This is a genomic window from Stenotrophomonas maltophilia (genome assembly GCF_002799155.1).
In the GTDB taxonomy this organism is placed as follows: domain Bacteria; phylum Pseudomonadota; class Gammaproteobacteria; order Xanthomonadales; family Xanthomonadaceae; genus Stenotrophomonas; species Stenotrophomonas maltophilia_R.
Genome location: NZ_NERD01000002.1, coordinates 3,393,177 through 3,448,000, shown reverse-complemented (window position 1 = coordinate 3,448,000; position 54,824 = coordinate 3,393,177). Strand labels below are relative to the sequence as shown.

Annotated in this window: 56 protein-coding genes, 1 tRNA gene and 2 riboswitches (2 of these 59 cut by a window edge); of the genes, 37 read left to right on the top strand and 20 right to left on the bottom strand. The window is 67.0% G+C overall.

Annotated elements, in window-relative coordinates; translation table 11 throughout:
- Window positions 1-439 carry the final stretch of a chaperonin GroEL gene (gene groL, locus B9Y82_RS16540; RefSeq protein WP_057500842.1) on the top strand. The gene continues 1,211 nt to the left of window position 1, outside the view, so the window shows 439 of its 1,650 coding nt (coding positions 1,212-1,650); its start codon lies beyond the left edge, outside the window; its stop codon occupies window positions 437-439.
- A 132-nt stretch (window positions 440-571) separates the two neighbouring features.
- Complete coding sequence (locus tag B9Y82_RS16535) at window positions 572-1,183, top strand: DUF6445 family protein (protein ID WP_014038665.1); 612 nt, start codon at window positions 572-574, stop codon at window positions 1,181-1,183.
- Window positions 1,184-1,232: 49 nt separating this feature from the next.
- On the opposite strand, the gene B9Y82_RS16530 is transcribed toward B9Y82_RS16535, so the two are convergent.
- Complete coding sequence (locus B9Y82_RS16530; RefSeq protein WP_100474076.1) at window positions 1,233-2,396, bottom strand: serine hydrolase domain-containing protein; 1,164 nt, start codon at window positions 2,394-2,396, stop codon at window positions 1,233-1,235.
- Between the two features lie 209 nt (window positions 2,397-2,605).
- Here B9Y82_RS16530 and B9Y82_RS16525 point away from each other — a divergent pair, with 209 nt between their 5' ends.
- The 5 genes from B9Y82_RS16525 (at window position 2,606) to B9Y82_RS16505 (ending at window position 5,977) form a co-directional block, all read left to right on the top strand.
- On the top strand, window positions 2,606-3,106 hold the full coding sequence (locus B9Y82_RS16525; RefSeq protein ID WP_100474075.1) for a MarR family winged helix-turn-helix transcriptional regulator: 501 nt from the start codon (window positions 2,606-2,608) through the stop codon (window positions 3,104-3,106).
- A complete protein-coding gene (locus B9Y82_RS16520) occupies window positions 3,103-3,843 on the top strand; it encodes a DNA alkylation repair protein (protein WP_100474074.1) in 741 nt (246 codons plus the stop codon). Before B9Y82_RS16525 ends, B9Y82_RS16520 begins: the two co-directional genes overlap by 4 nt.
- A gap of 55 nt (window positions 3,844-3,898) precedes the next feature.
- The gene (locus B9Y82_RS16515) at window positions 3,899-4,237 is read left to right on the top strand and encodes a DUF6616 family protein (RefSeq protein WP_100474073.1); all 339 of its coding nucleotides are present in this window, start codon (window positions 3,899-3,901) and stop codon (window positions 4,235-4,237) included.
- 113 nt (window positions 4,238-4,350) lie between these two features.
- Window positions 4,351-4,608, top strand: coding sequence for a hypothetical protein (locus B9Y82_RS16510; RefSeq protein ID WP_049443322.1), 258 nt, complete (start codon window positions 4,351-4,353; stop codon window positions 4,606-4,608).
- Between the two features lie 295 nt (window positions 4,609-4,903).
- On the top strand, window positions 4,904-5,977 hold the full coding sequence (locus tag B9Y82_RS16505) for a 3-deoxy-7-phosphoheptulonate synthase (RefSeq protein ID WP_100474072.1): 1,074 nt from the start codon (window positions 4,904-4,906) through the stop codon (window positions 5,975-5,977).
- 193 nt (window positions 5,978-6,170) lie between these two features.
- On the opposite strand, the gene B9Y82_RS16500 is transcribed toward B9Y82_RS16505, so the two are convergent.
- The gene (locus B9Y82_RS16500) at window positions 6,171-6,788 is read right to left on the bottom strand and encodes a trimeric intracellular cation channel family protein (protein ID WP_005411215.1); all 618 of its coding nucleotides are present in this window, start codon (window positions 6,786-6,788) and stop codon (window positions 6,171-6,173) included.
- 85 nt (window positions 6,789-6,873) lie between these two features.
- Window positions 6,874-6,977, bottom strand: a riboswitch (glycine riboswitch).
- A gap of 13 nt (window positions 6,978-6,990) precedes the next feature.
- Window positions 6,991-7,080, bottom strand: a riboswitch (glycine riboswitch).
- Between the two features lie 40 nt (window positions 7,081-7,120).
- Between B9Y82_RS16500 and B9Y82_RS16495 the strand changes: the two genes are divergently transcribed.
- The 3 genes from B9Y82_RS16495 (at window position 7,121) to B9Y82_RS16485 (ending at window position 8,359) form a co-directional block, all read left to right on the top strand.
- Window positions 7,121-7,396 (top strand): GIY-YIG nuclease family protein, encoded by a 276-nt coding sequence (locus B9Y82_RS16495; RefSeq protein ID WP_014038656.1) that lies wholly within the window; start codon window positions 7,121-7,123, stop codon window positions 7,394-7,396.
- A 72-nt stretch (window positions 7,397-7,468) separates the two neighbouring features.
- On the top strand, window positions 7,469-7,900 hold the full coding sequence (locus tag B9Y82_RS16490; protein ID WP_100474071.1) for a nuclear transport factor 2 family protein: 432 nt from the start codon (window positions 7,469-7,471) through the stop codon (window positions 7,898-7,900).
- 3 nt (window positions 7,901-7,903) lie between these two features.
- Entirely contained in the window at window positions 7,904-8,359 is a 456-nt protein-coding gene (locus tag B9Y82_RS16485) for a hypothetical protein (protein ID WP_100474070.1), read from the top strand.
- A 103-nt stretch (window positions 8,360-8,462) separates the two neighbouring features.
- On the opposite strand, the gene B9Y82_RS16480 is transcribed toward B9Y82_RS16485, so the two are convergent.
- Window positions 8,463-9,743, bottom strand: a complete 1,281-nt coding sequence (locus tag B9Y82_RS16480; protein ID WP_100474069.1) for an NAD(P)/FAD-dependent oxidoreductase — start codon at window positions 9,741-9,743, stop codon at window positions 8,463-8,465.
- Window positions 9,744-9,866: 123 nt separating this feature from the next.
- On the opposite strand from B9Y82_RS16480, the gene B9Y82_RS16475 reads away from it, so the two are divergent.
- Window positions 9,867-10,646 carry an NYN domain-containing protein gene (locus tag B9Y82_RS16475; protein ID WP_100474068.1) on the top strand — a complete coding sequence of 260 codons (780 nt, stop codon included), beginning with the start codon at window positions 9,867-9,869 and terminating at the stop codon, window positions 10,644-10,646.
- 112 nt (window positions 10,647-10,758) lie between these two features.
- Complete coding sequence (locus B9Y82_RS16470; protein ID WP_100474067.1) at window positions 10,759-11,379, top strand: glutathione S-transferase family protein; 621 nt, start codon at window positions 10,759-10,761, stop codon at window positions 11,377-11,379.
- 96 nt (window positions 11,380-11,475) lie between these two features.
- Here the strand turns inward: B9Y82_RS16470 and B9Y82_RS16465 are convergent, their stop codons facing one another.
- Window positions 11,476-13,653: a primosomal protein N' gene (locus tag B9Y82_RS16465; RefSeq protein WP_100475261.1), complete on the bottom strand. Its 2,178-nt coding sequence runs from the start codon at window positions 13,651-13,653 to the stop codon at window positions 11,476-11,478.
- 412 nt (window positions 13,654-14,065) lie between these two features.
- On the opposite strand from B9Y82_RS16465, the gene B9Y82_RS16460 reads away from it, so the two are divergent.
- The 4 genes from B9Y82_RS16460 (at window position 14,066) to sppA (ending at window position 19,250) form a co-directional block, all read left to right on the top strand.
- On the top strand, window positions 14,066-15,070 hold the full coding sequence (locus tag B9Y82_RS16460) for a hypothetical protein (RefSeq protein WP_100474066.1): 1,005 nt from the start codon (window positions 14,066-14,068) through the stop codon (window positions 15,068-15,070).
- Window positions 15,063-15,641, top strand: coding sequence for a DUF3106 domain-containing protein (locus tag B9Y82_RS16455; RefSeq protein WP_100474065.1), 579 nt, complete (start codon window positions 15,063-15,065; stop codon window positions 15,639-15,641). The genes B9Y82_RS16460 and B9Y82_RS16455 overlap by 8 nt, the downstream gene beginning before the upstream one ends.
- Before the next feature lie 206 nt (window positions 15,642-15,847).
- Window positions 15,848-17,212, top strand: a complete 1,365-nt coding sequence (locus tag B9Y82_RS16450) for an MATE family efflux transporter (protein WP_100474064.1) — start codon at window positions 15,848-15,850, stop codon at window positions 17,210-17,212.
- Between the two features lie 115 nt (window positions 17,213-17,327).
- Window positions 17,328-19,250, top strand: coding sequence for a signal peptide peptidase SppA (gene sppA / locus B9Y82_RS16445; protein ID WP_100474063.1), 1,923 nt, complete (start codon window positions 17,328-17,330; stop codon window positions 19,248-19,250).
- Window positions 19,251-19,348: 98 nt separating this feature from the next.
- Here the strand turns inward: sppA and B9Y82_RS16440 are convergent, their stop codons facing one another.
- The gene (locus B9Y82_RS16440; protein ID WP_100474062.1) at window positions 19,349-19,564 is read right to left on the bottom strand and encodes a hypothetical protein; all 216 of its coding nucleotides are present in this window, start codon (window positions 19,562-19,564) and stop codon (window positions 19,349-19,351) included.
- A gap of 111 nt (window positions 19,565-19,675) precedes the next feature.
- Here B9Y82_RS16440 and B9Y82_RS16435 point away from each other — a divergent pair, with 111 nt between their 5' ends.
- A complete protein-coding gene (locus B9Y82_RS16435) occupies window positions 19,676-20,452 on the top strand; it encodes an SDR family oxidoreductase (protein WP_100474061.1) in 777 nt (258 codons plus the stop codon).
- A gap of 46 nt (window positions 20,453-20,498) precedes the next feature.
- Here B9Y82_RS16435 and B9Y82_RS16430 read toward each other — a convergent pair whose 3' ends face one another.
- The 9 genes from B9Y82_RS16430 to B9Y82_RS16390 all read right to left on the bottom strand — a co-directional run bounded on the left by B9Y82_RS16430 (window position 20,499) and on the right by B9Y82_RS16390 (window position 30,018).
- A complete protein-coding gene (locus B9Y82_RS16430) occupies window positions 20,499-21,218 on the bottom strand; it encodes a hypothetical protein (RefSeq protein ID WP_100474060.1) in 720 nt (239 codons plus the stop codon).
- A gap of 34 nt (window positions 21,219-21,252) precedes the next feature.
- On the bottom strand, window positions 21,253-21,942 hold the full coding sequence (locus B9Y82_RS16425) for a hypothetical protein (protein ID WP_100474059.1): 690 nt from the start codon (window positions 21,940-21,942) through the stop codon (window positions 21,253-21,255).
- Between the two features lie 43 nt (window positions 21,943-21,985).
- On the bottom strand, window positions 21,986-22,576 hold the full coding sequence (locus tag B9Y82_RS16420; protein WP_100474058.1) for a Sua5/YciO/YrdC/YwlC family protein: 591 nt from the start codon (window positions 22,574-22,576) through the stop codon (window positions 21,986-21,988).
- 97 nt (window positions 22,577-22,673) lie between these two features.
- A complete protein-coding gene (locus tag B9Y82_RS16415; RefSeq protein ID WP_100474057.1) occupies window positions 22,674-25,151 on the bottom strand; it encodes a DNA topoisomerase I in 2,478 nt (825 codons plus the stop codon).
- A gap of 193 nt (window positions 25,152-25,344) precedes the next feature.
- A complete protein-coding gene (locus B9Y82_RS16410; protein ID WP_100474056.1) occupies window positions 25,345-26,274 on the bottom strand; it encodes an RDD family protein in 930 nt (309 codons plus the stop codon).
- A gap of 49 nt (window positions 26,275-26,323) precedes the next feature.
- A complete protein-coding gene (locus B9Y82_RS21005) occupies window positions 26,324-27,073 on the bottom strand; it encodes a pilin (protein ID WP_100474055.1) in 750 nt (249 codons plus the stop codon).
- 39 nt (window positions 27,074-27,112) lie between these two features.
- A complete protein-coding gene (locus B9Y82_RS16400; protein ID WP_005419622.1) occupies window positions 27,113-27,586 on the bottom strand; it encodes a DUF494 family protein in 474 nt (157 codons plus the stop codon).
- A 43-nt stretch (window positions 27,587-27,629) separates the two neighbouring features.
- The gene (gene dprA / locus B9Y82_RS16395) at window positions 27,630-28,757 is read right to left on the bottom strand and encodes a DNA-processing protein DprA (protein WP_100474054.1); all 1,128 of its coding nucleotides are present in this window, start codon (window positions 28,755-28,757) and stop codon (window positions 27,630-27,632) included.
- A gap of 130 nt (window positions 28,758-28,887) precedes the next feature.
- Window positions 28,888-30,018, bottom strand: a complete 1,131-nt coding sequence (locus B9Y82_RS16390; protein WP_100474053.1) for a LysM peptidoglycan-binding domain-containing protein — start codon at window positions 30,016-30,018, stop codon at window positions 28,888-28,890.
- Between the two features lie 126 nt (window positions 30,019-30,144).
- On the opposite strand from B9Y82_RS16390, the gene def reads away from it, so the two are divergent.
- The 5 genes from def to B9Y82_RS16365 all read left to right on the top strand — a co-directional run bounded on the left by def (window position 30,145) and on the right by B9Y82_RS16365 (window position 36,176).
- Window positions 30,145-30,657 carry a peptide deformylase gene (def, locus tag B9Y82_RS16385; protein ID WP_008267110.1) on the top strand — a complete coding sequence of 171 codons (513 nt, stop codon included), beginning with the start codon at window positions 30,145-30,147 and terminating at the stop codon, window positions 30,655-30,657.
- Window positions 30,658-30,777: 120 nt separating this feature from the next.
- The gene (gene fmt, locus B9Y82_RS16380; protein WP_100474052.1) at window positions 30,778-31,701 is read left to right on the top strand and encodes a methionyl-tRNA formyltransferase; all 924 of its coding nucleotides are present in this window, start codon (window positions 30,778-30,780) and stop codon (window positions 31,699-31,701) included.
- Window positions 31,702-31,704: 3 nt separating this feature from the next.
- The gene (gene rsmB / locus B9Y82_RS16375) at window positions 31,705-33,036 is read left to right on the top strand and encodes a 16S rRNA (cytosine(967)-C(5))-methyltransferase RsmB (protein ID WP_100474051.1); all 1,332 of its coding nucleotides are present in this window, start codon (window positions 31,705-31,707) and stop codon (window positions 33,034-33,036) included.
- A gap of 23 nt (window positions 33,037-33,059) precedes the next feature.
- Window positions 33,060-34,769, top strand: a complete 1,710-nt coding sequence (locus B9Y82_RS16370; protein ID WP_100474050.1) for an ArnT family glycosyltransferase — start codon at window positions 33,060-33,062, stop codon at window positions 34,767-34,769.
- Between the two features lie 150 nt (window positions 34,770-34,919).
- Window positions 34,920-36,176 (top strand): O-antigen ligase family protein, encoded by a 1,257-nt coding sequence (locus B9Y82_RS16365; RefSeq protein WP_100474049.1) that lies wholly within the window; start codon window positions 34,920-34,922, stop codon window positions 36,174-36,176.
- A gap of 30 nt (window positions 36,177-36,206) precedes the next feature.
- Here the strand turns inward: B9Y82_RS16365 and B9Y82_RS16360 are convergent, their stop codons facing one another.
- Window positions 36,207-37,013, bottom strand: coding sequence for a glycosyltransferase family 2 protein (locus tag B9Y82_RS16360; protein ID WP_100474048.1), 807 nt, complete (start codon window positions 37,011-37,013; stop codon window positions 36,207-36,209).
- On the opposite strand from B9Y82_RS16360, the gene B9Y82_RS16355 reads away from it, so the two are divergent.
- Entirely contained in the window at window positions 37,012-38,070 is a 1,059-nt protein-coding gene (locus tag B9Y82_RS16355) for a CDP-glycerol glycerophosphotransferase family protein (RefSeq protein ID WP_100474047.1), read from the top strand. The genes B9Y82_RS16360 and B9Y82_RS16355 overlap by 2 nt on opposite strands.
- A gap of 52 nt (window positions 38,071-38,122) precedes the next feature.
- On the opposite strand, the gene B9Y82_RS16350 is transcribed toward B9Y82_RS16355, so the two are convergent.
- The 4 genes from B9Y82_RS16350 to B9Y82_RS16335 form a co-directional block, all read right to left on the bottom strand.
- Window positions 38,123-39,661 (bottom strand): PH domain-containing protein, encoded by a 1,539-nt coding sequence (locus B9Y82_RS16350; RefSeq protein WP_100474046.1) that lies wholly within the window; start codon window positions 39,659-39,661, stop codon window positions 38,123-38,125.
- Complete coding sequence (locus B9Y82_RS16345) at window positions 39,658-40,158, bottom strand: PH domain-containing protein (protein ID WP_100474045.1); 501 nt, start codon at window positions 40,156-40,158, stop codon at window positions 39,658-39,660. Before B9Y82_RS16345 ends, B9Y82_RS16350 begins: the two co-directional genes overlap by 4 nt.
- 75 nt (window positions 40,159-40,233) lie before the next feature.
- Complete coding sequence (gene ribA / locus B9Y82_RS16340; protein WP_100474044.1) at window positions 40,234-41,370, bottom strand: GTP cyclohydrolase II RibA; 1,137 nt, start codon at window positions 41,368-41,370, stop codon at window positions 40,234-40,236.
- An 85-nt stretch (window positions 41,371-41,455) separates the two neighbouring features.
- Window positions 41,456-42,376, bottom strand: a complete 921-nt coding sequence (locus B9Y82_RS16335) for a lauroyl acyltransferase (RefSeq protein ID WP_100474043.1) — start codon at window positions 42,374-42,376, stop codon at window positions 41,456-41,458.
- Window positions 42,377-42,437: 61 nt separating this feature from the next.
- Between B9Y82_RS16335 and dtd the strand changes: the two genes are divergently transcribed.
- The 14 genes from dtd (at window position 42,438) to B9Y82_RS16260 (ending at window position 54,595) form a co-directional block, all read left to right on the top strand.
- Window positions 42,438-42,878 (top strand): D-aminoacyl-tRNA deacylase, encoded by a 441-nt coding sequence (gene dtd / locus B9Y82_RS16330; RefSeq protein ID WP_049401012.1) that lies wholly within the window; start codon window positions 42,438-42,440, stop codon window positions 42,876-42,878.
- A 90-nt stretch (window positions 42,879-42,968) separates the two neighbouring features.
- Entirely contained in the window at window positions 42,969-44,822 is a 1,854-nt protein-coding gene (rpoD, locus tag B9Y82_RS16325) for an RNA polymerase sigma factor RpoD (RefSeq protein WP_100474042.1), read from the top strand.
- Window positions 44,823-45,785: 963 nt separating this feature from the next.
- Window positions 45,786-45,861 (top strand) — tRNA-Ile (locus B9Y82_RS16315).
- A gap of 166 nt (window positions 45,862-46,027) precedes the next feature.
- Window positions 46,028-47,218 (top strand): tyrosine-type recombinase/integrase, encoded by a 1,191-nt coding sequence (locus tag B9Y82_RS16310; protein WP_100475260.1) that lies wholly within the window; start codon window positions 46,028-46,030, stop codon window positions 47,216-47,218.
- Window positions 47,219-47,840: 622 nt separating this feature from the next.
- On the top strand, window positions 47,841-48,113 hold the full coding sequence (locus B9Y82_RS16305; protein WP_081284528.1) for a helix-turn-helix transcriptional regulator: 273 nt from the start codon (window positions 47,841-47,843) through the stop codon (window positions 48,111-48,113).
- The gene (locus B9Y82_RS16300; protein WP_049453498.1) at window positions 48,110-48,313 is read left to right on the top strand and encodes a hypothetical protein; all 204 of its coding nucleotides are present in this window, start codon (window positions 48,110-48,112) and stop codon (window positions 48,311-48,313) included. The genes B9Y82_RS16305 and B9Y82_RS16300 overlap by 4 nt, the downstream gene beginning before the upstream one ends.
- Before the next feature lie 9 nt (window positions 48,314-48,322).
- Window positions 48,323-48,607 carry an ogr/Delta-like zinc finger family protein gene (locus B9Y82_RS16295; protein WP_080353451.1) on the top strand — a complete coding sequence of 95 codons (285 nt, stop codon included), beginning with the start codon at window positions 48,323-48,325 and terminating at the stop codon, window positions 48,605-48,607.
- Window positions 48,608-48,900: 293 nt separating this feature from the next.
- Window positions 48,901-49,110 carry a hypothetical protein gene (locus B9Y82_RS16290; RefSeq protein ID WP_100474040.1) on the top strand — a complete coding sequence of 70 codons (210 nt, stop codon included), beginning with the start codon at window positions 48,901-48,903 and terminating at the stop codon, window positions 49,108-49,110.
- Window positions 49,107-49,322 carry a hypothetical protein gene (locus tag B9Y82_RS16285; RefSeq protein WP_100474039.1) on the top strand — a complete coding sequence of 72 codons (216 nt, stop codon included), beginning with the start codon at window positions 49,107-49,109 and terminating at the stop codon, window positions 49,320-49,322. The genes B9Y82_RS16290 and B9Y82_RS16285 overlap by 4 nt, the downstream gene beginning before the upstream one ends.
- Window positions 49,319-49,957 carry a hypothetical protein gene (locus tag B9Y82_RS16280; protein ID WP_100474038.1) on the top strand — a complete coding sequence of 213 codons (639 nt, stop codon included), beginning with the start codon at window positions 49,319-49,321 and terminating at the stop codon, window positions 49,955-49,957. Before B9Y82_RS16285 ends, B9Y82_RS16280 begins: the two co-directional genes overlap by 4 nt.
- Window positions 49,944-50,786 (top strand): toprim domain-containing protein, encoded by an 843-nt coding sequence (locus B9Y82_RS16275; protein WP_100474037.1) that lies wholly within the window; start codon window positions 49,944-49,946, stop codon window positions 50,784-50,786. Before B9Y82_RS16280 ends, B9Y82_RS16275 begins: the two co-directional genes overlap by 14 nt.
- Window positions 50,787-50,844: 58 nt before the next feature.
- A complete protein-coding gene (locus tag B9Y82_RS16270) occupies window positions 50,845-52,713 on the top strand; it encodes a DUF927 domain-containing protein (protein WP_100474036.1) in 1,869 nt (622 codons plus the stop codon).
- A gap of 74 nt (window positions 52,714-52,787) precedes the next feature.
- Complete coding sequence (locus tag B9Y82_RS16265) at window positions 52,788-53,534, top strand: hypothetical protein (RefSeq protein ID WP_100474035.1); 747 nt, start codon at window positions 52,788-52,790, stop codon at window positions 53,532-53,534.
- Between the two features lie 212 nt (window positions 53,535-53,746).
- Window positions 53,747-54,595: a DNA adenine methylase gene (locus B9Y82_RS16260; protein ID WP_100474034.1), complete on the top strand. Its 849-nt coding sequence runs from the start codon at window positions 53,747-53,749 to the stop codon at window positions 54,593-54,595.
- On the opposite strand, the gene B9Y82_RS16255 is transcribed toward B9Y82_RS16260, so the two are convergent.
- On the bottom strand, window positions 54,592-54,824 hold the 3' end of the coding sequence (locus B9Y82_RS16255) for a ParB/Srx family N-terminal domain-containing protein (RefSeq protein ID WP_100474033.1). It continues 1,180 nt past the right edge of the window; 233 of the gene's 1,413 nt are visible here — the last part of the coding sequence; its start codon lies beyond the right edge, outside the window; the stop codon is at window positions 54,592-54,594. The genes B9Y82_RS16260 and B9Y82_RS16255 overlap by 4 nt on opposite strands.

Here is a 54,824-nt window from a genome sequence, read left to right as displayed (position 1 = left end):
TGCAGCCGTTGAAGAAGGCGTGGTCCCGGGCGGCGGCGTTGCCTTGGTCCGTGCTGTCACCGCACTGGCCGGCCTGAAGGGTGCCAACGAAGACCAGAACCACGGCATCCAGATCGCCCTGCGCGCGATGGAGGCCCCGCTGCGCGAAATCGTGGCCAACGCCGGTGAAGAGCCGTCGGTCATCATCAACAAGGTCAAGGAAGGCACTGGCAGCTTCGGCTACAACGCCGCCACCGGCGAGTTCGGCGACATGCTGCAGTTCGGCATCCTGGACCCGACCAAGGTGACCCGTTCCGCACTGCAGAACGCTGCCTCGATCGCTGGCCTGATGATCACCACCGAAGCCATGGTTGCCGAAGCTCCGAAGAAGGACGAGCCGGCCATGGGCGGCGCCGGTGGCATGGGCGGCATGGGTGGCATGGGCGGCATGGACTTCTAAGTCCACGCCCCCGGCGGTCGTTGCCGACCCTGGTCGGCGCGCCGTCCCGATGTAAAGAAAAACCCCGCCGCAAGGCGGGGTTTTTCGTTGCCCGGTTGCCGCCGCCGCAGCGCATCGCTACGCTCGGTGGCCATGCCTACCTCGTTCATCATCGTCGACGACTTCCTTTCTCCTGCCGATGCGCAGGGGCTGCGCCAGGCGGCGCTGGGCCTGACCTATCCCGTGCAGGAGGGCGCGTTCCCCGGCCGCAATTCGCAGCAGCGGCTGGATCTGGATGGACTGTCCGGTGCGGTCTCGCGGCTGGTCAACGAACCGCTGCGGCCGGTCAACCCGCTGCAGTCGCACGGCAAGTTCCGGATCACCCTGGCCGGTGATACCGGCCGCGCCAAGGTACATGCCGATCACTCGCACTGGTCGGGCATCCTCTACCTGAGTGCACCGGAGCACTGCGAGGGCGGCACCGAGTTCTTCCGCCACCGCCGCACCGGCACCGAGCGCATGGCCCTGGATGCAGCGGAGCTGGCCGCGTTGGGCTATGCAAACGGTGGCGACATGCATCGCGACATCATCGAGCGCGACAGCAACGACGACAGCCAGTGGGAAATGACCATGCGCATCCCGATGCGCTTCAACCGGCTGGTGCTGCTGCGGCCCTGGTTCTGGCACACCGCCGGGCCAGCGTTCGGCGACTGCCTGGAGAATGGCCGGCTGGTGTACCTGATGTTCTTCGAGCAGGCGCGCTGAGCGAGGCAACCATCCACGCTGCGCTCGCCACGCAGGCATCATCGCGCCGTCATTCGACGAATGCCTTCGCCGCGCCGTATTCCCACTGCCATGGCACGCCGGTATCGCCCAGCACGAACGCCACCAGCGCGGGGAAGGTGGCCTCCGCCCGTACATCGTTGCCCAGGATCACCACGCAGCGCTTGTACCGCTCGATGCACACCAGCGTGTTGCCGACCGCGTCATCGTGGCCGCCCTTGTAGAAACCTGCGCCCTGCGAGCCGCGGAAGGTCACCACGCCCAGGCCTGCGGCCAGATCCCTGTGTTGCTGCGCCGCGGGCAGCTCCGGTTGCAGCGTGGGGAACTGGCTGGTGGTGGTGATCGGCAGCTGCGGCCGCACCAGCTCTTTGCGCATTGAAGCCGACAGTCCTTCACCGCGCACATAGCCAGCCACAAAGCGGGCCATGTCGGCAATGGTGGTATCCATCGATCCCGCTGCACGTACCCGGCTGCGCTCGTCGTGCGGCTCGGCCGTACCTTCCGCAGTCCAGCCATCGGCCAGGTTGCCGGCAAAATCGCTACGCCACGTCATGCTGGTCCGCGTCATGCCGAAGCGATCGAATACGCGCTGCTGCATCAACGCCCCCACATCCTCGCCAAGTCGCCCGCGCTCGATCACGAACTGCAGCAGGATCAGTCCTTCCCCGGAGTACGCGTAGCGGCTGCCGGGGTCGAAGTGGAACTTCAAGCGGCCATCCGGCTCGAGAAAGCCGAAGTTGGCAAAGCCGCTGGCGTGGTTCAGCAGCCGTCGCGGCGTGAGCTGGCGCCAGCGCGCATCACCGGCCAGCACGCTGTAGTCGGCGTACTTCTTCGGTTCGGGCGGGTAGTCTGGCAGCGGCATGTCCAGCGCGGTGGCGATGCTGGCATCCAGATCGATCACTCCGTTCTGGGCGAGCTGTGCGACCAGGTGGCCGAAGGCCATCTTGGTCAGCGATGCGGCGTACATCACGGTGTCGGTGCGCAGCGGTTCGCCTGCGGCGTTGCGTTCACCGTAGGCGGCCACGTGCATCACCTTGCCGCCATCGATCACCGCCAGCGCCATGCCGCGCGCATGGGCCGCCTGCATCAGGCGCCGTGCTTCGGCGTCAATGCGGTCGGGCGAGGGTACGGGAGGCGGTGCGGCCAGGATCGCCATCGGGAACAGGGTCAGCAAGAACAGGACGGCACGGCGCATGCGTGGAACTCCCGGCTGGACGTGGCGCGATGCTACGCCAGCCCGCTGCCCACGTCATGGCCGGGTGTCAGCGGGCCGTGCTCGGCCTCCAGCGGGGCGCGCAGGCTGCAGTTGTTGCCGCTGCCAACGGCGTCCTGTCGGCGCGGGCGGATTGACTGGCGGTCACCCTTTCGGTTTATGATTAGGCGCCTAACTACAAATGCTTGGGTATGTTCGAAGCAAAGTACGACGCCCTGCTGGACGAAGCACAGCGACGCGGTCACAGCAACGTCGCGCAGCTGCACCTGTGTTTCCAGCTGCTCTCGCTGACCTCGTCGATCGATCGCGACTGTGCTGCCCGGCTTGCACCGCACGGGCTCAGCGAGGGTCGCTTTATCGTACTGTTCCTGCTGCATGGAGCCGATGGCTCGCTGTCGCCTCATGAACTGGCAGAGCGTGCTGGCGTGACCCGCGCCACCATCAGCGGCCTGCTCGATGGCCTGCAGCGCCAAGGCCTGCTGCAGCGTCGCAGCGATGCCGAAGATGGCCGTCGCCTGCAGATCGTGCTGACAGCAAAGGGTGCGCGCTTGGCCGATGCGCTGTTCGAGCAGCACACGCAGTGGATCAGCGGCCTGTTCAACGGCCTGGATGCTGGTGAACAGCAGCAGCTTTCACAGCTACTGCACAAGGTCTGGCAGCACACGGACGGCGGGCGGGAATCCGCAGCATGAGCACGCCCATTCCAGCGGAGCGGCGGCGTGCACTCAACAGTGGCAACGCCGCCGCCACCCATCTGGCCGAATGCCTGGCAGTGGATTTCGCCGCGCTGTTGCAAGTGGTCGCGCCTGCGCTTGAACCGGAAGCGCTGCAACGCATGCACGAAGCCTCAGGCAAGGGCATCACCCAGCGCATGGCCTTGGCCGCGCAGTTGCTGCGTGAGGCGGGGCAGGGCGCGCCTGCGCTCTGGCAGCATCACAGCGCCGATACCGTGCGCGGCTGGGCCTGTTATCTGATCGGCAGCGATGCCCGCGCAACGTTGGCAGAGAAGCTGCAGCAGATGCGCACGCTGGCCGATGACCCGCACTTCGGCGTGCGCGAATGGGCGTGGCTGGCGCTGCGCACGGACATTGTTTCCGCGCCGGTGCAGGCGCTCGGGTACCTGCAACCTTGGACACAGGAAACTTCGCCGTACCTGCGCCGCTTCGCCTGCGAAGCACTGCGCCCGCGTGGTGTCTGGGCCACGCACATCGCCCTGTTCAAGCAACATCCGGAACATGCATCGGCGCTGCTGGAAGCACTGGCCGATGACCCGGAACGCTACGTGCAGGATTCGGTCGGCAATTGGCTCAATGATGCCGGCAAGACACAGCCGCAGTGGCTGCGCGAACTCTGCGTGCGCTGGCAGCGCGAGCACGACAGCGTCGCCAACGCCTACATCCGCAAACGCGCGACGCGCTCGCTCCGGTAGTGCCCGCCGCTGGCCGGCAACCTCGCAGCCTCGTCAACCTCAAGGAAGAATCACCATGTCCCACACCTTCATCGAGCTCTATACCGCCACGTCTGCCTGGACCACACTCTCGCCCGAACAGCGCGCGGCCTTCTTCGCCCGGATCGGTGCCGGCATGCAGCAGTTCGATCCGGCCCGCATTGCCCCACTGGCGATGGGCCGCATCGCCACGGACGTGCCGCACGGCAGCGGCGAGCAGTTCTATGCGGTCTGGCACTGCGCCAGCCGCGATGAGGTTGATGCGCTGGCGGCTGGCATTGCTGCTACCGGCTGGCATGCGTACTTCACTACCACCCATGTCATCGGTGCGGTGGACAGCATGGACCAGCACTTGGCCGACCTGGCCGCGTTGTAGCGCTGCTGCGGAGGTGCCCAGACACCCGGCCAGCAGCAGGGCCGGCACATGCGCCTGTCACCCGGACGCGGTAAACAGTGCATTGCCCATGTCCATCCGCAGGGAAGTTGATCATGCAGAGCACGCTCCAGGTCACGCTGTTCGGCCCGCTTGGCGACAGCCCGGCATTGCAGTTGCCGGGGCTGGAAGGGCCGTCGGTCGCCATCCCGGAAGCGGCCCTGCGGCGGTTGGTCTCCGACCTCTACACCGCCCGTTCCCTGCTCAACCCCGAGCAGCTGGATGAGGCCAGGCAGGAGCTGGATCGCGTGCTGGAGCGCTGGGCCGACATCCACGAAGGGCTCCTGCTGGACGTGGAAGTGCATGGCAAATGAGCAACATTGGCTGGCTGCTGCCGGGTAGGCAGCGCTGGAGCGCACCTCACTGAACCGTGTCCCCAGTTGCGGATGAAACATTTTGCACTGCGCAAAAGCTGTGTTATCAATACAACCCATGAACGCAGCCGCCACCCGCTTTTACTGGTATTACTTTCCGAAGCCACTGGCGGAGGAAGGACTGCGCTCACCCTGAAGAAAGCTTCAGACGCATTCCCGAAAGCCGCCAGCGAACCTGGCGGCTTTTTTCATGCCGCCACGCTGGGGACCCCCAACGTTCCGGAGATCTCCCGCAATGCCCCCGCACACCGACGACCTGCGTATCCGCACCATCGAACCGCTGACACCGCCTGCCCAGCTGCTGGCGATGCTGCCCTGTGACGATGAAGCCTCCGACACCGTCAGCGCCTCGCGCGCGGCCCTGCACCAGATCCTGCATGGCCGTGACGACCGCCTGGCGGTGGTGGTGGGCCCGTGCTCGATCCACGACCCGAAGGCCGCCATCGAGTATGCCCAGCGCCTGAAGCCGCTACGTGACGCGCTGGCCGGCGAACTGGAAATCGTCATGCGCGTGTACTTCGAGAAGCCGCGCACCACGGTGGGCTGGAAGGGCCTGATCAACGATCCGGACCTGGACGGCAGCTTCAGGATCGACAAGGGCCTGCGCATTGCCCGTGGCCTGCTGCGCGACATCAACAAGCTCGGCCTGCCGGCCGGTGTCGAATTCCTCGATGTGATCTCGCCGCAGTACATCGCCGACCTGGTGGCGTGGGGCGCGATCGGTGCACGCACCACCGAAAGCCAGGTGCATCGCGAACTGGCTTCGGGGCTGTCATGCCCGGTCGGCTTCAAGAACGGCACCGATGGCAACGTGAAGATCGCCGCTGACGCGGTGGGGGCGGCGTCCAATCCGCACCACTTCCTGTCGGTCACCAAGCAGGGTGGCACCGCCATCGTATCGACCACCGGCAATCCGGATTGCCATGTAATCCTGCGTGGCGGCAAGCAGCCGAACTACGACGCAGGCAGCGTTGCCGACGCCTGCCAGGCGCTGGCCAAGGCCAAGCTGCCCACGCGCCTGATGATCGACGCCAGCCACGCCAACAGCCTGAAAAACCCGGAGAACCAGCCGAAGGTGATCGAGGACATCGCCGTTCAGCTGGAAGACGGCGAACAGCGCATCGTTGGCGTGATGATCGAGAGCCATCTGGTCGGTGGCCGCCAGGACCTGGTGGAAGGCCAGCCGCTGGTCTACGGGCAGAGCATCACCGATGGCTGCATCGACTGGGACACCACCGTGACGGTGCTGGAGCGACTGGCTGCGGCCGTGCGCGCCCGTCGCGACGTAAAGGTGTCCGAAGCCGCCTGAGTGCGGCACGTGTGTGGATGGCGGCCAGCGCCTGCGGGGGTGCGGCCGCGATCAGGGCCGGCCGGAGTTGGAGACCGGCCCATCTGCACCGGCGATGCGCCTGGCGCTGCGCACCAGCGACAGCGCCAGGTACATCGCCGGGGTGGTGCAGCAGATCCACGCCGTCGAACCCCGTGCTCGGCGAACGCGAACCTCAATGCACTTCGTCGTGGTACACGAACTTCGGCATTTCCCAGCGGTAGTGGATCGCCAGCAGGCGCAATGCGAAGCCGCCGCCCAGGCAGCACAGGATCGCGGTGGCATCGGCCACTCCCCAGTGCAGCAGCAACAGATAGGCCGCACCGGTCAGCAGCGCGATGATCGCGTACAGCTCTTTCTGGAAGATCAGCGGCACCTCGTTGCAGAGGATGTCGCGCAGCACGCCGCCGAACGCGCCGGTCAGCATGCCGGCAATCAGCACGATGGGCATGGCATGGCCAGCTTCGCGCGCAATCGAGCAGCCGATCAGGGTGAACGCGATCAGGCCCAGCCCGTCGAGTACCAGGAAGGTGCGGCGGAAGTGGTGCATCCAGCGTGCGACCCAGGTGGCGATCAGCGCCGCGCATACGGTGAAGCCCAGGTACTCGGGATGCTTCACCCAGCCCAGCGGGTAATGGCCAAGCAGGATGTCGCGCAGCGAGCCGCCACCGAGGGCAGTGACGCAGGCGATCATGACCACGCCGAACAGGTCCATGCGGCGGCGGCCGGCGGACAGTGCGCCGGTCATGGCTTCGGCGGAAATGGCGATCAGGTAGATGATGGACAACAGCATGGGGACAGGCTCCGGGCGCGGTGGGGCCGGCCATGCGCCACTATCGCCACTGCCTGCGCAATGACGGGATGACGATGACCGGTGCCGCTCCCGCTGTCCTTTTGCCTGAGAGTTCAGCGGCGTAGGCCGCGTGCCCCTTCGGCGGATCGTCCCGGGCGTGCCCGGTGACCTCTCTCCAGCTCGGCGAGTCGAATGCATGGTTGGTGGGATTCCAGCCCACCGGCCTGAGCGATCATGGGAGCCTGCGCCTTCGGCGGGCGCCAGCGCGGCGCCTCTCTCCTGCATTCGGGCGCCAGTATATCCGCTGCAGTGCAGCACGGCATAATCCGGCCATGGCCCCGTCCCTCCGCCCGTGGTTCCTGTACCTGCTCGAATGCCGCGATGGCAGCTATTACGCCGGCATCAGCACCGACGTGGACGCGCGTTTCGCCGCCCACCAGGCCGGCAAGGGCGCGCGCTACACCCGGGCCCGGCCGCCGCTGCGCGTGCTGGCCGTGCGCGAGTACCCGGACCGGGCCGCCGCCTCACGCGCCGAATGGCAGCTCAAGCAGCAGCCGCGCGAACGCAAGCTGGCCTGGCTGCAGGCACCTGCCGAGACGCTTCTGTAGATCTACGCCATGCGTGGATGGGCCTGCCCGGCCCATGCGATGATCGCCCCGCGCCCAGAGCTGGAGACCCGGATGTCCACGATCGCCCTGCTGTTCGCTCTCTCCGCAGCAACCAGCCCTGCCGCCGACCCGGTCACCCTCGCGGCCATCGAAGCCACCTGCCACGACTACGTCGATGGCCAGCTGGAGGCCGACCCGAAGCGTGTCGCCCGTTCCCTGCACCCGGACCTGGCCAAGCGCGCGGTGCTCGGCGATACACCCGACGAACGCCTGGGCCTGCGCCGCATGTCGAAGGAAGAGCTGGTCTCGTTGACGAAGCAGGGCGCGCTGAAGACGTCGAAGGATCAATGGGACCGCCGCTGCACGGTGCTGGACGTGACCGGCAACGCGGCCTCGGTACGGCTGGAAACCCCGTGGTTCGTCGACTACTTCCACATGGGGCGCTTCGACCAGCGCTGGGTCATCGTCAACGCGTTGTGGTACCCGAAACCGAAGGCGCCGTGAGCGATGCGTGCTGCGGGCAAGGCATGGACCTCCGTCGTCGTGCTGGTCACCGGCATCGCACTGCTGCCTGGCCTGCTGTACCTGCTTGGACTGGCGCTGGTGGAAGGTCGACCGAACCCTGCCGACCGCACGCCCAGTGGTGTGGCCGCATGCAGTAGTGAACCGCGGGCGGGATACCAGACGATGAATCCCTGGCGCTTCGCCGCGCAGCTGTTCGATACGAACGCGAGGCAGAAGAAGGTGCCTGAAGTGGAGCGCGAGGCTTACTGGATTGCCCGACGCCACCTGTGGCGGCAGCCTCGGCACGGCATGCTGCGCTGGCATCTGAGCAGCACCGCGTTGACGATCTGGATCACCCGGCATTGGAGTACCGCACAGATTGCCGACACCGCGAGGAAGGAAGATTTCTGCCGGGCATGGTCGAGACGGCGGGTGCCGGGTGGCCCGATGAGGCAGTAGAGCCACGCCATGCGTGGCTGAGCTCCATGCGGCCTGCACAGGCATGCATCCACGCATGGCGTGGATCTACTCCCAGGCAGAGCACCCCTGTCCGTCTTCGGCCCTACCGCCTCGGCCGCCGGTCTTCCTGGTCATCACCGAAGATGATGCGCGCGCTGCGCTGGTAGCTCCAGTACGCCACGGCCCAGTTCAGCAGCACCACGATGCGGTTGCGGAAGCCGATCAGGAAGAACACGTGCGCGGCCAGCCAGAACCACCAGGCCAGGATGCCTGAAAGCTGCAGCCGGCCCAGGTGCACGATCGCGGCCATGCGACCGATGGTGGCGAGGTTGCCGTAGTCGGCGTACTTGAACGGCCCCGGTGCGGCTTTGCCATGCAGGCGCGCGCGGATCACCCCGGCCACGTACTTGCCCATCTGCTTGGCGGCAGGCGCCACGCCGGGTACCGGCTTGCCATTGGCCTGGTTCAGTGCGGCCAGGTCGCCGGCCACGAACAGCTCCGGGTGATCGGGCAGGGTCAGGTCCGGCTGCACCTGCACGCGGCCGGCGCGATCCAGTGGCACGTCCAGCGTGCGCGCCAGCGGTGACGCGGCCACGCCGGCGGCCCAGACCACGGTGCGGGCCGGCACGAACTGCTCACCGAGCTTGAAGCCCTGGCTGTCGATGTCGCTCACCGGGGTACCGGTCAGCACTTCCACGCCCAGCTTTTCCAGCTGCCGGCGCGCCTTCAGCGAAAGCACTTCCGGGAACGAGGACAGCACGCGCGGCCCAGCCTCGACCAACCGCACCTTGGCGCTGGCCGGATCGATGTGGCGGAATTCGTTGCGAAGCGTATGCCGCGCGATCTCGGCCAGGGTGCCGGCCAGTTCAACACCGGTGGGACCGCCACCGACCACCGCGAAACTCAGCCATGCGGCCTTCTTCGCCGGGTCCGGCTCGGCCTCGGCGCGCTCGAATGCCAGCAGCAGCTTGCGGCGCAATGCGATGGCATCGTCCAGGGTTTTCAGGCCGGGGGCATCATCGGCCCACTGGTCGTTGCCGAAGTAGGCGTGGGTGGCGCCGGTGGCCAGCAGCAGGCTGTCGTAGTCCAGCGTGCTGCCATCGGCCATGCGGATCTGCCGGGCCTGCTTGTCGATGGCGACCACTTCGCCGAGGCGGACTTCCACGTTGCGCTGGTGGCCGAGGATGTGGCGCAGCGGCGCGGCGATATCCGGCGCCGACAGGCCGGCGGTGGCCACCTGGTACAGCAGCGGCTGGAAGAGGTGATGGTTGCGGCGGTCGACCAGGGTGATGCGCATGCGTTCGCGGGCCAGGGCACGGGTGGCCCAGAGGCCGGCAAAACCGCCGCCGACAACGACCAGGTGGGGAACGCGCTCGCGACTCATCGACTCACTCCAGTGGGGGCATTGGGGGAAGCGCCTGGCATCTTCGCACGGCGGCTGCCTGTCACGTCAGCGCCCGCGTGGATCGGCGATACTCGGGTTCAGGCAACGGCCCCTGAGGAGCCCATGAGCGAACCGGAAAAGCGCATCGCCCTGTTGATCGACGCCGACAACGCGCCGGCCTCGAAGATCGACGAGGTCCTGGCCGAAGTGGCCCGCTACGGCGTGGCCAACGTACGCCGCGCCTATGGCAACTGGAAGAGCCCGCGGTTGAAGGGCTGGGAAGCCGTACTGCACGAATATGCGATCCGCCCGATCCAGCAGTTCGCCTACAGCAAGGGCAAGAATGCCTCGGACATGGCGATGGTGATCGATGCCATGGACCTGCTGTACGCGCGCAACCTTGATGGCTTCGCCATCGTGTCCAGCGATGCCGATTTCACCCCGATGGTGATGCGCCTGCTGACCGACGGCGTGAAGGTGTATGGCTTCGGCGAAAAGAAGACGCCCGAACCGTTCGTCAACGCGTGCTCGAAGTTCACCTACCTGGAAGCGCTGGGCCAGACCCATGCCAGCGTGCCGGATGCCGAGCAGGCATCGAGCGAACAGGCATCGAGCGACCCCGTCGCCAATGATGATGCACGCCCACGCAAGAGCGGGGCGGAGATGCGCAGCGATACGCGGCTGGTGAAGATGCTGCGCCGTGCGGTGTCTGCGGCCGAGGGCGAGGACGGCTGGTCGCACCTGGGGCCGGTCGGCAGCCAGATCGGCAACCAGGCCTCGTTCGATCCGCGCAACTACGGCTACGGCAAGCTCAGTGATCTGCTGGCGGCCATCGGGCTGTTCGAACTGAAGAAGGACGGCAAGTCGTCCTACGTGCGCGCGCTGCCGAAAAAGAACCGCTAGTGCCGGCCGCTGGCCGGCAACGCCCAGGTGCCAGATCCGGCTTCCGCCACCCACACTCCATCTCCGATCAGGCGTATCGTTGCCGCTCGCATTGCCAGCAAGGAAAACCCGCATGTTGAAGATCTGGGGCCGCCGCAATTCCAGCAACGTCCGCAAGGTACTGTGGTGCGCCGAGGAGATCGGCCTGCCGTATGAGTCCATCGAAGTCGGTGGCAGCCACGGTGGCACGCAGACGCCGGAATACCAGGCAATGAACCCCAACAGCCTGGTGCCGGTGATCGAAGACCACGGCCTGCCGCTGTGGGAATCGAACGCCATCGTGCGCTACCTGAGCGCGCGCTACGCACTGGGCACCCTGTATGCCGAAGACCCGATGCAGCGCGCCCAGGCCGAGAAGTGGATGGACTGGAGCACGTCGCGGATGGCACCGCTTTACAGCGACCTGGTATGGGGCATCATGCGCACCGCGCCGGCCGACCGTGACGAAGCGCGGATCAATGCCGCCATCGTGCGTGCCGGTGACTACCTGGCAATGGCCGATGCCACCCTGGCGAAACAGCCATGGTTGTCGGGCGAGACATTCGCGATGGGTGACATCCCGCTGGGTTCGCTGATCTACGCCTGGTTCGAACTGCCGATCCAGCGCCCGGAGCTGCCGCACCTGGCCGAGTGGTATGCGCGCCTGCGCGAGCGACCGGCCTACCAGCGCGGCGTGATGACGCCGCTGACGTAAGCGGTGGCGTTCGGGGTCAGAGCCCTTTTCTGCGAAAAGGGATCCGACCCCTGGCCATCGGGGACGGATCCCACCCAGCGGGTGGGCTTCGACCGCTCAATACAGATCCGTCGGATCCACGTCCAGCGACCAGCGCACCTTGCGTGCTTCCGGCAGCGCATACAGCCGCGGCACCAACTGCGAAAGCACACCATGCAGCGGCGGCCGCTGCACGGCCGACAGCAGCAGCTGCGTGCGCTGGTAGCCGGCACGCCGCGGCATCGGCGCCGGCATCGGCCCGTAGGCTTCGACCACGTTCTGCTCGCCCAGCAGTTGCCGCGCGGCCAGCAGGAACGCGTTGGCGTGCTCCACCTGCTGCGCTTCGGCACGCATCAGCGCCAGGTGCGCGAACGGTGGGAACCCGGCGGCTTGGCGCTGGTTCAACTCGGCCTGCGCAAACGGGTGGTAGCCACCACTCACCAGGGTTTCCAGCAGCGGGTGCCCGGGATGGTGGGTCTGCAGCCAGACCTCGCCGGGGTCACGTGCACGCCCCGCGCGACCGGCCACCTGGATCAGCTGCTGCGCCAGTTTCTCGCTGGCGCGGAAGTCGGCGGAGAACAGCCCTTCGTCGATGCCCACCACCACTACCAGCGTCAGCTTGGGCAGGTCGTGGCCCTTGGCCAGGATCTGCGTGCCGACCAGGATGCCGGGCTGGTCGCCCAGTTTCGCCAGTTGCTGTTCCAGCGCGTCGCGGCGCGAGGTGGTGCCGCGGTCGATGCGCACCACCGGGAAATCGGCGAAGGCCGCGGTGAGGTGCTCTTCCAGGCGTTCGGTGCCGATACCCTGCGGCTGCAGCGCCAGGCTGCCGCAGGCCGGGCACGCCAGCGGCGCCGGTTGCCGCGCGCCGCAGTGGTGGCATTGCAGGCGACGACCGCCACCATGCACGGTCATCGGTGCATCGCAGCGCTGGCACGGCGCGGTCCAGCCGCAGTCGTGGCACAGCAGCACCGGCGCATAGCCGCGGCGGTTCTTGAACACCAGTACCTGCTGGCCACGCTGCAGGTGCTCGCCGATGCCGGCCAGTACGTCGGCCGACAGACCGTCATGCAGCGGCCGCTTGCGCACATCGAGGATGCGCACGCGTGGCGGCCGTGCATCGCCGGCGCGCTGCTTCAGGCGCAGGTGGGTGTAGCGCCCGGCGTAGGCGTTGTGCAGGGTTTCCAGCGAGGGCGTGGCACTGCCCAGCAGAACCGGAATGCCCAGCGACTTGGCCCGGACCAGGGCGAAATCGCGCGCGTGGTAGCGGATGCCGTCCTGCTGCTTGTAGCTGCCGTCGTGTTCCTCGTCGACGATCAGCAGGCCGGCCTGGGGCAACGGCGTGAACACCGCCGAGCGGGTGCCGACGATGACGCGCGCTTCGCCGCGTGAGGCCGCTGCCCAGACGCGCGCGCGCTCGTTGTCGTTCAACCCCGAATGCAGCGCATGTACCGCGATGCCCAGGCGGCCGCGGAAGCGTGCCAGCGTCTGCGGGGTCAGGCCGATTTCCGGCACCAGCACCAGCGCCTGCCTGCCTTGTGCCAGGCAATGGATGATCGCCTGCAGGTAGACCTCGGTCTTGCCGCTACCTGTCACGCCATCCAGCAGGAACGGCTGGAAGCCGTCGGCGGCATTGATCGCGGCCACGGCCTCGGCCTGGTCCGGGTTGAGCGTGGGGCCGGGCAACGGCTGCGCGTGTTGGGGAGCCACGCTCAGCGCGACGCGCTCGGCCAGCCCGCGCTTGGCCAGGCTGCGCGCGGCAGCGCGCCAGTCTTCCATGCGTTCGCCCAGCACATCCTCATCCACGATGGCTTCGGCCAGCAGTTCAGCCAGTTGCCGCGGGCGGCTACCGGCGCGCAGCTTGTCGCGCTGGGCGTGGCCTTCCGCGGTCAGTTGCCAGCCCCAGTGGTGGGTGTCGGGCACGGCCTCGCCATGGCGCAACGGGCCGGGAAGGGCGGTGCTCAGGACCTCGCCCAAGGGGGCGTGGGTGTAGCGCGCCAGCCATTGCAGGCTCTGCCACAGCTCACCCTGTAGCAGCGGCTGCGGGTCGCACCAGGCCAGGGCCTGGCGCAGTCCCTGGCCGTCGTCGGCCTGGCCATGCCCCACCACCACACCGACCAGCTCCCGGTTGCCGAACGGCACCTTCAGGCGGCAGCCGACCGCGACCGCAGGGCCATCGCCCTCCGGCGACAGGTAGTCGAACAGGCGGGGCAGGGGGACGGGCAGGGCGACCTGCAGGGTCGGAATCGGTGAAAGCATCGGGCCAGTGTAACGGCCCATGCGCGCGCGAATGGCGGGCGCGGGAGCGCCCGCGCGACGCCTGTTGAATCATAAATGTCACCTAAATATCGGTGTCCATTGGAGATTCAGTCTTATCCACATGTTCTGTGGATAACGTTGTGCGTTAACGGCCAGCGGATACGCAGAAGGCCGATAGCGACGGCCTCATGCTCGGGTTGGTCAAAAAATCGCCATATGATAAAGGCCTTCAAAATCAAGTAGTTGGGTGTGAAACAATGCTGAAACAGAGTGGATTCAGCTGGATGCCCCAGTTTTTCGCTGCGGGGGCGTGGTGCTGTGCACAACCTGCAGCACGAAGTGCCTGTGGGCGCAAGTCCTACGGGCATCGATGGCCTGCCGCTATCATGCCGGCAGACCTTTGGAGTGACCGATGACGGCTGTGCCCGCCCCTGTTTCCTCGACCGCGGCCGGCGCGCTGTCGGCGTTCCTGCGCGGTGTCGAGCGCCGTGCCCTGGTGGTCGCTGAACTGCAATGCGGCGATGCTGCGCGCGCCGAGCAGACCCTGGTGGCGGTGATGCGCGCCTTTGCCGCCGTCGCCAGCGACCTGCCGATGGCGCAGTGGCCGACCCGTTTCTGGACCCTGCTGGGCCAGCGCCAGGCGCTGCGCGAGCCGGTGGGTGGGCAGTGGGCACCACCGTTGGCCGCGCTGGGTGCAATGTCGCCGCTGCCGCGCCTGGCACTGCTGCTGCGGGTGGGCGGCAGCCTGGACGAGGGCATCGCCATGCGCGTGCTCGACCAGGACGAGGCCGGTTACCAGCAGCTGCTGGCCGACGCCTGCCCGCGTGATGCCCACGGCCAGCCCGATGCCTCGGCCTGGCGCCAGTTGGCCGAACAGGTGCAGGCGCGTATCCGTGAGCTGCCGGCAACGCGCCTGCAGCAGCTGCAGCAGCCAGCCGCACCGGCCGCCCATAATGAAACCCCGACCTCGAGCTGGCGCACACCGCAGCGCGATCAGCGTGCCACCGCCGAAGGCACGCGCCGTCGCACGAACGCCAAGCCGCGCTGGCGCGGTCCGCTGATCCTGCTGGTGACCGTGGCGGTGTTGCTGGCCGCTGCGCTGGGCTGGCGCTACTGGCAGGGGCATTCCTTCGGCAGTGATGCACCGTTGCCGGAGGGCGTGGTGGGCGAAGCCGGTCCGGTGACGGTGGAATCCCTGCCGCCGAGCAAGGTCAACGCCACCCCGGATGCGACTACGGCCCAGGCCGCGGACGACGCCACGATGCTGGCCGATCGTGACTACCCGCTGGTCGCCGATGCCGACCTGTATGCGTGGACCGCCGCGGGCGGCCCGCTGCCGGTGGATGAATCGCAATCCAAGCCGAGCCGGCCGGAGCCGGCCAGCGCCACGCTGGAAACCGCTGCTGCCGATGAATAAGCCCGTGTTCGCCAGCCTGTTGCTGGCCCTGCCGTTGTCGCTGTCCGCCGCACCGCAGTCGTTGAGCGTGCCGTTGCCGCCAGCTGTTCCGGGAAGTTCGCCGGCCGCGCCGGCGCCGGCCACTGCAACCCCTGCTGGATTCACCCAGCTCGATGCGCAGCAGCAGCGCCAGCGCCGCGCCGACTACGCTGCCTGGCGCGCGTTGCCGGAAGGAGAGCGCGAGCGCATCCGGCAGGCGGCTGCGCGATTCAATGCATTGCCCGCAGACCAGCAGCAGCGCCTGCGCCAACAGTTCCATGATCAGGACCAGGCGTTCCGCGACGGGTGGCGGCTGGGCCCGCAACTGGGCCTGGAATTCCCCAAGCTGCATGGCCTGTTCGGCTTCGTGCCGCCGGAGCAGCGCGAGACCGCGCTGGCCGTGCTGCGCCAGCTCAGCCCGGCGCAGCTGGCCCAGCTGACCCTGGTCGCGCAGCGCACGCCGCCGCAGGAACGCGACACCGTGCGCCGCGTCTTCCTCGCCGTGCCCGCGGCCGAACGCGACAGCTGGCTCAAGCGCCAGGCTGGCCAGTAGAAAAGGGGACGGAGGGGATTAAGTCGTTTCAGGCCGGTTAGTGCCGGATGCGACTTAATCCCCTCCGTCCCCTTTTTGTGTGGGGCTGCTGAAACCCAGCATTCACGCCATGTCATGGGAATGCACGCGCCGCCCGCGTAAGATGGGCGCCCGCAACCCGGTGCCTGTGCCCTTCGCGCGCAACCGCAGTTCGCGTCAAGCACCTTATGTCTACTGCAACCTCCACGCCGCGCTTCAGCAAGGAAGTCGGCGCCACCGGTCTGCTCGCCCTGCCGCTCGTGCTGGGCCATGTGTCCACCGGTCTGATCTCCTTCGTCGACAACGTGATTGCCGGCCACCACGCCACGGCCACACTGGCCGCCGTCACCATCGGTACGGCGCTGCTGTGGCTGCCGATGCTGATCCCCATCGGTACCCTGATCTCGCTCACTGCCTCGGTCTCGCAGCTGCATGGCGCCGGCCGCGAGCGCGAGATCGGCCCGCTGTTCCGCCAGGCACTGTGGCTGGCGCTGGGCCTGGGCCTGATCATGTTCACCTTCCTCACCGTGGTGCCGCCGCTGCTGCCGGCATTCGGCATCGCGCCGGACATCGTGCCGGGTGCGACCGCGTTCCTGCATGCGGTGCGCTGGGGCGGGCCTGCGCTGACCCTGTACTTCTGCATGCGCTATCTCAGCGAGGGCATGCATTGGACGCTGCCAACCATGTTGCTGGGCTTCGGTGGCCTGCTGGTGCTGGCACCGATGGGCTATGTGCTGGCCAACGGCAAGCTCGGCTTCCCGGAAATGGGCGCCGAAGGCCTGGGCATCGCCTCGGCGGTGATGATGTGGCTGCAGGCGATCGCCTTCGCCACCTACCTGTGGTTCACCAAGCGCTTCGCCCACCTGCAGCTGTTCTCGCACTTCGAAGGACCGCGCTGGAAGGCGATCTGGGAGCTGCTGCGCACCGGCCTGCCGATCGGCATCACCGTGCTGATGGAGGGCGGCCTGTTCATCGTTACCGCACTGCTGATCGGCCGCCTCGGCGCCAATGAAGCGGCGGCACACCAGATCGCGATCAACGTCGCGCAGCTGTGCTTCATGATCCCGATGGGCGTGGCCGAGGCCACCACCGTGCGCGTCGGCCATGCGGTCGGCCGTGGCGATGGCTTCGGCGTGCGGCGCGCGGCCTGGGCCGGCTACGCGATCATCATGGGCACGCAGACGTTGTCGGCGGCAGTGCTGCTGTTCGGCCACGATGCCATCGTGGGTGTGTACACCAACGACCTGGCAGTGGCCGGGCTGGCCTCGACCCTGCTGCTGTACGCGGCCACCTTCCAGTTCCCGGACGGCATCCAGGTGCTGTCGGCCGGCGCGCTGCGCGGCCTGAAGGACACCCGCGTGCCGATGTTCATCGCCATGTTCGCGTACTGGGGACTGGGCATGCCGCTCGGCGCCGGGCTCGGCCTGGGGCTGGGCATGGGCCCGCAGGGCATGTGGATCGGCCTGATCGTCGGCCTGACCGCCGCTGCCATCCTGATGGGCTGGCGCCTGCGCCGCAGCAGCCAGCGCATCGGGCAATCCGCGCTGTCCTGATCTTCGCGCCCGCCACGTTCACCCGTGACGGGCGATCCCCTGACTTGTGTCCGATGCTGCATCACGCGGCACCGGCTATGCTGGTACCACGGCAAGAAGCCATCCGGAGCGTTCCATGAATCAACCCGTGCCCCCGCTGCCCCCGGCGCGTCGCAATCCCGTCGCCAGCTTCTTCATCGGGCTGTGGGACGTCATGAACTTCACCCGCCGGTTGATTCTCAACCTGGTGTTCTTCGGCCTGCTGTTCCTGCTGCTGGTGATGTTCGTCATCGCCGCCGGCATGGGCGCCGGCGCCAGCAAGTCGCTGCAGGACCGCACGACGCTCGTGATCGCGCCGGAAGGCCGCCTGGTCGAGCAGTTCAGCGCCGATCCGGTCAGCCGTGCGCTGGCCAAGGCGGTGGGTGACAACGGTGCCGAAGAGATCCAGCTGCGCGACCTGCTGCGGGTGATCGAGTCGGCCAAGCAAGACAAGAAGATCGAGCGCGTGGTGCTGGAGCTGGACAAGCTGCAGCCGTCCGGCTTCGCCTCGCTGCGTGAAGTGGCCGCCGCATTGCAGGATCTGCGTGCCTCCGGCAAGCAGCTGGTGGCCTACAGCGAGAGCATGGGCCAGTCGCAGTACCTGCTGGCCGCGCAGGCCGACGAGGTCTACCTGGACCCGATGGGCTCGGTGGTGCTGGAAGGCCTCGGCCGCTACCGCCAGTACTTCCGCACCGGCCTGCAGGACAAGCTGGGCGTAGACGTGCACCTGTTCAAGGTGGGCGAGTACAAGTCCGCGGCCGAGCCGTACGTGCTCGACGCCGCGTCGCCGGCCTCCAAGGAAGCCGACCTGTTCTGGATGAACGACGTGTGGCAGCGCTACCTGGGCGACATCGCCAAGGCCCGCCGCCTGGATCCGGCGCAGCTCGCCGCTGGCATCGACACGCTGCCGGAAGGCATCGCTGCCGCCGGTGGCGACCTGGCCAAGTTCGCCCTGCAGCAGAAGCTGGTGACCGCGCTGAAGACCCGCGAGGAATTCGAGGATCTGATGATCGAGCGCGGCGTGGCCGACGAGGATGCCGATGGCGGTTTCCGCAATGTCGACTTCGGCCGCTACCTGGCCCTGCTCGACGCACGCCGCAACCCGGTGGACTCGCGTCCGCAGGTGGCCGTGGTGGTGGCTGCCGGCGAAATCAGCGCGGGTGACCTGCCGGCCGGCCGCATCGGTGGCGAGTCGACCTCGGCGCTGCTGCGTGCCGCGCGCGACGACGACAACGTGAAGGCCGTGGTGCTGCGCGTGGATTCGCCGGGCGGTGAAGTGTTCGCCTCCGAGCAGATCCGCCGCGAAGTGGTGGCGCTGCAGGCCGCCGGCAAGCCGGTGGTGGTGTCGATGGGCGACCTGGCCGCCTCCGGTGGCTACTGGATCAGCATGAATGCCGATCGCATCTACGCCGATCCGTCGACCATCACCGGTTCGATCGGCATCTTCGGCATGGTCCCGAACTTCAGCCGCGCGCTGGACAAGATCGGCGTGCATACCGATGGCGTCGGCACCACCCGCTTCGCCGGTGCCTTCGACGTCACCCGGCCGATGGACCCGGCCGTGGGCCAGGTCATCCAGTCGGTGATCAACAAGGGCTACGCCGACTTCACCGGTCGCGTCGCCGACGCCCGCAAGAAGCCGGTCGAGGCCGTGGACGAGGTGGCCCGTGGCCGCGTGTGGAGCGGGGCACAGGCCAAGGAACGTGGCCTGGTCGATGCTTTCGGTGGCCTGAAGGATGCGGTGGCCGATGCGGCCAGCCGTGCCAAGCTGGGCAAGGCCGATGCCTACCGCGTGCGCTACATCGAGAAGGCGGCGACGCCGTTCGCGCAGTTCGTCAGCGGATTCGCCGGCAGCCGTGCCGGTGCCTGGATGCTGTCCGATTCGGGCATGGCGCGGATGATGCTGGCGCGCACGATGCCGGAGGTGGATACGCAGCTGCGCTTCGTCGAGAACGCGGCCCGCGAGAAGGGCAATGGCGCACCGGTGAAGGCGCTGGCGTACTGCTTCTGCGGGTTCTGACCGGCGACGGTATCGAATGAAAACGCCCGGCCTGGTCCGGGCGTTTTCGTTCATGGGGTCGGATCCCTTTGCAGCGCAAAGGGCTCTGACCCCACCGTTCATTGCGTCGCGTCGGCCTCGGCTCTGCGCTTGCGCGCGTCGGCATCATCGACGGTCTTCTGCACGCTCTTGGCACGGTCCAGCGGTTCGTTGATCGCGCGCGGCATCGCTCGTGGCACCGGTGGCTTCTCCGGGTTCGGCGTCGGCGGCCGCTGGCAGGCCGCCAGCAGCACGGCGGCCAGCAGGAGGGGCGAGGACAGGATCAGCATGCGCATGGCGGCTCTCCGCGGTAGGCGTGCGTGCAGTGTCGCACCCCCCGCAGGCACCCGCCGTGAGCGCGTATCCTTGCGGCATCGAAACACAGCGGGCGCGGCCCCGGAGAACACATGACCCAGCAACGGTGGCGCCTGGACGGCCAGACCGCCCTGATCACCGGCGCCAGCGCCGGCATCGGCCTGGCCATCGCGCATGAACTGGCGGGGCTCGGCGCCGACCTGATGATCGTCGGCCGCGATATCGACATGCTGGAGACGGCGCGCGACGAACTCCTGGATATGTATCCGCAGCACCAGGTGCACGCGCTGGCGGCCGATGTCTCCGATGACGAGGACCGCCGCCAGATCCTGGACTGGGTGGAAGACCACAGCGATGGCCTGCACATCCTGGTCAACAATGCCGGTGGCAACGTCACCAGGGCGGCCACGGAGTATTCCGAGGACGAGTGGCGCAAGATCTTCGAGACCAACCTGTTCTCGGCCTTCGAGCTGTCGCGCTACGCGCATCCGCTGCTGGCGCGGCACGCGTCATCGTCGATCGTCAATGTCGGCAGCGTGTCGGGGCTGACCCATGTGCGCAGTGGCGTGGTCTACGGCATGACCAAGGCCGCGATGCACCAGATGACCCGCAACCTGGCCGTCGAGTGGGCCGAGGATGGCATCCGGGTCAACGCGGTGGCGCCGTGGTACATCCGCACGCGGCGCACGTCCGGTCCATTGTCGGACCCGGACTACTACGAGGAAGTGATCAACCGCACGCCCATGCGCCGCATCGGCGAGCCGGAGGAAGTGGCCGCAGCCGTGGGCTTCCTGTGCCTGCCGGCGGCCAGCTATGTCACCGGCGAATGCATCGCGGTGGATGGCGGTTTCCTGCGTTACGGCTTCTGATCGTTCGGTGGCAACGCCGGCCGCTGGCCGGCATTACGGGTGGCTGTCACCCCGGTACCGGGCAATTGCTGGCCTCCAGCACGCCCTGCAGCCGTTCGCGTTCCCCACGGGCGTTGTCGCGGTTTTCCGGCGAGGCGAACCGCTCACGGCCGCGCGCGTTGCGGAAGCGTTGCTGCCAACTGCTGCAGCGCTGTGCCTCCGGTAGTTCCTCGCAGCGGTCGCGCACCACTTCGCAGCCGGCGGCATTGACCGGCGTGGCGCCACCCAGGCCCTGCACGGTCATCAGTTCGCAGCGCCCGGGGGCGGCTTCGTACTCGTGCAGGTAGCCCCCGCCCTGACTATCGGTGCACTGGAAGATCGGTGGCAGCGGTGGCTTCGGTGGTGCATTGCTGTCCGGCGTGGCATCGGCCTGGCGCGGCAGTGCTGCGCTGTCGAGTATCAGATCGCCACCCTCGCGCTCGACCATGCCGGCCTCCATGATCGTGCGGCCATCGCCGGGATGTCGCGGGCTGGGTGCAGAAGCAGGCGGAGCCAGCGCTGGCTCCGGCTCGGGCGGGGCCGGCACGGGGGCCGATGTGGCCGATGCCGGCGGCGCACTGGCGGCCGCCGGAACCCGTATCACCTGCTGCTTGCTGCCGGCGGGGCAGGGCGTACGTTGCAGGGTGGGTACGTCGCTGCTGCTGGAGGTACAGCGGTAGATCACCCCGTCGTCGGCCCATGCATTGCCGGCGAACAGGCCCAGGGCCAGCCAGATCGGATTCTTCATGCGCACAGCGTACATGCCATGGCAGGCGCTGCGCTCAGCGTTCGCAGTCCCGCGACAGGCGTGCGTCGATGCCACGCTGTTCGTTGCTGATGGCAGTGCGCTCGCTCTGCAGCGCACTGTTGTAGCGACGGTCCAGTTCCCAGCGGCGGTCACGCAGGCGCGCACAGACGTCCTGCGGCGGCAGCGCATGGCAGCTGTCGCGGACCAGCACGCTGCCGGCCGGGACCTGCACACCGACACCCACTGCGGGCGGCCGGTAGCCGGTTCCTCCACCGATGGGGGTGCCGACCGGCGTGCCGAAGGCCGGGCGTGGGCCAGGATGGACCGGGCCGTGGTGCCCGTGCGGAAGCCAGACGCTGGTCCACAACGGCACCCAGCGCGGATTGCCCTCGTTGTTGTCGCTGGTATAGCGGCGCCCGTCGTCGCTCACGCACTCGTACAACGGCTGTGGCGGCTGGATGTAGACGTGGCGGACCTCGCGATCGCGTACCACCGGGACTTCGTCGGCAGGCGCGGGTGTCGCATCGCTGCGCACCACCCGGGGCGCCGGGTCGCGCGGGCGCTGCAGGTCGCGCACTTCCTGCCGGCCGCTGCTGCAGGGCCTGTCCTGCAGGGCCACGGCGCCGTTGCTGGCGACGCAGCGGTAGACGCGCACGTCCTCGGCGGCCGGTGCGGTCCATGGCAGCAGCAGGCACAGGCTCAAAGCGGTGCGCAGCAGGTTCATGGCGGCAGGGTGCGTGATTGTGCGCGGCAGTGCAATCGTCCGCTCAGGAGCGCAGCACGTTGCCGCTGAGCGCGTCGCGGATCGGGGTCGGTTGGGCCAGGCCGCCGGTCTCGCCATCGAGGAGGCCGTCGAGCAGGCGCAGCAGGCGTGGATCCAGCTCGGCACGGCTGCGCGCCGGTGGTTCACCGGCCAGGTTGGCGCTGGTGGAGACCAGCGGGCCGCCCCAGGCGCGGCACAGTGCGGCGACCAGTGGGTGGGCGCTGATGCGTACGGCGATGCCGCTGTGCTCACCGGTGACCCACGGTTGGGCGCGCGGACCGGCCGGCAGGATCCATGTGTTGGCACCCGGCCAGCTGGCCAGCACCGCACGCTGGCGGGCGTCGGGCAGCGCCTGCAGGCGTACCCAGCCCTCGAGCTGCGAGAGTTCGGCGGCGACCAGGATCATGCCCTTCTCGATCGGGCGCTGCTTGAGCCGCAATACCATGTGCACCGCGGCTTCATGCGACGGATCGCAGCCCAGGCCCCAGACCGCTTCGGTCGGATAGGCGATCACGCCGCCGGCGCGGAGCGTGGCGACAGCAGAGTCCAGGGTGAGTTCTTTCATGGCGGCGACCGGCCCAGCGTGGGCCTCCATTATCCCCCTGCTGCGTGCAGAAGGGGTGGTGGGTGCGGACGGTAGGTGCGGACCGTTGGTCCGCACACCTTGACCCTCATCCACGCATGGCGTGAATCTACTTGGCGACCTTCTTGACGGCCTTCTTCGCCGGCGCCTTCTTTGCGGCAGCCTTCTTCACCGCCTTCTTGGCCGGCGCCTTCTTGGCCGCAGCCTTCTTCGGCGCCGCTTCCTTCTTCACTGCAGCCTTCTTGGCCGGAGCCTTCTTCGCGGCGGCCTTCTTGGCACCGAAGCCCTTGCGCACCGGCTTGCCGGTTTCTTCCATCAGCTGCTGCACCTCGGCCAGGGTCAGCGATGCCGGCTCGCGATCCTTGGGGATCTTGCCGTTCATCCTGCCGTCGCTGATGTACGGGCCGAAGCGGCCGTTCAGCACCTGGATGTCGCTGCCCTCGAACTCCTTGATGATCCGGTTGCGCGCGATCTCTTCCTTCTCTTCGATCAGGAACACGGCGCGAGCCAGGTCGATGGTGTAGGGGTCGTCTTCCTTCTTCAGCGAGGCATAGGTGCTGCCGCGCTTGGCGAACGGGCCGAAGCGGCCGATGCCGACGCTGACCGGTTCGCCGTTGTCCTCGCCCAGCGCACGCGGCATCAGGAACAGTTCCAGCGCGTCTTCCAGCGAGATGGTGTGCATCGACTGGCCGGGGCGCAGCGAGGCGAACTTCGGCTTCTCCTCGGCGTCCTCGGCGGTGCTGCCGATGGCGGCGTAAGGCCCGAAGCGGCCGAGGCGCACGCTGACCGGCTTGCCGGTCTTCGGATCGGTGCCGAGCTCGCGCGCGCCACTGGCCTCGGCGCGGTCAACCGATTCCTTCTTGTCTTCCACCAGTTCCTTGAACGGCTCCCAGAAGCGGGCCATCAGCGGGATCCACTCTTCTTCGCCACGCGAGACGGCGTCGAGCTCGTCTTCGAGCTTGGCGGTGAAGTCGTAGTCCACGTACTGGGTGAAGTGGCTGGACAGGAACTTGGACACCGCGCGGCCGACGTCGGAGGGACGGAAGCTGCGGCCCTCCATTTCCACGTACTTGCGGAACAGCAGGGTCTGGATGATCGAGGCGTAGGTCGAGGGACGGCCGATGCCGTACTCCTCCAGCGCCTTCACCAGCGCCGCTTCGGTGTAACGCGGCGGCGGCTGGGTGAAATGCTGCTCGGCCTGGATGCGTTCCAGCGGCACGCGGTCGCCAGGCTTCATCGCCGGCAGCTTGCGGCCTTCGTCCTCGTCTTCGGCGCTCTTGTTGTCCTTGCCTTCCTCGTACACGGCCAGGAAGCCGGGCACCACCACGGTGGTACCGCTGGCGCGGAACACGTGCTCGCTGCCGGCCGACAGGTCGACACTGACGGTGTTGAGCGTGGCCGGGATCATCTGGCAGGCGACGGCGCGCTTCCAGATCAGCTCGTACAGGCGGCGCTCGTCATCGGTCAGGAAGCGCGCCACCTGGGCCGGGGTGCGCAGGGCCGAGGTCGGGCGCACCGCTTCGTGTGCTTCCTGGGCATTCTTCGACTTGGTCTGGTAGGTGTTCGGCTGGTCCGGCAGCGAGGCGATGCCGTAATCACGGGCGATCACGTCGCGGATTTCGGCCAGCGCGTCCTGCGACAGGTTCACCGAGTCGGTACGCATGTACGAGATCAGGCCGACGGTGCCTTCATCACCGATCGCCACGCCTTCGTACAGCTTCTGCGCCACCTGCATGGTCTTGCGGGTGGTGAAACCGAGCTTGCGCGAGGCTTCCTGCTGCAGGGTGGAGGTGGTGAACGGCGGCGCCGGGCGGCGCTTGCGTTCCTTGCTGGCCACGTCGGTGACATGCAGCGAGCCCTGCGCGGCCTGCTGGATGCGCAGGCGGGCGGCTTCGGCGGTGTCGCCGTCGGTGATGGTGAACTGCTCGAACTTCTGCCCGTCCAGCTTGACCAGCTTGGCGTTGAAGTGCTGCGACGGGTGTGCGCACTCGGCGGCGATCGACCAGTACTCGCGGGCGATGAAGGCTTCGATCTCTTCCTCGCGCTCGACGATCATGCGCAGCGCCGGGCTCTGCACGCGGCCGGCGGACAGGCCGCGCTGGACCTTGCGCCACAGCACCGGCGACAGATTGAAGCCGACCAGGTAGTCCAGTGCGCGGCGCGCCTGCTGGGCATCGACCAGGTCGCTGGCGATCGCGCGCGGCTGGCTGATCGCTTCCTTGATGGCGCGCGGGGTGATCTCGGTGAACACCACCCGCTGCATCGGCTTGTCCTTGACCAGCCCGCGTTCCTTCAGGATCTCGGCAATATGCCAGCTGATCGCTTCACCCTCGCGATCCGGGTCGGTCGCCAGCAGGATGTCGTCGGCGCCCTTGGCGGCCTTGGCGATCGCGTCGACATGCTTCTCGTTCTTGTCGATCACGTCGTAGTGCATGGCGAACCCGTTGTCCGGGTCGACCGCGCCTTCCTTCGGAATCAGGTCACGCACATGCCCATACGAGGCCAGGACGGTGTAGTCCTTGCCGAGGTATTTGTTGATCGTCTTGGCCTTGGCCGGCGATTCGACGATGAGCAGGTGCTTGGGCATGGCAGCAGTGTCTGTGGGGCGAGCCGCAGGGGAGGGGCCGCTAGGGTGGAGCAAACGGCCGCATTAGTGAAGCGGCCACGGACAAATCAATACGCTGAACGCCCGGTAGTGTGCCGGGCGTTCAGGTTTCACCTTATTAGAGGAATCACGCCCGGCCAGCGGCTGTCAAGCAGCCAGGCGTGAGGATGGCCGTTCATGAGGCCATCTTGGCGATGAAGCCGACTGCGGCCACCAGCAGCACCAGGCCCGCCAGCGACAGCAGGCCGGTCAGCACCAGGATCACGATGGTGACCGTACCCAGCTCATGGCGCTGCAGGTGCGGCTGATCGGTGTACGCCCAGCGGTCGACCACCAGGGTGTCGCAGATCATGTCGTGCAGGCCTTGCTTGCGCTCGGTGAAGGCCGCCATCAGGAAGCCGATGCCGAGGGTGAAGCTGCTCAGCAGCATGGCCCAGTAGCGACCGAAGGCGCGGCCCCTGGTCAGGCGGTCACCGTTGCTGCGCACGACCTTGATGCCGACCGCCATCTTGCCCAGCGTGGCGCCACCCTGCGAGGAATGGAACCAGGTGTAGTAGGCAACGCCGATGGCCAGGTTGATCAGTGCGCTGGCGAGCTGCGCGACGATCTCAATGGACGTTTCGCCACTGCCCACCGCGCCCATGCTGGCGCCGAGCACCACGCCCATGATGGCGCCGATGATGCCGCCCGGAACGGCCAGCACGAAGTAGTCGATCATGTAGGCCGCTACGCGCTTCCAGAAGCCTGCGTAGACCACCTCGCCGCCGATCACCGGCTGCGGGCCGCCGGCACCGGCGGCGGCCGGGGCGCTGTAGGGCGAGCTGCTGAGCGCACCCGTGCCAGGCAGCGGTGCAGTGCCGTTGTCGATGGCAGCGTAGTCGTTGCGCAGATCGAAGCCGCCGCTGGCGGTGGCGGTGCTGGCGTCGGCCAGCGTCTGCAGGCCCAGCTCATCGACCACCTGGCGAAGTGCAGCCCACTGGGCCATGCCTTCGCGCCAGACCAGGGTGTCCAGGTTCAGTTGGCCGCGCTGGAAGCGCTGGCGGATGTCCTGGGCCGGCAGCGGGCCCTGGCGTTGCTGTCCTTCGGCGTAGTACCACTCGGTCATTGCATGTTCCCTGTTGGATCGTCCTTGGAGGCGCTGGCGTGCGCGTGGCTCAGCCGCGGCACGACGGCGGCAGGTACTTGTCGTCGCTTTCACCGCTGCATTCCCAGCGGCCGCTGTCGCGATCATATTCCAGCCACAGCAGGTCGCCATCGAGGCTCTTGCCGGGCACGGCCAGCGTGGCTTCGATGCCACAGTGGCCGTTGTTGAAGCGACCGATGTTCACCGCCGACAGGCCGGCCTGGGTGAAGTCACCCGGGGCCGGGAAGCCGGCATCGTTGGCACCGGGGCAGCGGCCTTCGTCGTCGGCGAAGTGCTGCACCTGCTGTTTCAGCGGCTGCAGGGCATTGACCGCGGCGGCGACCTTGGCACGCACGGTGTAGTCGCTGTAGGCAGGCAGGGCGATCGCCGCGAGGATGGCCACGATCGGTACCAGCACCAGCAGCAGGCCACCGACGATGATCGCGGTCAGGGCGCAGCCGGAGAGCTTCTTCTTCGGCGGCGGCAGGATCCCGGCCGGGGTCTGGGTGGCATAGGGCGTGGATGGCGGCAGCACGGGTGGCTGCGGCGGCAGTGGTTCGGGCTCGGGCTCGGGTTCCACGGCCGGCGCGGCGGCGTCCAGCGCCGGTACGATCAGGCCCAGCTCATCGACGACGGTGCGCAACGGTTGCCATTGCGGCAAGCCGTCGCGCCAGACCAGGGTGTCCAGGGAGATCTGGTTGCTGCGGAACAACTCGACCAACCGTTCCGCCGGCAGCGGGCCTTGCTGCCGGTTGCCTTCTGCATGGAACCACTCGCTCACGGGGACGCTCCTGAATGCGCTATGCCCCCAAGTGTACGGTCAGTGCAGGGGTTCTGGCTCGTCCATGAACATCTGCGTCTCCATCCAGGCATAGGCCGCTTCAGAGCCGGGCTGGTTGAACAGCACCATCAGCACGACCCACTTCAGGTCGTCCAGGTCCAGTTCGTCCTGGTCCAGGGCCATCGCGCGGTCCAGCACCAGCTCGCGCTGGTCGGCGTCGAGGATGCCGTGCTGTTCCAGGTAGAGCAGGAAGCCGCGGCATTCCACGTCCAGCTTGTCCAGCTCGGGGCCATGGTAGATGCGCACGGGGCCATCGACCCGCGCCTGGGCCACGCTCGGCCGCTGCGCGGCCAGGGCATCGAGCCAGTCGAACGCCTTGTTGATCTCGGTGGGACTGAAACCGGCCTGGATCAGACCGTTCTGGAGCGAATCGCGGTCACGGATCAGGTCCGCATCTTCGCTGAAATAGTGTTCAAACAGGTACAACAGTACGTCCAGGATGCTCTCTTTCATTGCCCCTCGGCCTGCGTCGCGCGACGCTGTGGAGGTGAAGAAACTAGGGAGTTCGACAGTAGCGGCCGTGTACGCACACCACGATTCCCGCCAGTTCCATGGCCAGCAGCATGGAGGACACCTGTGACGCCGTCAATCCAGAGCGCGTGATCAGTGAATCCATACCGCTTGGGTTGTGGTCCAGGGCCCTCCACAAGCGCTGGTAGTCAGGGTCGTCGGCCCAGCGCGCCGGCAGGAGTGCCGGCGGTGCCTGTTCAGTGGGGGTGGCCAGCCGTGATTGCAAGCCCGGCAGTTGCTGGCGGAGGGCGGGGGCGAGCAGTTCCAGTACTTCCTCGGGGCGCTCGACCAGCGCCGCGCCCTCACGGATCAGCCGGTGGCAGCCGGCCGCGCGCGGGTTGAGCACCGATCCGGGCAGGGCACAGACCTCCCGGCCTGCCTCGGCGGCCAGGCGCGCAGTGATCAGCGCGCCCGAACGCTGGGCGGCCTCGACCACCACGGTGGCCAGCGCCAGCCCGGCCACCAGCCGGTTGCGCGCGGGGAAGTGGCCGGGGCGGGCAGCCGTGCCCGGCAGATACTCACTGAGCACTACGCCTTCGGCGGCGATCCGTGCCTGCAGCCGGGCGTGGCTGTCCGGATAGGCCCGGTCAGGGCCGGTACCGATCACCGCCACGGTGCAGCCGCCGGCCTCCAGCGTGGCCTGGTGCGCGGCCGCATCGATGCCTGCGGCCAGGCCACTGGTCACCGCCAGGCCCGCTTCGACGAAGCAGCCGGCAAAACGTGCGGCCAGTGCCCGCCCACCCGGGGTGGGGGAGCGACTGCCCACCAGCGCAACCGATGGGCGCCAGGCCAGGCTGGGGTCACCGGCCACGAACAGGGCCAGCGGCGGATTGGGCACCTCCAGCAGCGATGGCGGAAAGGCCGGGTCGATGCAGGGCAGCAGGTGATGGTTGTCCTGCTCCAGCCAACGCCAGGCGGCTGCCCAGGCCCGGGTATCGGGGCGTTCCAGCGCGGCGCACTGCTCCGGCGTGCAACCGTGCGCGCGCCAGTTCGCGGTGCCTTGCGCGATGGCGGCTTGCGCACCGCCTGCGGCCTGCAGCAGGGCCCGTCGGGGCGCCAGTGCGCCTCCCGCCATCAGCAGGCGCAGCAGCGCCTCATGTGCATGCGTGGTCATTCCCCACTATCGACCGCATGCAACGAAGGCGCCCTAGGGCGCCTTCGCATGTGGTTGTCAGGTTTTGCCGGAGATGCCTGCCGGCCAGCGGCCGGCACTCCCTGCGGTGGCCGGGGCAGCCCGACAACCGTTACTTCGCGTCCGGGTGCAGCGCGTTGTAGCCCACCTGCACCGGCTTCACGCCCTGCATCACCAGCGCGTAGCTGACGTTGTCGAAGGTGCGGAACACCATCGCATGCGCGGCATACTCGTCCGGCAGCGAGACCCGGCCCGCACCGGTGCTGAGCGAGTCGTCCATGCGCGAGGAGGTCGGGTACTTCATGCGGTGCGCCACATGACGGCCCGGGCGCCACAGCGAGAACACGGTGCCGTTGTCCACGCCCTGGGCACGGCCGGCCGAGATCGCGATCACATCGCGCGGGCCACCGGCGGTGAACATGTCGGTGACCGCCAGCACGCGCACGTCCACGCCTTCGACACCCGCGGCGGGCACGTGGGGCACGAACTGCAGGTCGTACGGCCTGGCCTCGACCGGTACCAGGCGGTCGCCGGCGCGCACTTCGCGGCCGCCGACGTTCTTGTCCAGCACCAGCGTGGAGGCCTCGACCTTGCCGCCGCCGATCTGGGTGATGGTGCCGGTGGCGACCTGGGCCAGCTCGTAGCCCAGCACGCCACGGCGCGCGTTGGGCGCGTTGTAGGCCTTCCAGAGGTTTCCGCTGCCGGGGGTGACGTCGCCATTGGCGGTCAGGTCCTCGGTCGGCTTGGGCTGGGCGTACCGCACGGTCGGGCGTACCACGGCCCAGCGCTGGCCCACCTGGGCATCGGCCAGGCGTACGTAGACGGTGTCACCGCCGGACGCGCGCAGGCGGTTGTCCTCCAGGCCGACCACGTAGGGCAGCTGCTTGACGCTGTCGACAACGCTCAGCTGCTTCAGGAACGGCTCGACCTGGGCCAGCGGAATGGCGTCGATCGGGGCCTCCTGGCGCGGACCGGCCTGGGACACGGTCACCCGGTCCAGGTAGGCCAGGCTCAGCACGTCACCTGGATAGATCAGGTGCGGGTTGGCAATCTGCGGATTGGCTTGCCAGATCTCCGGCCACAGCCAAGGCTTCTGCAGGAAACGTGCGGCGATATCCCACAACGTATCCCCTTTTCGGACCACATAGGTGTCCGGGTGCCCGCCATTCACTTCCACGGCGGTAGCATAGGCAGCCACGGTCAGCATCGCCGCGGCGACGACCGTACGAAAACGAAGCAACATAGGTGTGAAGCCCTGATTCCCCAACAGGTCCGCGCACTATAGTCCAGAAACCGGGGCGCAAGGCAAGCGTTGGAGCTAGAATCTGCGACGTATGCCGGCGTGCCGGCCCCCTATCCGGAAACAGCCATGGCCCTTCTCCCCATTCTCGAGTTCCCCGATCCGCGCCTGCGTACCAAGGCTGCGTTGATCGAAGCCGCCGAAGTCACCACGCCGGCCTTCCAGGAGCTGATCGACAACATGTTCCTGACCATGTACGACGCGCCGGGCATCGGCCTGGCCGCCACCCAGGTGGACGTGCACAAGCGCTTCATGGTCATCGATGTCAGCGAAGAGAAGAATGAACCGCATGTGTTCATCAACCCGGAAATCGTCGCCAAGGACGGGGGCCGGGTGTACCAGGAGGGCTGCCTGTCGGTTCCGGGCATCTTCGCCGACGTGACCCGCGCCGACACCATCACCGTGAAGTACCTGGACCGCAACGGCCAGGAACAGCAGCTGGAGGCTGGTGAAGTGCTGGCCACCTGCATCCAGCACGAGATGGACCACCTGGATGGCAAGCTGTTCATCGACTATCTGTCGCCGCTCAAGCGCGAGATGGTGCGCAAGAAGCTGGCCAAGCAGCGCAAGCACGTGGCGTGATCGCCCATCCGGGCCGCCCTTCGGGTGGCCCGTGCCTGCGCGACGCGCGCGGGCTGTACGGCGCCGGCCGACGGCGCCGTTTTCTTTCCTGCACGAATCCATCCTGCAAGTGGGGTAGCCATGAGGATTGTCTTTGCCGGTACGCCGGAATTCGCGGTGTCGTCGCTGCGCGCCGCGGCGCGCCACCACGAGGTCGTGGCCGTCTATACCCAGCCTGATCGCCCGGCCGGCCGCGGCCGTGGCCTGGCGCCGTCGCCGGTCAAGCTCGAGGCGGTGGCCCGTGGCATTCCGGTCCACCAGCCCGAATCGCTGAAGGACGAGGCTGCCCAGCAGCAGCTGCGCGATCTGCAGCCGGACCTGATGGTGGTGGTGGCCTATGGCCTGATCCTGCCCAAGGCGGTACTGGCCATTCCGACCCATGGCTGCTGGAACGTGCATGCCTCGCTGCTGCCGCGCTGGCGCGGTGCTGCGCCGATCCAGCGTGCGATCCAGGCCGGCGACGCAACCACCGGTGTGTGCCTGATGCAGATGGAAGCCGGCCTCGACACCGGTCCGGTGCTGCTGCACCAGGAGCTGCCGATCGCCGCTACCGATACCGGCGGCCAGCTGCATGACAAGCTGGCCGAACTGGGCGCGCAGGTGCTGTCCGATGGCCTGGGCCTGCTGCGTGCCGGCATCAAGCCGATCGCGCGGCCGCAGCCGGAGCAGGGCGTGACCTACGCGCACAAGCTGGACAAGGCCGAAGCCCGGCTGGACTGGGCGCAGGACGCCGATGCACTGGCGCGCACCGTGCGCGCGTTCAATCCGTGGCCGATCGCCGAAGCGACGCTGGCCGGCGAGCGCGTGCGCATCCACGGTGCGGTCGCCCGTGACCTGGCCCATGGCCAGGCGCCGGGGACGGTGCTGGCGGCCAGCCGCGATGGCATCGACATCGCCTGCGGCCAGGGCGCGCTGCGCCTGCGCACGCTGCAGCGCGAAGGTGGCAAGGCGATCACTGCCGCCGACTACCTCAATGCCCGCCGCGACCTGCACGTGGGGGCTTGAGCGGTGTCGAAGCAGAATGATTTCTCCGTCGCCAAGGCGGCGCCGGGCGCGGCCACCCGCATGCTGGCCGCACGCGTGCTGGCGCAGGTGTTCACCCGTGGCCGCTCGCTGAAGGCGGAACTGGCCTGGGCGCTGCCCAAGCTGGGCGACAGTCGCGATCGCGCCCTGCTGGAAGCGCTGTGCTTTGCGGTCCTGCGCCGCCGCAGTACCTATGACGCCGCCTTGCAGTCGTGGATGCAGAAGCCGCTGTCGGCGCGCGACGCTGACCTGCGCACCCTGTTGATGGTGGGCTTCGCCCAGCTGGATGTGCTGGAACTGCCGGCGCATGCGGCACTGTCGGCCACGGTCGACGCCGCCCGCGCGCTGGGCCGTGAGCGCCAGGCCGGCCTGGTCAACGCGATCCTGCGCCGTGCGCAGCGTGAGGGTTTCCCGGAACAGCCTGCGCGCGATGCCTTCCCGGAGTGGCTGGCCGATGCCGTCGAGCGCGACTGGCCGGCCCAGGCGGAGGCGATCTTCGCTGCCAGCCTGCAGCCGGCGCCGTTGTGGCTGCGTGCCAACCGCCAGCAGGGGGGGCGTGACAAGGCGCTGGCCACGCTGGCCGAGGCCGGCATTGCCGCCGAAGCCAGCCCGCTGAGCGCCGACGCGCTGCGCCTGGCAGCGCCCATCGCGGTGAACCAGCTGCCGGGGTTCGCCGACGGTGCGCTGTCGGTGCAGGACCTGTCGGCGCAATGTGCGGCGGACGCGCTGGCACCGGCGTCCGGCGCCCGCGTGCTGGACGCTTGCGCGGCGCCCGGTGGCAAGTCGGCACACCTGCTGGAACGTGACCCGAGCCTGCGCCTGCTGGCGCTGGATATCGATGCGCGGCGCCTGGCGCGTGCCCGCGATACCTACACCCGCACCGGTGTGGGAGAGGGCGCGCAGACTCTGGTGGCCGATGCCAGCGACCCCGGTGCCTGGTGGGATGGCACCCTGTTCGACGCCATCCTGCTGGATGCTCCGTGTTCGGCCACCGGCGTGATCCGCCGCCAGCCGGACGTGATGTTCCACCGCCGCGCCGAGGATATCGATGCGCTGGTCGGCGTGCAGGCCCGCCTGCTGGAGGCCTGCTGGTCGATGTTGCGCCCGGGTGGCGTGCTGTTGTACGCCACGTGCTCGATCCTGCGTGCCGAGAACGTCGATCAGGTGCGGGCCTTCCTGAAGTGGCATCCGGACGCGCAGGCGCAGCTGCTGGATGACACATTCGGCCTGGACTGCGAGGGGATCGCGCGCCAGCGACTGCCGGGTGACAGCGATGCTGACGGTTTCTTTTACGCGCGTCTGCTAAAAACAGCCTGACCCCCGCTGACGTTCCGAGTCCCATGCTGAAATCCCGCGCGTCGCGCGAGACGTGGTTGTTCGTGGTGATGGCCCTGCTGGTGCTGGGCGCCGGGCTGGGCCTTCGTGATCCGTGGCCGTCCGACGAACCACGCTTCGCGCTGGTGGCCAAGCAGATGATCGACAGCGGCCACTGGCTGTTCCCGCACCGCGGGACCGAGCTGTATTCGGACAAGCCGCCGATGCTGATGTGGTGGCAGGCCACGCTGTACAGCCTGGTCGGGCAGTGGCGCGTGGCCTTCCTGCTGCCGTCGCTGCTGGCGGCGCTGGGCACGCTGTGGTGCGTGGTCGACCTGGGCCGACGCCTGTGGACGCGGCGCGTGGGGCTGTATGCCGGCTGGGCGCTGCTGTTCGCGCTGCAGTTCACCTTCCAGGCGAAGAAGGCGCAGATCGATCCACTGCTGCTGCTGTTCATCACCCTGGCCAATTACGGCCTGCTGCGCCACCTGCTGCTGGGACCCGCCTGGCGCTGGTGGTGGCTGGGCTGGTTCTTCGCCGGCATCGGCGTGATCACCAAGGGCGTGGGCATGCTGGCGCTGCTGATGATCGTGCCCGCGGCAATCGCTGCGGCGCTGCAGTGGCCGCGGGTGGGCCTGCACGCGCGCGACGCGCGCTTCTGGCTGGCGCCGCTGGCCTTCCTGCTGGCGGTGTCGCTATGGCTGGCGCCGATGCTGCTGGCCGGCTTCGCCACCGGTTCGGACGAGTACCGCGCCTACATGGACGACATCCTGTTCCAGCAGACGGCGCGGCGCTACACCCATTCCTGGGACCACCACCAGCCCGCCTGGTACTTCCTGGCAACGATGCCGCTGATGTGGATCCCGGCGTTCCTGGCCCTGCCCTGGGCGATTCCGGCCTGGCGCCGCCGGCTGCAACGCCACGACCCGCGCTATCTGCTGCCGTTGGCCTGGTGGCTGATGGTGGTGCTGTTCTTCTCGATTCCCGCCGGCAAGCGCGACGTCTATATCCTGCCGGCGCTGCCGATGTTCTGCCTGGCGCTGGCACCGCTGTTGCCGGGGTTGCTGAAGCGGCGCGACGTGCAGGCCGTGGTGGGGCTGTTCACCGGCCTGTTGTCACTTGGCCTGGCAGTGGCCGGCGCGATGGCGTTGCTGGGCGACCCGGCCTTCGAGCTGCGCCTGACCCACAGCCGCGGGCTGGCGCCCGGGGCCGTCGACGCGCTGGCATGGACGATCCTGGCGATGGGCCTGTGGGGCGGATTGAGCCTGCTGGCCTGTGGCCGTCGCCGGCAGCGTGCGCTGGTGTCGACCCTGGCGGTGGTCTGGGTGCTGTACAGCCTGGTCGGCTACCCGCTGCTGAACGATTCCAGTTCCGCCCGTGGCCTGATGCGCACGGTCGGTACACGTCTGGGCCCCGATGCCGAGCTGGGGCTGGTGGCCTGGAAGGAACAGCATCTGCTGCTGGCCGACCGTCCCGCAGCGACCTTCGGATTCGAGACTGACTGGGACGAGCAGCTGGTGGCGGCCGCGCGCTGGCAGCGGCTGGCACCGGGACGCCGTTGGCTGCTCGTGCACGAGTACGCGATGCTGTCGTGCGTTGACCGCAACCGCTCTGAACTGGCCGGGGTAGCCAACCGTCGGCGCTGGTGGCTGGTGCCGGCGGCGGCGGTGACGGTGCCCTGCGTGGTCACTGCGGAGGAGCGGGAACGTGGACGGCGTTTGCAGGAACATGACTAGCCACCACGATTTCCGCTTGTCCAGTCTGCCCAAGCGGGCCCAAAGGCAGTAAAACAGCAGGCTGGGACGCCCCGTTGGTCCGTCCCGTTCTTCCAGCAGATTGCAGCGATACTTCCCGACGTGCCAGCTTCACCGGACAACCTGAACCTCATGGCCGACGACCCGCTGGGCGTTCCCGTCGGTGGGCGACATGGGGTAGCACATGGGCTGGCCCAGCTGGGCCTGTTCTGCCTGCCGGCACTGGTGCTGACCGTGCCGATCAACCTGTTGCCGTATGGTCTCCTGCTGCTGCTCAGCACCCTGCTGGCGCCGGAGCTGCTGTGGCGCGCGCGGGGCATGGCCGGTCAGCCGGTGAAGGTACTGGCCTGGCTGATGCTGGCGGTTCTGGCGCTCGGCGTGCTGTCGGTGGTGCTGTTCGAGCAGGGACTGCGTGACGTCGACAACCGTTCGCGGTTCGTGGTCATCCCATGGATCGCGCTGTGGGTCTGCGCGCTGCGTCCCAACCTGCGGTGGCTCTGGTACGGGTCATTGACCGGCCTGCTCGCCACCTTTGCGATGTCGCTGTGGCAGGTGCTGGGCGGCGCCCCGCGCGCGGAGCTGTTCACCAATGCCATCGTGCTGGCCGACATCGTGATGGTGTTGATGGTGCTGCTGGTGTTCTGCCGCCCGTCGCGGCGCTGGTCGCTGGTGATCCTCGGCATGGCCGCCGGCTGCGGCACCATCGTGCTGACCGGCAGCCGCGGTGTGTTCGCCGCCTTGCTGGCGCTGCTGGTGGTGCTGGCGCTGAGCCTGCGCTGGCGCACCGGTGCGGCGCGCCTGTCGGTGCTGGCCGGCATGCTGGCGATCGGTGCGACGTTGCTGCTGTCGGTACCGGAGCTGCGCCACCAGGTCCGCCTGAGCGAGCTGCACAGCGACGTGCAGCGGATGGAGCTGGGCGACAGTGATTCCTCCGCCGGTGCCCGCGTGGAGCGCCTGCAGGTTGCCTGGGAGACTTTCCTCGATCACCCGCTGGTAGGTGTTGGCATCGGTCATTTCGACAGTGCGATGCAGCGCGTGCCGGTCTGCCGGGAGAACCCGGAAGAGTTGCGCTGCCACCTGGGGCATGCACACAACGACGTGGCCGAATGGGCGGCGACCCAGGGCGTACCGGGCCTGCTTCTGCTGCTGGCGGTGTACGGCATCCCGCTGTGGTTGTTCGTGCGCCTGCATCGCCGCAGCGGACGGCCGACCTTCCGTGGGCCGGCCGCAGCCGGCGTCATGCTGGTGATCACCTACGCGCTGTGCGGCCTGACCCAGTCGATGTTCGCGCACCAGATGACGGCCAGCTTCTACGTGACTCTGGTCGGCCTGTTGACCGGCCTGGCGATCGTCGAAGGCGCGCGCCACCGGGCAGTCACCGGGACGTGATGCGTCGGCGCGCCGGGCAGGGCCCGGCGATCAGGGGTTCGGCGGGTCGGCCACGGCCTGGCCGTTGCCCAGCATCCACAGCATGATGGTCTTCTGGCGCACGTAGTTGGCGCGCACGTAGGCGTAGACCAGGCCGTGCCAGCCGTCGCGGAAACCACCGCGGAACACGAAGCCGCGCCAGAACCGCCAGGCCGGCGCCAGCACCAGCTTGCCCAGCGTGGCCCGCTTGCCTCGCGCGAACTCATGCTCGGCCATCATCCGCGCGTACTTCTCCGTTTTGGCCAGCTGCTGCTGCAGCGAGCGGTACGGGTAGTGGACCAGGTCACCGCGCAGCGTACCGACACTGCCGTCGACGCTGGCCGCCTCGTGGATCTCGCGCTTGCCGCGCCAGCCGCCGCGGCGGCGGTCGAACAGGCGCATCACCCGGTCCGGGTAGGCATTGCCATGGCGGAGGAATCTGCCGAAGTACTCCGACAGGCGCGCGAAACGGTAGCCAGCATGGCCGGCGAAGCCGCCGTCGCGGACCTGCTCGATGGCCGCGCGCAGTTCCGGGCTGATCCGCTCATCGGCGTCCAGGCACAGCACCCAGTCGTGGCGGGCCTGCTCGACGCAGTAGGCCTTCTGGCTGCGGAAGCCATCGAACGGGCGCTGCAGCACACGGGCGCCTGCGGCCTCGGCGATGGCCACGGTGGCATCGGTTGAGTACGAGTCCACGACGATGATCTCGTCGCAGAAGGCCAGCGAGGCCAGGCAGTCGCCGATGCGGCCGGCCTCGTTGAACGCGATAATGCAGGCCGAGATGCGAGGCCGTTCGATGGGAGCGGTCGTGGAGGACATGATGGCCGGGTACCTGTTGTTTGCGACGGAGCGCTATGCGCTGCCTATTCTCGCCCCGTTGGCGCAGGCCTTGCACGCCTCCGGGCAGGAGGTGGCAGCCTGGTTCGAGGGCGGCGCCGCCGGCAGCCACCTGCCCGGGGTGCCCACCATCGGCCTCAAACAGGCCCTGGCAATGCGGCCGCGTGCCGTGTTCAGTGCCGCCAACTGGGTGCCGACCTTCCTGTCTGGCGCCAAGGTGCAGCTGTTCCATGGCTTCAACGTGGAGAAGCGGGACAGTGCGCGCGGCCACTTCCGGGTGCGTGGCATGTTCGACCTCTACTGCACGCAGGGGCCGGCCACCACCGGGCCGTTCCGTGAGATCGCCGCCCTGCAGGGCCACTTCGCGGTGGCCGAGACCGGCTGGCCGAAGCTGGATCCGCTGTTCCGCGACGATGGCGGCGAGAGCGCCGCGCTGCGCGCGCCGGCCGGCGACCGTGCGGTGATCCTGTTTGGTTCGACCTTCACCGAGCGGCTCAGCGCGGCCCCGCACCTGCTTGCGCAGATTGCTGCCGACATTGCCGAGGGCAACCGCTACTGGCTGCTGACCCTGCACCCGAAGTGCCCAGCGGAGTTGTTCGAACGCTACCGCGCGCTGGCCGGTGCCAATGCGCGCTTCATCGAGCCCGAACAGGTGATGGCCGCGCAACGCGCCGCCGACGTGCTGGTGTCGGATACCTCGTCGATCGTTTCGGAGTTCATCGTCCAGCACAAGCCCGTGGTGACCTTCCGCAACCGCGTGCCCAAGCCGCACATGATCGACTTCGACGACCCGGCGCAGCTGCCGGCGATGCTGCAGCGTGCGCTGCATCCGGACGCCGCGCTGCAGGCGGAGATCGTGCGCTACGCCGACGCCATCCATCCGTATCGCGATGGCCGCTCCAGTGAGCGGGTGATTGCGGCTACCGAGGATTTCCTGTCCGGTGAAATGGGCGCGCTGCGGCGCAAGCCATTCGGCAGCTGGGTGCGCGACCTGCAGATCCGCAAGGACCTGGGGTACTGGGGCCCGTCGCAGCGCTGATGGGCTCGGTTCTACAGTAGATCCACGCCATGCGTGGATGCGCGGTGCACCCTCACCAGCGCAGCTTGCGCCGTGCCAGCGCCGCCGCCAGTTGATCCATCACATGTTGCGCGTGCGCCTGCGGCAGGTAGTGCAGGGTCAACGCCACATCGCCATGCGCGCCGGCGGTATCCAGCTGCAGGCTGCTGGTTCCCAGCAGCTTGTCCAGCGGCGAGCGCAGCAGGCGCAGGCCCTGCACCTTGTCCAGCTCGGCCCAGCGCCACCAGCGCTTCCACCAACCGCCGCGCACGGCCACGTAGTGGTCATCCAGATACCAGCCCATGCGCGCCATCTGCCGATGTGCCACCACCAGCGCCACCGGCAGCCAGGCCAGCACGACCAGGCCCCATGATCCCCAGCGCCAGTAGGCGGCTGCGGCCAGCAGGGGGACCAGCAGCAGCGCCCCCAGGCACAGCCGCCACCAGCCACGCTGCGGAATGGACTGCCATTGCTTCGGAGGCCACTGCAGCTGTGGCAGCAGGTGCTGCACCAGTTGCGTGCAGCGCTCCTGGGTTGCCAGCGGCGCCAGCTCGCGCAGGGCGCGGTCCTCATCGCGCGAGGGGCCGCCTGCAGCACTGTCGATGCGCAGCTGGCGCAGGCCGAACCAGCGATGCAGGGTGCTTTCGCGCAGCGTCCAGGCCTGGATGCGGCGACGCGCCACGCTGCTGCGGGTGCGGCTGAGCAGGCCGGCCGACACGGTCAGGCGGCGATCCTGCTCGCTGAGCGTGAAGCCGTGATAACGCAACAGGGTCAGCACCACCGAAAGCACTCGCAAGCCCAGCCAGCCCAGCAGCAACGCGGCAGCCAGCAGCAGGAAGGCGCCGGCCACGCCGGGATGCAGGTGGCTGGCATAACCGAAGGCTTCCTGGCCGCCACGCTGGATGGCCGCGTCCATCACCGGCCGCGGCACGGTCTGGAACAGCACACCGAACGCGGCAATCGCCAGTGCCCAACCCCGGTTGGAGAGCAGGCCCATGCGCACCACGTCCCAGCTCGACAGGCGCAGCAGCACGTGCTCGGCGTCGGCCCCGGTGACCGAGGGGGCGGCGACAACGTCAGCGGCCTGCGGTGCCTGCCCACGCTGGCGCACCAATCGTTCCAGCGCCAGCGCCTGGTCCAGCTTCAGTACGCGCATCTCCGCTTCCGGGCGCACGCCGCCGGCCGATTCCAGGCGCAGCTCGGCCACGCCGAACAGCCGGTGCAACGGGTTCTGCCGCACTTCCACGTTGTGGATGCGGGCGAACGGGATCTCGCGGCGGTTGCGCGCCAGCAGCCCGCTGCGCACGGTGATCGCATCGTTGCCGATGCGGTAGCGGTAGCTGAGGTACTGCAGCACCGATACCAGCACCAGCGCGGCAATCGCCGACAGCGGGATCAACTGTGCCCACATCGGATCGCGGTCGCCGCGCTGGCCGAACACCAGCAGCGCGACCAGCGGCAGGAAGTAGTGGCGCAGCTGCATCAGCAGCACGAACAGCCATGACCACGGGTGCAGACGATGATCCTCGCCACCATTGGGCAGCGACGCGGGCAGGGGCGGTGGCTGGCTCACAGGGCGTCGGCGTCCTGGTCGAGCTGATGCGACAGGGTGTCGCGCAGGCGCTCGGCGTCGGCATCATCCAGGCCGCTTACGGTCACTGCGCTCATGCGGGTCCCGGCAGTGTGCACGATCAGCGTGGCCAGGCCGGCGCGGCGTTCCAGCGGACCACGACGCAGGTCCAGGTGCTGCACGCGCGAAATGGGAATGCGCGTTTCCAGCTGCCACATCAGGTCGCGGCGCAGGCCCAGGCCCTGTGCATCCAACCGCCAGCGGGTGCGGGTCAAGCGCCGACGGCCCAGCCATGCACCGAAGGCAATGCCGATCAACAGTCCGGTAGCAGCCGTCCACAGGCCGCCGGGCAGATCTAGAAACCAGGCGGCCGCAGCCAGTGGCAGGCCCGGCACGAACAGGCCGCCGAAAGCACCTTCCAGTGCAGCGAGGCGGGCGGCGCGTTGTGGCAGCGACTGCCAGGCATCGGTGGGTGGGGAAGGCAGGGGGACGTCGGTCACGCGGGCTCCGTCAGGTGGCAGGGCGGGCGATGGCGGCCGAAACCGCACCGCGCAGACGGTAGCAGGTCGGCTGCGTTACTGCGCAGCCTGGATCAGCGCGTCCACGTCCAGCATGTGGCCTGCGCGATCAGCCTTGGTGCGCAGGTAATGCTCGTTCTCGGCGGTGATCTCGCCGGTGACCGGAATGCAGTCCAGCACCTCGATACCAGCGTTGCGCAGGCGCTGTGCCTTGGTCGGGTTGTTGCTGAGCAGGGCCACGCGCGAAATGCCCAGGCCATGCAGCATCGCCACCGCACTGCCGTAGCGGCGCTCGTCGGCGCCGAAGCCCAGCTGTGCATCGGCATCGATGGTGTCCAGGCCATCGTGCTGGTAGCCGTAGGCGCGCATCTTGGCCGCGATGCCGGTGCCGCGGCCTTCCTGGTCCAGGTACAGCAGCACGCCGCCGCCCAGTTCCTTCAGCTTGCGCAGGCCGCGCCGCAGCTGGTCGCCGCAGTCGCACTTGAGTGAACCGAACAGGTCGCCGGTCAGGCACGAGGAGTGCACGCGTACCGGCACCACCGCCGACAGATCCGGTTCGCCGACGATGATCGCGACCTGGTCGCGCTGGGCCACGCCGCCACGGAACACTGCGAAGGTAGTCATGCCGACGTCGCGCAGCGGCACTGGCGAACGCGCCACCAGTTCGTAATCGTGGGCGGCATGCGCGGCGCCTTCGGCGAGGTCGCACAGGGCCACCTCGGCGGCACCATCGAAGGTGCGGTCATCGGCATCCAGGCGCACGGCCACCATTGCCGGCAGCAGCAGGCCCAGGCGGGCCAGTTCCACTGCGCCGGCATCGAAGGCGTCACCGGCGCTCCAGCCGTCCGGCATCGGGCCGGGCTCGCGCAGGTAGCCCAGCGAGGGCAGGGCATCGAAGGCAATGCCGGCCAGCGGCAGGCGCGCGCCTTCCGGAGCCTCCACGCCGAGCACGCGGGCGCGGGTGGCGGTCAGGAACAGGTAGTGGCGCTCGCGCGCGGCACCGGCGAAGGCGGCGAAGCTGCTCGCGGTGGCGCTGTCCAGGGCGATCACCGCCAGGCGCTGGCCCTGGCCATCGTGGAGCAGCACCGGGCGGCCGGCACGCAGTTCGGCCACCGCGCGTTCGCAGCGGATCGCGGCGGGGTCGCCGAACAGGGAAGAAGCAGCGGGCATGGCAGGACCGGGGGAGGCGGACATCGCAGTCTCTATGGGGGCGCCGGCGTCGTATTCAACGTGGTGCGGCCGCCGGTCGCAGGGGCCGGGGACCTGGGTGGAGCGGCCGTCAGTGGGGATGCTCTTCGGTCGCGTAGGGGTCTTCCTCGCCACTGCCCGGTGGCCGCAGCGTATAGCGCTTGTAGGTCCACTGGTACTGCGCCGGGTCGCGGCGGGCGATGCGCTCGATGCCGGCGTTGAGCGCGGTGGCGGCCACCTGCGGGTCCGGGTCGGCCACGGCGGGGTCGGTCGCTTCGATATGCAGGGCGAATTCCATGTCCGGCCCAATGCGCTCGCACCAGCCATACAGCACGGTAGCGCCGGTGCGCTCGGCCAGCCGGTTGACCAGGGTCATGGTCAGCGCCTGCACGCCGAAGAACGGCACGAACACGCCGTCGCCGGCCTTGGGCTGCTGGTCGGGCAGGATGCCGGTGGCACCGCCGTCCTTGAGCACCTTGAACAGCTGGCGCACGGCCGGGCCTTCGGCGCGCACCTGCTGCACGTTCTGGCCGCCCCGCACCAACTGCAGGAAGGCATCGCTGGCCTCGTCCTCCGGTGGCTTGTAGACGATGGCGATCTGACCGCGCGAGGCCAGCCACTGGTTCAGCAGCTCCCAGTTGCCGAAGTGCGGGGCGGCCACGATCACGCCCTTGCCACTGGCCAGTGCCGCGTCGTACAGGGCTTCGCCGTGGCGCTGCTTCAGGTGCAGGCGCAGGTTGTCGGCCGGTTCCTGGCTCCACAGGCGCAGGGTCTCGATGGCCTGCAGCGCAGTGGAGCGCAGCAGTTCACGGTGCAGGCGGTCGCGTGCAGCGCCGTCCAGTTCCGGATAGATCAGTTCGAGATTGCGCCGGGTGACGCGGCTTTCACGGGCATTGAGACGGACCCAGGTCCACGCCAGGACGCGCGCGAGCCCCCGCAGCAGCGGCCAGGGCAGGCGGGCGAACAGGGTGGTGGCGCGGTAGACCAGCCGGGCTTTGCGTTGCGGATTCATCGGCGCCAGTTTAGCCAAGGGCGCTGCTATCGTGGCCGGCCCTGTTCATTGGAAGCCTACGATGCTCGTCCTGATCCAGCGTGTCAGCCAGGCTGCCGTCCATGTCGATGACGAGGCGGTGGGCCAGATTGGCCCCGGCCTGCTGGCCCTGGTCGGCATGGAGCCGGGTGACACCGAGGCCCAGCTGCGGCGGATGGCCGAGCGCCTGCTGGGCTACCGGGTGTTCGCCGACGAGGCCGGGAAGATGAACCGGTCGCTGCGCGACACTGGTGGCGGCCTGCTGCTGGTCAGCCAGTTCACCCTGGCGGCCGACACCCGTTCGGGCATGCGCCCGAGCTTCACCAGCGCCGCGCCACCGGACGAGGCTGAACGCGGGTTCAATCGATTTGTCGAGATCTGTCGTGAAAATCACGCTCCAGGGGTGGAAACGGGCCGATTTGGTGCCCATATGGTCGTCAGCCTGGTCAATGACGGTCCCGTGACCTTCCTTCTCAGGCCCTAGGCCGCCGGGACCACCGCCCGGCAGGCGGGGCCCCGGGCTGGTATAATGCTACGTTCCCTATTTCTCCCTAGCCGGTGGCGCGAGCACTACATGGCCAACGAACGTCCTGCCCAATCCGAAATCAAGCAACTGATCAGCAAGGGCCTGGAACAGGGCTACCTGACCTACGCCGAAGTCAATGACCATCTGCCGGACGACATGGTCGACCCGGAACAGATCGAAGACATCATCGGCATGATCAACGGCATGGGCATCGATGTCCATGAAGTTGCGCCGGATGTGGAAACCCTGCTTCTCAACGATGGCAACACCGGCAACCGCGAAGTCGATGACACCGCGGCCGAGGAAGCTGCCGCCGCGCTGAGCGCGCTCGACACCGAAGGTGGCCGTACCACCGACCCGGTGCGCATGTACATGCGCGAAATGGGCACCGTCGAGCTGCTGACCCGCGAAGGCGAAATCGCCATCGCCAAGCGCATCGAGGAAGGCCTTTCGCAGGTCCAGGCCGCCCTGGGCCAGTTCCCGGTCTCGGTCGAGTCGCTGCTGACCGACTACGAAGCCCACAAGGAAGGCAAGAAGCGCCTGGCCGAAGTGATCGTCGGTTTCAACGACCTGGTCGACGAAGAGCCGGCGCCGCCGGCGGCCGCTGCCGATGACAGCAGCGATGCCGATGCCGAAGGCGACGAGGATGAGGACGATGATGTCGAGGGTGGCGATGAAGAAGCCGCGCCGACCGGTCCGGATCCGGAGGAAGTCGCTGCGCGCATGCAGGCGCTGAGCGATGCCTTCAACGCCTTCAGGAAGGCCGCGACCAAGGGCGACAAGAAGAACCTGCCGCGCCTGCGCGAAGAGATGTCGGCGGTGTTCGTCACCCTGAAGCTGCCGCTGCCGCTGACCGACGTGCTGACCAAGCAGCTGCGCGACACCATGGCGTCGATCAAGGCCCATGAGCGCCGCGTGCTGAACCTGGCCACCGTCACCGCCCGCATGCCGCGCAAGGACTTCATCCGCTCCTGGGAAGGCAACCAGACCAACCTGGAGTGGGTGGAAGACGCACTGAAGCGCAAGCAGAAGTGGTCTTCGGCCCTGCGCGAAGTGAAGGACCAGATCATCGCCGAACAGCAGGCGACGATCGACATCGAGAAGCTGACCCAGCTGGACCTGGAAGAGCTGAAGGAAATCAGCCGTGCCATGGCCTACGGTGAAGCCAAGGCGCGAAAGGCCAAGAAGGAAATGGTCGAGGCCAACCTGCGCCTGGTGATCTCGATCGCCAAGAAGTACACCAATCGCGGCCTGCAGTTCCTCGACCTGATCCAGGAAGGCAACATCGGCCTGATGAAGGCCGTGGACAAGTTCGAGTACCGTCGCGGTTACAAGTTCTCGACCTACGCCACCTGGTGGATCCGCCAGGCGATCACCCGCTCGATCGCCGACCAGGCGCGCACCATCCGTATTCCGGTGCACATGATCGAGACGATCAACAAGTTGAACCGCATTTCCCGCCAGATGCTCCAGCAGTACGGCCGCGAGGCTACGCCGGAGGAGCTGGCCAAGGAAATGGACATGCCGGAAGACAAGATCCGCAAGGTGATGAAGATCGCCAAGGAGCCGATTTCGATGGAAACCCCGATCGGCGACGACGAGGATTCCCATCTGGGCGACTTCATCGAGGACACCAACGTGGAGTCCCCGATCGAGAACACCACCAACATCAACCTGTCTGAAACCGTGCGCGACGTGCTGGCCGGCCTCACCCCGAGGGAAGCCAAGGTGCTGCGCATGCGCTTCGGCATCGACATGAACACCGACCACACGCTGGAAGAGGTCGGCAAGCAGTTCGACGTGACCCGCGAGCGCATCCGCCAGATCGAAGCGAAGGCCCTGCGCAAGCTCCGTCACCCGAGCCGCTCGGAGCAGCTGCGCAGCTTCCTGGATATCGATTGATATCCAGCGGCTGTTGAAGCGTTGAGAGAAACCCCGCCTGGCGCGGGGTTTTTCTTTTTGGGATGGCGTGTGCTTTGCTTGCTCTCTCCTGTAGAGCCGAGCCATGCTCGGCTGCTGTTCGCGGTGACGTATCCGGCTACGCACGTGAACGCGCACAGGCCTCATTGCTGAGCCTTGTGACGCAACTGGCTTGAGAATCGTTGAGGCCTTCGCCACGATTCGCTGCCGGGGGAAGTGGTCATTCAGCCGAAACCCCAGGTGCCTCAATGAAATGAGTAGTCGAATGGGGAGTGGCAAGCGCGCGCAATGTCGCATTCACCAATTGAAGCCTCTAGCCTTCCTTCCACACAGTCCTCCGCAGGTGCTCAACACACCGTCGTAGGCGGACTGTCTGCCGCAACAGCAGGCAATCCAAGGTCAAACCGCAACTCTCGCCATTCCGGTGAGCCCAAGGGTTTCTGGCCGGGTGGCGCGCAGCCATACAAGACCCTGCAAGGGGAAAGCTGCGGGCGGCCCTACGACCGTGTTGAAGCACCCGGTCGCCTCTCTCAACAGGAGGCGGAAGAGGTTCGACGAATCGTAGGAGAGTGAGTATGGGGCTGACGGAGATTGACGGTGGGTGCGGCTGGGGTGGCTCGGATACGCGTGGCTGCGACTTTCCCCCGTTGTTGGACTGGGACGATGTGCTGCGTGATGAGCGCGAGGACCCACTGGGGTTCGCCCGACGAGCGACGTTGGCATTGCTGACACAGTCGGGTGCCGGACTGCTTGCTGGCTTCGGCGGTGGCAACCAGATTGGGCTGGAAGAGGTCAGGAGGACGGTGGCGCTGTTCCACGCCCACTTGCGGCGGCTGGAGTGGTTCGCGGAAGTGGCGGAGAAGCGATTGGGGCGCGTTGCTGAGACTCTTGATGCTACCGGGTAGCCGATCGAGCGCGGCCTCCACTACACTGTGAAGCTGTGCCGGGCCTATAGCTCAACGGTTAGAGCAGGGGACTCATAATCCCTTGGTTTCAGGTTCGAATCCTGATGGGCCCACCAACTGATGATCCTATGTCGTCCTATGAAGGCTGAAATATCCTGAAAAAACAGGGGTTTCGGCCTTTTTTGCGTCTGATTGAGTCCTACTTGATCCAGCAGAATCCAGGCTTCTCTGGCGGTATCTTTGGCGGTAACCTCCACCCGCTACATATCTGTTACCGCCAACATGTCATTGACCGATACCGCCATTCGCAAGACCAAGCCAACCGCTGTCGTGCAGAAGCTGCGAGACGGTGGAGGTCTGTACCTCCTGCTGAAACCTGATGGCGCCAGATGGTGGCGCTGGGACTATCGGCGTCCTGTGACCGGCAAGCGCAACACGCTGTCGCTTGGCACCTATCCAGAGGTCAGCCTGGCATCTGTGCGCGAGCGCCATGCTGCTGTGCGAAAGCTGTTGGCGGAAGGTGTTGATCCCGGTGAGCAGCGCAAGGCGCAGAAGGTGTCCAGCCTGGAACTGGCCACCAACACGTTTGAGGCGCTGGCGCGTGAACATCTGGCGATGAGAGCCAAGAAGCTGTCTGCCGGGTCGGTGAAGCGAGAGACACGCTTGATCGAAAAGGATCTGACGCCCTACATCGGCCAACGACCCATTGCAGCGATCACAGCACGTGAACTGTTGGAGACGCTGCGCAAGATCGAAGGGCGGGGGGCTGTCGAAACAGCACATCGGGCGCGGATGCTGGTCAGCCAAGTAATCCGATACGCGATAGCGACAGGCCGCGCAGACAGGAATGTGGCAGAAGATCTGAAAGGCGCACTTGCTCCACCCGAGGCGCGCCACTTCGCTAGCATGACGGAGCCCAAACTGATTGCTGACCTGTTGCGCTCAATGGACGGCTACCAAGGTTCGCCGATTGTCATGGCTGCATTGCGCCTGGCGCCCCTGGTCTTCGTGCGTCCCGGTGAGCTTCGTCGTGCGCGATGGGCGGATATCGACCTTGAAAGTTGCGAATGGCGCTTTGCGGCAAGCAAGACTGGCCAATCGCACGTTGTTCCTCTGGCTTCGCAGTCTGTAGCGATACTTAGGTCGGTGCACCCGCTGACAGGACGGAAAGAGTTCGTGTTCCCCAGTATGCGCGGCAAGGGGCGCCCGATGAGCGAGAACACGATCAACGCAGCGCTACGTCGCCTTGGCTACGACTCTGACACGATGACCGGGCACGGCTTCCGCGCTATGGCGCGAACTGTGCTGGATGAGGTGCTGGGTTTCCGTCCGGACTACATCGAGCACCAGCTAGCACACGCCGTGCGTGATCCAAACGGACGGGCATACAACCGTACGGCTCACCTGGTCGAACGGGCGAAAATGATGCAGGCCTGGGCGGACTATCTGGACGGGCTGAGGACCTCCCGCTGACCTCCCGTTCTTCCATCTTTCATTTCTGACTTACTTTTTTTTCTGGTTACAGCGGTAACACTGGTTACACCGCTGCGAAATGTCTTGTAAATCATTCGGTTGCGTCCATCGTCGGAGCGCCGCATTCACTGGTTACAGCTGGTTACGCTGGTTACATCGGCGCCCTATCGATCCGTGTTAGACACATGCGGGTCGATGGCGCGCGCCGATTGAATGGCTCTGCCGCAGCCTCTTTCCGGCCAGCGGGTTGCTTTGAAGGTCGCCGAGCGGTCGCCATGACGGCCGATGACCAGACCCAACCCGCCAGTAGTCGATAGTTCGCTCATCGCACATTTTGCGCTACTGGCCTGGATCAGCAGATTGCCAGGCGCGTCCGTTTGTCCTGCGCAACCAGTCGAGCGGCCTGACTGCTGCTCTCGCTTGTAAGCTCCCGCCAGTTGGCTGGAACGGCGCAAGGTTGCGCCGTCAAGGGGGATTCGTCATGTGTAATTTTACAAAATACTGTAAAAATTTTCCCTACACATCGAGCTGCGTGAGTTGAGCGGCAGCTGTCTCTAGCCTTCTAACCAAGCCCACAACACAGGGCGGCGGTTGACGAAACGTCAGCCCCGCGACCTTTCACATGCTTGGTTCCCCAGCCCCTCAGGCGACCGCACCTGGTCAGCCTGCCGATCATTCCCGGCCTGACGCCGCACGCGGTGAACGCTTCCTGCGCAAGCCCGAAGTGCTCAGTCGCACCGGCATTTCCCGCTCGCACCTGTACTGGCTGATGAAGCGCGGCCGGTTCCCCGCATCGATCCCCCTTTCCCCGCGCGTAACTGTCTGGTTGGAGTCGGACGTGGACGCGTGGATTGCCACCCACATTCCCGATACCCACCTGCGAGCGCAGCCATGAAAGACACCATCGTCCTGACCATCTCCGATCAGAAGTTCACCTTGAGCCCGGCAGAAGCCAAGTTCCTGGCTGAGCATCTGCGAACGGCTGTGGCACAGCCGAATCTCGCGCTGAACTTCTCCCAGAGCCGGACTGCGCAAGGCGGCCGCATTGCACTCTCGCGCGGTGTCGCGGGTAGCCGTTCCACCACTGACTGCTGAGGCATTGCGATGACCAGTTCAAGAGCCTTCCTGCGCTGCCCGCATTGCGATACGCCTGCCATCGTGCGCACCAGCGTGCTGCATTCCAAACTGCTGCGCGAATCCGTGCTCCAGTGCCGCAATGCGCTGTGCGGTCACACGTTCTCGGCCTACACCGAGATCGTGCGCACGCATGTGCCAAGCGTCTGCCCGAGTGCCGAGATTTGCCTGCCCCTCAGCGATTCGGCAGAACGCCGCGCGCTCAGTGAGAACGCCACTGAAGCACCGCGCGCCAAGCGCAGCACGCGGCGATGACGCGCGTGTTGACAGCACCGGCTCATCCGATGCAGCATTGCCCCGTCGCCGCACAATCGGCGACCGGGATTGGTCTCCCGAACCACAAGGCGCACCAGCGCCAATCGTTCGATGCACGGCGCTTTTTTATTGCCTGCCGTGTTGTCGCGGGCGATTGCTTGCCAGTTCTACGGCGGGCGGTGCGCGGGGGGCTTCGGCCCCACCGGTCCTTGTGCCGGCAGACCAACCGCGTACCGTCCGTCACCTCGATTGGTCTCGAGGCGGCGGATTCCAACTTACACAAGGAATCAGCCATGTCTCACGACACCCTGGCCGCGCCTTCGCGCTTCGCCGTTCGCATTGCCCATCACTTTGGCGACATCGCCGACACCCTCGATTGGGACCATTCCCGCTGGCTGGCGCTCTCCGTGCGCCTGGACGCCACCGGCAAGGTTCCCGAAGCGCTGACGCTGGGCGAGGTGCAGCACGCCATCGCGACCACCGTGCAGGAGGCTGCGCGATGAACGCTCTCTCCCTGAATGCCGCTGCCATCAATGACGATGCGGCCACGCATGACCTGTTCAGCGCCGCGCGCCAGTTGCAGCGCATTCACGCGATGCCGATGGCTACGCTGTCGCAACTGGTCACCGCGCTGGAACGCCGCCCTGGTGCACTGGAATCCCTGCCCGTGGGGCAGCTGCTGGCCATGGTCCGTGATGCGGAGGCGGCTGCATGAACGTTGATACCGTGAGTGTTTCCCGCGTGCCGGGCGTGGCCGATGGCGCGCTAAGCGCCACTATCACCGATAGCTGGTTCGATACCGAGCGTACCGCCACTATTGTCGAGGTAGCCCGTCGCATTGAGCGGCTCCACAGCAAGGCGTCGCGTCGTCTTGCCGCTCTCAGTGACGAACTGGATCAAGCGCTGGAAGGCCATCCGTTGGAGGACCGCCTGCGCGAGCGTCTGCTGTGGCCGCTGGAGCGCGATTGCGTGGAGCTGGCTACCGTTGCGGCGCGGGTGCGCGTGCGCCTGTCGTTGTTTGCACCTGCGCAGTCGCAGGCGCAATTTGATAGAGGCATGGCCTTGCAGCTGGAAGACCTGCAAGCAAAGCAGGCCGCTGCCGAGCCGCCGCAAGCGCCCGCGCCCACGGCCGCACGCATGCCCTTTGGCTACTGGATCAGCGAGGACAGCTTCAATCGCCTGGAGCGCGCGCGTTCGGCCGCGCTGCTGCTGGCAAGCGTTGATGAGCGCATGGCGGTGCCGTTTGACGCTGTAGCGTTCAGCGCCGCCTATGTGCATGAGGATCTGGCCACTGTGGTGGCCAGCGCCAAGCACCGCAGCCAGCTGGAGGCCGACGATGATGCGGCCTGACGGTTTCCTGGCCATCCTGCGCGCGGCAGGGCTGATGCTGGATACGGCGGTGCCAGATGGCCGTCTGCGGCGTGTACGCGCCGAGGGCGATGGCAGCGGTCAGCGCAGCGGCTGGTATGTGCTGCACGCAGGCCCGCCGCAGGCCGGTGCTTACGGCAACTGGAAGACCGGACTCAATGAGTCCTGGTGCGAAGTTGGAAGCGAGGCGCTGAGCGAGGCCGACCGCGCGATGCTGCGCGAGGCCGTGGTGCGCGCACAGCGGCAGCAGCAGGCCGAGCGTGCCCAGCGCCAGGCTGTGGCCCGGCAGCAGGCGCGAGAGCGCTGGCAGCGCGCCAGCGCCGCTGCCTCCGATCACCCCTACCTGATGGCCAAGGGCGTGGGCGTTCACGGTCTGCGGCAGCTGGATGGCCTGCTCTTGGTGCCATTGCGCGATTCACAGGGGCGGCTGTGGAGCCTGCAAACCATCGCCGCCGATGGCAGCAAGCGCTTCCTGGCCGGTGGCCGTAAGCGTGGCTTGTACTACGCCGTGGGCCGCACGATCAGCGACGTGGTGTGTATCGCCGAAGGCTATGCCACTGCCGCCAGCATCCATGAGGCCACTGGCCATCCCACCGCCGTCGCCTTCGATGCAGGGAATCTGGAGCCGGTGGCCTGTGCGCTGCGCGCCAAATTCCCCACGGCAGTAATCGTGGTGTGCGCCGATGACGACGCGGCCACCGCCGCGCGGCTGGGCATCAATCCGGGCGTAGCCAACGCCCAGCGCGCCGCCGATGCCGTGGGCGGGGTCGTGGCCATGCCGCCGCGGCCACGCCATGAGGCTACTTCCTGATGATCCCTCTCTTTATCCCGAAGGCGCAGTGCGCCGACGCGGCACCGGAGCCCCGTGCATGAGCAACGTCACCTCTGTCGATTTCAATGATGCCGCCAAGGACGCTGGTACCGGCGCCGTACGCGGCTCGATTCAGCGCGCCGTGCGCAAGGGCGCCAAGGGCAAGACCAAGAGCAACAAGGACGCCGCTGACTGCACCAGTGGCAGTGCCAGTGGCGGTGCGGCGCGAGCGCACTACCAGCTCAACGAGAGCGGCGTGTACTACGTCGGCGTCACCGAGGATGGTGACCTGGCCGAGCCAGTGTTTGTCTGCTCGCCGTTGAAGGTCGAGGCCAAGACTCGTAACAGCCAGAGCGAGGAATGGGGGAGGTTGCTGACCTGGACCGACGCCGATGGCCATCCTCACCAGTGGGCGGCACCTGCGGAAATGTTGGTCGGCGATCCGCGCGAGTTCGTGCGCCAGCTGGCCGCAGGTGGTGTGGAAATGTCAGCCCACCGCAACACGATGCAGCGGCTGCTGGCCTACATCATTCAGGAGCGCATCGACACCCGCGCGCGCAACGTCGCCGTGCCGGGCTGGCATGAGGGCCGCTACGTACTGCCCAATGGCGAAAGCTACGGCAATGGCGTGGAGCGGCTGGTCTATCAGCACAGCGGTGGATTGCAGCATCACTATGCGGCTGTTGGCTCGCTGGATGACTGGCGACGCGACGTGGCCCGACGTTGTCAGGACAACTCGCGTCTGGTGCTGGCGGTGTCAGCCATGTTCGCCGGGCCGCTGCTGCACTTCACCGGCGCAACAGGCGGTGGGTTCCACCTGGTCGGCGGCAGCAGCAGCGGCAAGAGCACCGCGCTACGCGTGGCGGCCAGCGTGGTCGGTCCCCCGGAATATGCCCGCGAGTGGCGCAGCACGGCCAACGGTCTGGAAGGCGTGGCGGTGTTGCACAACGATGCCACGCTCATTCTGGATGAACTGGCGCAGATCGATCCCAAGCAGGCCGGTGATGCCGCCTACCTGCTGGCCAACGGCAATGGCAAGAGCCGCGCCAACCGGGCCGGTGAGGCCCGTGCGGCAGCACGCTGGCGGGTGCTGATCCTGTCGGCTGGCGAGGTCGGACTGGCCCAGCACATGGCCGAGGTGGGCAAGCAGGCACGGGCGGGCCAGTCCGTGCGCCTAGCCGACGTACCAGCCGAGGCCGAGGGCGGGCACGGCGTGTTTGAGCGCCTACACGATGCCAGCGACGGAGCGGCGCTGTCGGCTCTACTCAAGGACGCCGCCGCACGCACCTACGGCGCACCATGGCCGCTCTGGATGGGTTACCTCACCCAGCAGGACAGCCCGACGCTGACCGCCCAGCTGCGCGAATCCACCGACCGATTCCTGGCCACCTACGTACCCGAAGATGCCTCCGGGGAGGTGCGCCGGGTGGCCGAGCGCTTTGCTGTTGTCGCCTTTGCCGGGGAGTTGGCCAGCAGCTGTCGTCACCGCATTACCGGCTGGCCCAAGGGTGAAGCTACCCAGGGCGTGGCGACGTGCTTCAAGGCCTGGCTGCAACGTCGGGGTGGCTCGGCCAGTGCCGACACCGACGAACTACTCTCGCGCGTGCGTGCGTTCTTTGAGGCGCATGGCGAAAGCCGCCTGGAGCCGCTGCGCAGCCCTGAAGGTGCGGTGCCGGTGCGCGACCGCGTAGGTTTCCGACGCTTTGATGAAGTTGGATTGACGGAATACCTGGTGCTGCAGGAGGCGTTCAGACGGGAGCTATGTGCGGGCTTCGATGTGCGCCTGGCCGCACGCATGCTGGCTGAGGCCGGCTGGCTTAAGCGCAGTGCTGACGGCAGGCCGTCCCAAACCGTACGTGTCCCCGGCTTGGGGGCCATCCGTGTCTTCGTCTTCGACCCTCGCAAAGTTCACGACAGCGGCTTATGAGCGGCGCTGTCTTTCCCATAGCTCGCCGACACGGTGTCGGGCGAGCTCCCCCAGTAAATAAACGGAGATTCAACATGAGTGACATCCAGAGCATCAACACCACCACCGAACTGGCTAATCAACCCTGCGAAGGGGCCGAAGCAGTGCCAGTATCGGAGAGCAGGCAGCGGCTGAACGAGCTAGCCGAGCAGTTGGCCAGCGCAGTGCAGCGCAAGCGCGCCCTGGTGGCTAAGGTCGATACGATGCAGCGCGCCAAGCTGGCAGCAAAGGGCGATGCCGCCGCTGCTCGCCAGCAATGGAGCATCAAGCTGCGCGATGCCGATGGCAACCTTACCCGCGATATTCAGAAGTTGCGCGCCAACGAGCGTTCGGCACTCTCGCTGGCTGAAGAATATGAGGCGATGGAGGGCGAGATTGCGGCCGAGCTGCCGCGTGTAGAGCTGGAGTTGGCCGAGATTGCGAAAGACTGCCTGAGCACAAAGAACGCTATTGCAAGTGAAGCTGCCAGTCATGCCTATGGGCAGTTGCTGAAGCAAGCGAGTGACAGCTTGGCAGTAGCATTTGCCTTGTTCTCTCTGGCGGAGAATGCCGGTGTGAACTATCAGCAGTCGGCGAGTGCCGACGAATTGGCCAGCAAGTTCTTCGGTCGCCTCAGTAATGCGGTGCGCCAGCGCCTTGACGATGCCGCAGTTGCCGATCAGGTGGTCCAGCAGTTGGCCTTGCCGCCGATGGATATGAACGAGGTGAACATGCAGCTGGCAGGGAGCCTGGCAGCCAGGACCAGGCTGCAGGCGCAAATCAGGGCGGTCGGCGCGCCATAACCGACCAGCTTTCGCGAGGCTTAACCTGGCCGGGGTGCGGGTTGCAGCACGGACCGGATCATGCCTGGCCGTTGGCCGGGCATGCCTGTGGCGCGCCCCCCATCTGCCCTTTCGGTACGGTCACAATCACAGGTGTCGTCGAGGTATAAAACAGACAACCGCGCTCACGAGTCAGTAGAATTACAGACCTTGATGAAGGAGGCCGGCTGGCCATGGCTTTTGTTACGCCTCTGCGGTACCCAGGCGGTAAGGGGAGACTGGGCCCGTGGCTCGCTGATTTGCTGCGCGCCAACAGAATTAGTGGCGGTACGTACATCGAACCGTATGCGGGCGGGGCTGGAGCGGCCATCCACCTGTTGTCCACGGGGATTGTGGATCGCATCGTGATCAATGATGCTGACTTTGCTGTTTACGCATTTTGGAAAGCTGTCCTGGACGAAACGGATGCATTCATAACTCGCGTGGAGCGCTGCAAGGTCTCCATCGGTAGATGGGAGCATCACCGGGAAGTTCTACGGAATCCGCAGAAGCATGAGCTGTTTGAAGTGGGCTTCTCCGCTTTTTTTCTGAATAGAACCAACCGTTCTGGAATACTGAGTGCTGGTGTAATCGGCGGCAGAGAGCAAAAGGGTGACTACACGCTGGATGCCCGCTTCAACAGGAAGGATCTGGCTTCCCGTATCAAGAGTATCGGTGGTTATCGCAATGCGATTAGCCTTTACAACCTTGACGCGATGGATCTGGCAGAGGGAATCTCTGCCGAACTACCCAAAAAGAGTCTCATCTACTTCGACCCACCGTACTACAACAAAGGCGCGCAGCTTTATCGAAATTTCTATGAGCATCGGGACCACGCGGCCATAGCCGACCGCGTGAAAAAGATAAGGACGCCTTGGCTTGTTACATACGACAACTGCAAGGAAATCAGTGAGCTCTACACTGATGCGGACAGTCTGACGTTCTCGCTCAAGTACAGTACCCATCTGAGTAGGCCTGACGCCACGGAGCTGATGTTCTACGGAAATCTCGCGCTCAGCGTGCCGCCGTATTTGAAGCGTTAGACGCTCCAGCAGGCTTTTAGATACAGCTCTAGCTCATCCCAAAGCACATGAAGTTGCTGGAAGTCCGGGTGGGCTGACCACGTGTGCATGTACTGGTTGAGCGAGTTGTATTGCAGCATCCCGTCGGCTTCAGTTGTCCGGCGTAGAACTTGCTCCTTCACCGCTTCGGTAATCAGCCCTGCTTGGAACATATGCTTAGCAGCGTAAGCAATGCGCTTATGGTTGTTAT

Bases quoted from the DNA above. Each gene is read 5' to 3' on its own strand.
- B9Y82_RS16535 (WP_014038665.1), top strand. From the start codon at position 572: ATGCCTACCTCGTTCATCATCGTCGACGACTTCCTTTCTCCTGCCGAT.
- B9Y82_RS16530 (WP_100474076.1), bottom strand. From the start codon at position 2,396: ATGCGCCGTGCCGTCCTGTTCTTGCTGACCCTGTTCCCGATGGCGATC.
- B9Y82_RS16525 (WP_100474075.1), top strand. From the start codon at position 2,606: ATGTTCGAAGCAAAGTACGACGCCCTGCTGGACGAAGCACAGCGACGC.
- B9Y82_RS16520 (WP_100474074.1), top strand. From the start codon at position 3,103: ATGAGCACGCCCATTCCAGCGGAGCGGCGGCGTGCACTCAACAGTGGC.
- B9Y82_RS16515 (WP_100474073.1), top strand. From the start codon at position 3,899: ATGTCCCACACCTTCATCGAGCTCTATACCGCCACGTCTGCCTGGACC.
- B9Y82_RS16510 (WP_049443322.1), top strand. From the start codon at position 4,351: ATGCAGAGCACGCTCCAGGTCACGCTGTTCGGCCCGCTTGGCGACAGC.
- B9Y82_RS16505 (WP_100474072.1), top strand. From the start codon at position 4,904: ATGCCCCCGCACACCGACGACCTGCGTATCCGCACCATCGAACCGCTG.
- B9Y82_RS16500 (WP_005411215.1), bottom strand. From the start codon at position 6,788: ATGCTGTTGTCCATCATCTACCTGATCGCCATTTCCGCCGAAGCCATG.
- B9Y82_RS16495 (WP_014038656.1), top strand. From the start codon at position 7,121: ATGGCCCCGTCCCTCCGCCCGTGGTTCCTGTACCTGCTCGAATGCCGC.
- B9Y82_RS16490 (WP_100474071.1), top strand. From the start codon at position 7,469: ATGTCCACGATCGCCCTGCTGTTCGCTCTCTCCGCAGCAACCAGCCCT.
- B9Y82_RS16485 (WP_100474070.1), top strand. From the start codon at position 7,904: ATGCGTGCTGCGGGCAAGGCATGGACCTCCGTCGTCGTGCTGGTCACC.
- B9Y82_RS16480 (WP_100474069.1), bottom strand. From the start codon at position 9,743: ATGAGTCGCGAGCGCGTTCCCCACCTGGTCGTTGTCGGCGGCGGTTTT.
- B9Y82_RS16475 (WP_100474068.1), top strand. From the start codon at position 9,867: ATGAGCGAACCGGAAAAGCGCATCGCCCTGTTGATCGACGCCGACAAC.
- B9Y82_RS16470 (WP_100474067.1), top strand. From the start codon at position 10,759: ATGTTGAAGATCTGGGGCCGCCGCAATTCCAGCAACGTCCGCAAGGTA.
- B9Y82_RS16465 (WP_100475261.1), bottom strand. From the start codon at position 13,653: ATGCTTTCACCGATTCCGACCCTGCAGGTCGCCCTGCCCGTCCCCCTG.
- B9Y82_RS16460 (WP_100474066.1), top strand. From the start codon at position 14,066: ATGACGGCTGTGCCCGCCCCTGTTTCCTCGACCGCGGCCGGCGCGCTG.
- B9Y82_RS16455 (WP_100474065.1), top strand. From the start codon at position 15,063: ATGAATAAGCCCGTGTTCGCCAGCCTGTTGCTGGCCCTGCCGTTGTCG.
- B9Y82_RS16450 (WP_100474064.1), top strand. From the start codon at position 15,848: ATGTCTACTGCAACCTCCACGCCGCGCTTCAGCAAGGAAGTCGGCGCC.
- sppA (WP_100474063.1), top strand. From the start codon at position 17,328: ATGAATCAACCCGTGCCCCCGCTGCCCCCGGCGCGTCGCAATCCCGTC.
- B9Y82_RS16440 (WP_100474062.1), bottom strand. From the start codon at position 19,564: ATGCGCATGCTGATCCTGTCCTCGCCCCTCCTGCTGGCCGCCGTGCTG.
- B9Y82_RS16435 (WP_100474061.1), top strand. From the start codon at position 19,676: ATGACCCAGCAACGGTGGCGCCTGGACGGCCAGACCGCCCTGATCACC.
- B9Y82_RS16430 (WP_100474060.1), bottom strand. From the start codon at position 21,218: ATGAAGAATCCGATCTGGCTGGCCCTGGGCCTGTTCGCCGGCAATGCA.
- B9Y82_RS16425 (WP_100474059.1), bottom strand. From the start codon at position 21,942: ATGAACCTGCTGCGCACCGCTTTGAGCCTGTGCCTGCTGCTGCCATGG.
- B9Y82_RS16420 (WP_100474058.1), bottom strand. From the start codon at position 22,576: ATGGAGGCCCACGCTGGGCCGGTCGCCGCCATGAAAGAACTCACCCTG.
- B9Y82_RS16415 (WP_100474057.1), bottom strand. From the start codon at position 25,151: ATGCCCAAGCACCTGCTCATCGTCGAATCGCCGGCCAAGGCCAAGACG.
- B9Y82_RS16410 (WP_100474056.1), bottom strand. From the start codon at position 26,274: ATGACCGAGTGGTACTACGCCGAAGGACAGCAACGCCAGGGCCCGCTG.
- B9Y82_RS16400 (WP_005419622.1), bottom strand. From the start codon at position 27,586: ATGAAAGAGAGCATCCTGGACGTACTGTTGTACCTGTTTGAACACTAT.
- dprA (WP_100474054.1), bottom strand. From the start codon at position 28,757: ATGACCACGCATGCACATGAGGCGCTGCTGCGCCTGCTGATGGCGGGA.
- B9Y82_RS16390 (WP_100474053.1), bottom strand. From the start codon at position 30,018: ATGTTGCTTCGTTTTCGTACGGTCGTCGCCGCGGCGATGCTGACCGTG.
- def (WP_008267110.1), top strand. From the start codon at position 30,145: ATGGCCCTTCTCCCCATTCTCGAGTTCCCCGATCCGCGCCTGCGTACC.
- fmt (WP_100474052.1), top strand. From the start codon at position 30,778: ATGAGGATTGTCTTTGCCGGTACGCCGGAATTCGCGGTGTCGTCGCTG.
- B9Y82_RS16370 (WP_100474050.1), top strand. From the start codon at position 33,060: ATGCTGAAATCCCGCGCGTCGCGCGAGACGTGGTTGTTCGTGGTGATG.
- B9Y82_RS16365 (WP_100474049.1), top strand. From the start codon at position 34,920: ATGGCCGACGACCCGCTGGGCGTTCCCGTCGGTGGGCGACATGGGGTA.
- B9Y82_RS16355 (WP_100474047.1), top strand. From the start codon at position 37,012: ATGATGGCCGGGTACCTGTTGTTTGCGACGGAGCGCTATGCGCTGCCT.
- B9Y82_RS16360 (WP_100474048.1), bottom strand. From the start codon at position 37,013: ATGTCCTCCACGACCGCTCCCATCGAACGGCCTCGCATCTCGGCCTGC.
- ribA (WP_100474044.1), bottom strand. From the start codon at position 41,370: ATGTCCGCCTCCCCCGGTCCTGCCATGCCCGCTGCTTCTTCCCTGTTC.
- B9Y82_RS16335 (WP_100474043.1), bottom strand. From the start codon at position 42,376: ATGAATCCGCAACGCAAAGCCCGGCTGGTCTACCGCGCCACCACCCTG.
- dtd (WP_049401012.1), top strand. From the start codon at position 42,438: ATGCTCGTCCTGATCCAGCGTGTCAGCCAGGCTGCCGTCCATGTCGAT.
- rpoD (WP_100474042.1), top strand. From the start codon at position 42,969: ATGGCCAACGAACGTCCTGCCCAATCCGAAATCAAGCAACTGATCAGC.
- B9Y82_RS16310 (WP_100475260.1), top strand. From the start codon at position 46,028: ATGTCATTGACCGATACCGCCATTCGCAAGACCAAGCCAACCGCTGTC.
- B9Y82_RS16305 (WP_081284528.1), top strand. From the start codon at position 47,841: ATGCTTGGTTCCCCAGCCCCTCAGGCGACCGCACCTGGTCAGCCTGCC.
- B9Y82_RS16300 (WP_049453498.1), top strand. From the start codon at position 48,110: ATGAAAGACACCATCGTCCTGACCATCTCCGATCAGAAGTTCACCTTG.
- B9Y82_RS16295 (WP_080353451.1), top strand. From the start codon at position 48,323: ATGACCAGTTCAAGAGCCTTCCTGCGCTGCCCGCATTGCGATACGCCT.
- B9Y82_RS16290 (WP_100474040.1), top strand. From the start codon at position 48,901: ATGTCTCACGACACCCTGGCCGCGCCTTCGCGCTTCGCCGTTCGCATT.
- B9Y82_RS16285 (WP_100474039.1), top strand. From the start codon at position 49,107: ATGAACGCTCTCTCCCTGAATGCCGCTGCCATCAATGACGATGCGGCC.
- B9Y82_RS16280 (WP_100474038.1), top strand. From the start codon at position 49,319: ATGAACGTTGATACCGTGAGTGTTTCCCGCGTGCCGGGCGTGGCCGAT.
- B9Y82_RS16275 (WP_100474037.1), top strand. From the start codon at position 49,944: ATGATGCGGCCTGACGGTTTCCTGGCCATCCTGCGCGCGGCAGGGCTG.
- B9Y82_RS16270 (WP_100474036.1), top strand. From the start codon at position 50,845: ATGAGCAACGTCACCTCTGTCGATTTCAATGATGCCGCCAAGGACGCT.
- B9Y82_RS16265 (WP_100474035.1), top strand. From the start codon at position 52,788: ATGAGTGACATCCAGAGCATCAACACCACCACCGAACTGGCTAATCAA.
- B9Y82_RS16260 (WP_100474034.1), top strand. From the start codon at position 53,747: ATGGCTTTTGTTACGCCTCTGCGGTACCCAGGCGGTAAGGGGAGACTG.